General features: G+C 54.2%; 51 protein-coding genes, 2 tRNA genes and 1 riboswitch (1 of these 54 only partly in view). Of the genes, 52 read left to right on the forward strand and 1 reads right to left on the reverse strand.

Going from position 1 to position 57,671, the window contains the following annotated elements:
- The 26 genes from ACFCTO_RS00315 to ACFCTO_RS00440 form a co-directional block, all read left to right on the forward strand.
- On the forward strand, positions 1 to 98 hold the 3' portion of the coding sequence (locus ACFCTO_RS00315; protein ID WP_020310519.1) for a D-glycero-alpha-D-manno-heptose-1,7-bisphosphate 7-phosphatase. The gene continues 424 nt to the left of window position 1, outside the view; the window shows 98 of its 522 coding nt (coding positions 425–522); the start codon falls outside the window, past its left edge; its stop codon occupies positions 96 to 98.
- On the forward strand, positions 85 to 1,116 hold the full coding sequence (locus ACFCTO_RS00320; RefSeq protein WP_299721304.1) for a glycosyltransferase family 9 protein: 1,032 nt from the start codon (positions 85 to 87) through the stop codon (positions 1,114 to 1,116). Before ACFCTO_RS00315 ends, ACFCTO_RS00320 begins: the two co-directional genes overlap by 14 nt.
- Positions 1,113 to 2,162, forward strand: coding sequence for a glycosyltransferase family 9 protein (locus ACFCTO_RS00325; protein ID WP_020310517.1), 1,050 nt, complete (start codon positions 1,113 to 1,115; stop codon positions 2,160 to 2,162). Before ACFCTO_RS00320 ends, ACFCTO_RS00325 begins: the two co-directional genes overlap by 4 nt.
- Before the next feature lie 26 nt (positions 2,163 to 2,188).
- Positions 2,189 to 2,767, forward strand: coding sequence for an outer membrane beta-barrel protein (locus tag ACFCTO_RS00330; protein ID WP_370857186.1), 579 nt, complete (start codon positions 2,189 to 2,191; stop codon positions 2,765 to 2,767).
- Between the two features lie 514 nt (positions 2,768 to 3,281).
- Entirely contained in the window at positions 3,282 to 3,701 is a 420-nt protein-coding gene (locus tag ACFCTO_RS00335) for a PaaI family thioesterase (RefSeq protein WP_481325260.1), read from the forward strand.
- Positions 3,694 to 4,137 (forward strand): PaaI family thioesterase, encoded by a 444-nt coding sequence (locus ACFCTO_RS00340; protein ID WP_020310514.1) that lies wholly within the window; start codon positions 3,694 to 3,696, stop codon positions 4,135 to 4,137. Before ACFCTO_RS00335 ends, ACFCTO_RS00340 begins: the two co-directional genes overlap by 8 nt.
- 43 nt (positions 4,138 to 4,180) lie before the next feature.
- A complete protein-coding gene (locus tag ACFCTO_RS00345; protein WP_292260441.1) occupies positions 4,181 to 5,320 on the forward strand; it encodes an acyl-CoA dehydrogenase family protein in 1,140 nt (379 codons plus the stop codon).
- Positions 5,321 to 5,597: 277 nt separating this feature from the next.
- Complete coding sequence (pheS, locus tag ACFCTO_RS00350) at positions 5,598 to 6,623, forward strand: phenylalanine--tRNA ligase subunit alpha (RefSeq protein WP_299721308.1); 1,026 nt, start codon at positions 5,598 to 5,600, stop codon at positions 6,621 to 6,623.
- 13 nt (positions 6,624 to 6,636) lie between these two features.
- Complete coding sequence (pheT, locus tag ACFCTO_RS00355; protein WP_481325261.1) at positions 6,637 to 9,063, forward strand: phenylalanine--tRNA ligase subunit beta; 2,427 nt, start codon at positions 6,637 to 6,639, stop codon at positions 9,061 to 9,063.
- Between the two features lie 220 nt (positions 9,064 to 9,283).
- Positions 9,284 to 10,399: an RNA-guided endonuclease TnpB family protein gene (locus ACFCTO_RS00360; RefSeq protein WP_499876157.1), complete on the forward strand. Its 1,116-nt coding sequence runs from the start codon at positions 9,284 to 9,286 to the stop codon at positions 10,397 to 10,399.
- 316 nt (positions 10,400 to 10,715) lie between these two features.
- Positions 10,716 to 12,059 (forward strand): trigger factor, encoded by a 1,344-nt coding sequence (tig, locus tag ACFCTO_RS00365; RefSeq protein WP_020310510.1) that lies wholly within the window; start codon positions 10,716 to 10,718, stop codon positions 12,057 to 12,059.
- A 41-nt stretch (positions 12,060 to 12,100) separates the two neighbouring features.
- Entirely contained in the window at positions 12,101 to 12,697 is a 597-nt protein-coding gene (gene clpP / locus ACFCTO_RS00370) for an ATP-dependent Clp endopeptidase proteolytic subunit ClpP (RefSeq protein ID WP_499876241.1), read from the forward strand.
- A 17-nt stretch (positions 12,698 to 12,714) separates the two neighbouring features.
- Entirely contained in the window at positions 12,715 to 13,953 is a 1,239-nt protein-coding gene (clpX, locus tag ACFCTO_RS00375; protein WP_020310508.1) for an ATP-dependent Clp protease ATP-binding subunit ClpX, read from the forward strand.
- 72 nt (positions 13,954 to 14,025) lie between these two features.
- Positions 14,026 to 16,359, forward strand: a complete 2,334-nt coding sequence (lon, locus tag ACFCTO_RS00380) for an endopeptidase La (protein ID WP_499876158.1) — start codon at positions 14,026 to 14,028, stop codon at positions 16,357 to 16,359.
- Entirely contained in the window at positions 16,359 to 16,997 is a 639-nt protein-coding gene (gene yihA, locus ACFCTO_RS00385; RefSeq protein WP_302484932.1) for a ribosome biogenesis GTP-binding protein YihA/YsxC, read from the forward strand. Before lon ends, yihA begins: the two co-directional genes overlap by 1 nt.
- A 214-nt stretch (positions 16,998 to 17,211) precedes the next feature.
- The gene (locus tag ACFCTO_RS00390; protein WP_020310505.1) at positions 17,212 to 17,583 is read left to right on the forward strand and encodes a thioredoxin family protein; all 372 of its coding nucleotides are present in this window, start codon (positions 17,212 to 17,214) and stop codon (positions 17,581 to 17,583) included.
- Between the two features lie 36 nt (positions 17,584 to 17,619).
- Complete coding sequence (locus tag ACFCTO_RS00395) at positions 17,620 to 18,546, forward strand: glycosyltransferase family 2 protein (protein ID WP_292260430.1); 927 nt, start codon at positions 17,620 to 17,622, stop codon at positions 18,544 to 18,546.
- Between the two features lie 42 nt (positions 18,547 to 18,588).
- Complete coding sequence (locus ACFCTO_RS00400) at positions 18,589 to 19,332, forward strand: C40 family peptidase (RefSeq protein ID WP_292298611.1); 744 nt, start codon at positions 18,589 to 18,591, stop codon at positions 19,330 to 19,332.
- A 158-nt stretch (positions 19,333 to 19,490) separates the two neighbouring features.
- Positions 19,491 to 22,091, forward strand: coding sequence for an alanine--tRNA ligase (gene alaS / locus ACFCTO_RS00405; RefSeq protein WP_499876242.1), 2,601 nt, complete (start codon positions 19,491 to 19,493; stop codon positions 22,089 to 22,091).
- A gap of 45 nt (positions 22,092 to 22,136) precedes the next feature.
- Complete coding sequence (locus ACFCTO_RS00410) at positions 22,137 to 22,397, forward strand: IreB family regulatory phosphoprotein (protein ID WP_020310502.1); 261 nt, start codon at positions 22,137 to 22,139, stop codon at positions 22,395 to 22,397.
- Between the two features lie 7 nt (positions 22,398 to 22,404).
- Complete coding sequence (gene ruvX / locus ACFCTO_RS00415) at positions 22,405 to 22,821, forward strand: Holliday junction resolvase RuvX (protein WP_020310501.1); 417 nt, start codon at positions 22,405 to 22,407, stop codon at positions 22,819 to 22,821.
- Positions 22,822 to 22,832: 11 nt separating this feature from the next.
- Positions 22,833 to 23,105, forward strand: coding sequence for a DUF1292 domain-containing protein (locus ACFCTO_RS00420; protein ID WP_292260423.1), 273 nt, complete (start codon positions 22,833 to 22,835; stop codon positions 23,103 to 23,105).
- 198 nt (positions 23,106 to 23,303) lie between these two features.
- Complete coding sequence (locus tag ACFCTO_RS00425; RefSeq protein ID WP_499876159.1) at positions 23,304 to 24,197, forward strand: LysR family transcriptional regulator; 894 nt, start codon at positions 23,304 to 23,306, stop codon at positions 24,195 to 24,197.
- A 119-nt stretch (positions 24,198 to 24,316) separates the two neighbouring features.
- Complete coding sequence (locus ACFCTO_RS00430; RefSeq protein WP_499876160.1) at positions 24,317 to 25,522, forward strand: MFS transporter; 1,206 nt, start codon at positions 24,317 to 24,319, stop codon at positions 25,520 to 25,522.
- A gap of 130 nt (positions 25,523 to 25,652) precedes the next feature.
- Complete coding sequence (locus ACFCTO_RS00435) at positions 25,653 to 26,204, forward strand: TlpA family protein disulfide reductase (RefSeq protein WP_299721313.1); 552 nt, start codon at positions 25,653 to 25,655, stop codon at positions 26,202 to 26,204.
- 73 nt (positions 26,205 to 26,277) lie between these two features.
- Positions 26,278 to 26,354: transfer RNA gene (locus tag ACFCTO_RS00440), tRNA-Val, on the forward strand.
- Between the two features lie 48 nt (positions 26,355 to 26,402).
- On the opposite strand, the gene ACFCTO_RS00445 is transcribed toward ACFCTO_RS00440, so the two are convergent.
- Complete coding sequence (locus tag ACFCTO_RS00445) at positions 26,403 to 26,756, reverse strand: MerR family transcriptional regulator (protein WP_292300768.1); 354 nt, start codon at positions 26,754 to 26,756, stop codon at positions 26,403 to 26,405.
- 137 nt (positions 26,757 to 26,893) lie between these two features.
- On the opposite strand from ACFCTO_RS00445, the gene ACFCTO_RS00450 reads away from it, so the two are divergent.
- The 26 genes from ACFCTO_RS00450 (at position 26,894) to uvrC (ending at position 57,665) form a co-directional block, all read left to right on the forward strand.
- Positions 26,894 to 26,970, forward strand: a tRNA-Val gene (locus ACFCTO_RS00450).
- Between the two features lie 388 nt (positions 26,971 to 27,358).
- Positions 27,359 to 28,255 carry a Rossmann-like and DUF2520 domain-containing protein gene (locus tag ACFCTO_RS00455; protein WP_499876161.1) on the forward strand — a complete coding sequence of 299 codons (897 nt, stop codon included), beginning with the start codon at positions 27,359 to 27,361 and terminating at the stop codon, positions 28,253 to 28,255.
- Positions 28,224 to 29,063, forward strand: a complete 840-nt coding sequence (gene panB / locus ACFCTO_RS00460; protein WP_499876162.1) for a 3-methyl-2-oxobutanoate hydroxymethyltransferase — start codon at positions 28,224 to 28,226, stop codon at positions 29,061 to 29,063. The genes ACFCTO_RS00455 and panB overlap by 32 nt, the downstream gene beginning before the upstream one ends.
- Before the next feature lie 384 nt (positions 29,064 to 29,447).
- Positions 29,448 to 30,269 carry a transketolase gene (locus ACFCTO_RS00465; RefSeq protein ID WP_370842365.1) on the forward strand — a complete coding sequence of 274 codons (822 nt, stop codon included), beginning with the start codon at positions 29,448 to 29,450 and terminating at the stop codon, positions 30,267 to 30,269.
- On the forward strand, positions 30,269 to 31,204 hold the full coding sequence (locus tag ACFCTO_RS00470) for a transketolase family protein (RefSeq protein WP_292261441.1): 936 nt from the start codon (positions 30,269 to 30,271) through the stop codon (positions 31,202 to 31,204). The genes ACFCTO_RS00465 and ACFCTO_RS00470 overlap by 1 nt, the downstream gene beginning before the upstream one ends.
- Positions 31,205 to 31,491: 287 nt before the next feature.
- Complete coding sequence (locus tag ACFCTO_RS00475; RefSeq protein ID WP_492001103.1) at positions 31,492 to 32,943, forward strand: nicotinate phosphoribosyltransferase; 1,452 nt, start codon at positions 31,492 to 31,494, stop codon at positions 32,941 to 32,943.
- Positions 32,944 to 32,955: 12 nt separating this feature from the next.
- Entirely contained in the window at positions 32,956 to 33,795 is an 840-nt protein-coding gene (locus ACFCTO_RS00480; protein WP_020310492.1) for an ADP-ribosylglycohydrolase family protein, read from the forward strand.
- A complete protein-coding gene (larE, locus tag ACFCTO_RS00485) occupies positions 33,764 to 34,597 on the forward strand; it encodes an ATP-dependent sacrificial sulfur transferase LarE (protein ID WP_292261434.1) in 834 nt (277 codons plus the stop codon). Before ACFCTO_RS00480 ends, larE begins: the two co-directional genes overlap by 32 nt.
- Position 34,598: 1 nt before the next feature.
- Positions 34,599 to 35,231, forward strand: coding sequence for an endonuclease III (gene nth, locus ACFCTO_RS00490; protein ID WP_292261431.1), 633 nt, complete (start codon positions 34,599 to 34,601; stop codon positions 35,229 to 35,231).
- Positions 35,232 to 35,309: 78 nt separating this feature from the next.
- Positions 35,310 to 35,408: riboswitch (SAM riboswitch) on the forward strand.
- A gap of 96 nt (positions 35,409 to 35,504) precedes the next feature.
- Complete coding sequence (locus ACFCTO_RS00495) at positions 35,505 to 36,827, forward strand: branched-chain amino acid transport system II carrier protein (RefSeq protein WP_298678091.1); 1,323 nt, start codon at positions 35,505 to 35,507, stop codon at positions 36,825 to 36,827.
- Between the two features lie 161 nt (positions 36,828 to 36,988).
- Positions 36,989 to 38,401, forward strand: coding sequence for an aldehyde dehydrogenase family protein (locus ACFCTO_RS00500; protein WP_370842359.1), 1,413 nt, complete (start codon positions 36,989 to 36,991; stop codon positions 38,399 to 38,401).
- Between the two features lie 26 nt (positions 38,402 to 38,427).
- Positions 38,428 to 39,681, forward strand: a complete 1,254-nt coding sequence (locus ACFCTO_RS00505; RefSeq protein WP_370842357.1) for an NAD(P)-dependent malic enzyme — start codon at positions 38,428 to 38,430, stop codon at positions 39,679 to 39,681.
- Positions 39,682 to 39,925: 244 nt separating this feature from the next.
- A complete protein-coding gene (locus tag ACFCTO_RS00510; RefSeq protein WP_499876163.1) occupies positions 39,926 to 40,648 on the forward strand; it encodes a glycerophosphodiester phosphodiesterase in 723 nt (240 codons plus the stop codon).
- A 1-nt stretch (position 40,649) separates the two neighbouring features.
- A complete protein-coding gene (locus ACFCTO_RS00515; protein WP_499876164.1) occupies positions 40,650 to 42,017 on the forward strand; it encodes an alanine/glycine:cation symporter family protein in 1,368 nt (455 codons plus the stop codon).
- 299 nt (positions 42,018 to 42,316) lie between these two features.
- The gene (locus ACFCTO_RS00520; protein ID WP_499876165.1) at positions 42,317 to 43,378 is read left to right on the forward strand and encodes a nuclease/transposase family protein; all 1,062 of its coding nucleotides are present in this window, start codon (positions 42,317 to 42,319) and stop codon (positions 43,376 to 43,378) included.
- 310 nt (positions 43,379 to 43,688) lie between these two features.
- Positions 43,689 to 44,594, forward strand: a complete 906-nt coding sequence (gene nadA, locus ACFCTO_RS00525) for a quinolinate synthase NadA (protein WP_499876166.1) — start codon at positions 43,689 to 43,691, stop codon at positions 44,592 to 44,594.
- A gap of 15 nt (positions 44,595 to 44,609) precedes the next feature.
- Entirely contained in the window at positions 44,610 to 45,953 is a 1,344-nt protein-coding gene (locus ACFCTO_RS00530; protein ID WP_499876167.1) for an L-aspartate oxidase, read from the forward strand.
- Positions 45,922 to 46,773, forward strand: coding sequence for a carboxylating nicotinate-nucleotide diphosphorylase (nadC, locus tag ACFCTO_RS00535; protein ID WP_499876243.1), 852 nt, complete (start codon positions 45,922 to 45,924; stop codon positions 46,771 to 46,773). Before ACFCTO_RS00530 ends, nadC begins: the two co-directional genes overlap by 32 nt.
- 128 nt (positions 46,774 to 46,901) lie before the next feature.
- The gene (locus ACFCTO_RS00540) at positions 46,902 to 47,054 is read left to right on the forward strand and encodes a hypothetical protein (RefSeq protein WP_020310481.1); all 153 of its coding nucleotides are present in this window, start codon (positions 46,902 to 46,904) and stop codon (positions 47,052 to 47,054) included.
- An 88-nt stretch (positions 47,055 to 47,142) separates the two neighbouring features.
- On the forward strand, positions 47,143 to 48,201 hold the full coding sequence (mutY, locus tag ACFCTO_RS00545; protein WP_499876168.1) for an A/G-specific adenine glycosylase: 1,059 nt from the start codon (positions 47,143 to 47,145) through the stop codon (positions 48,199 to 48,201).
- Between the two features lie 3 nt (positions 48,202 to 48,204).
- Positions 48,205 to 49,443, forward strand: coding sequence for a metallophosphoesterase (locus tag ACFCTO_RS00550; protein ID WP_292301683.1), 1,239 nt, complete (start codon positions 48,205 to 48,207; stop codon positions 49,441 to 49,443).
- A 16-nt stretch (positions 49,444 to 49,459) separates the two neighbouring features.
- The gene (locus ACFCTO_RS00555) at positions 49,460 to 50,461 is read left to right on the forward strand and encodes a nucleoid-associated protein (RefSeq protein ID WP_020310479.1); all 1,002 of its coding nucleotides are present in this window, start codon (positions 49,460 to 49,462) and stop codon (positions 50,459 to 50,461) included.
- A gap of 11 nt (positions 50,462 to 50,472) precedes the next feature.
- Entirely contained in the window at positions 50,473 to 50,754 is a 282-nt protein-coding gene (locus ACFCTO_RS00560) for a hypothetical protein (RefSeq protein ID WP_292301688.1), read from the forward strand.
- A gap of 11 nt (positions 50,755 to 50,765) precedes the next feature.
- On the forward strand, positions 50,766 to 52,883 hold the full coding sequence (gene uvrB / locus ACFCTO_RS00565) for an excinuclease ABC subunit UvrB (RefSeq protein ID WP_499876244.1): 2,118 nt from the start codon (positions 50,766 to 50,768) through the stop codon (positions 52,881 to 52,883).
- A gap of 96 nt (positions 52,884 to 52,979) precedes the next feature.
- Complete coding sequence (gene uvrA, locus ACFCTO_RS00570) at positions 52,980 to 55,835, forward strand: excinuclease ABC subunit UvrA (protein WP_299721328.1); 2,856 nt, start codon at positions 52,980 to 52,982, stop codon at positions 55,833 to 55,835.
- A 3-nt stretch (positions 55,836 to 55,838) separates the two neighbouring features.
- Positions 55,839 to 57,665, forward strand: coding sequence for an excinuclease ABC subunit UvrC (gene uvrC, locus ACFCTO_RS00575; RefSeq protein ID WP_302484945.1), 1,827 nt, complete (start codon positions 55,839 to 55,841; stop codon positions 57,663 to 57,665).
- Positions 57,666 to 57,671: the final 6 nt, after the last annotated feature.

Genomic DNA, 57,671 nt, shown 5'->3' on the forward strand with positions numbered 1-57,671 from the left:
AGCGGGCCGGCATGGATGGCTATTTATTTACTGGCGGCAGGCTGGACGATTTCGTCCGGGCCATCGTCGCAGAAAGGAAGGGCCGTGAAAGCATATAAGAACATACTGGTCATCAAGATGAGCTCTCTCGGCGACGTCCTTCACGCTCTGCCGACACTCTACGCATTGCGCCAGAACTGCCCGGACGCCCGCATCGTCTGGGCCGTCCATGAACAGTTCGCGCCAGTCCTGCCGGGGAAACCTTATATCGACGAAGTCATCTATATCGACAAGAAGCGGCTGAAATCCCTGTCGTACTGGAAAGAGCTGCGCCGGACGCTCCATGCCTATCATTTCGACGTATCCTTTGACCTCCAGGGCCTGGCCAAGAGCGCTATCGTCGCCTGGTTGAGCGGTGCTGAAGAACGCTATGGCTACTGGGAAATGCGCGAAGGCAGTTTCCTGGTCAGCAAAGGCCTCACGGGTCCCCACAAGTACGACCACGTCATCGAACGCTATCTCGATACGGTCCGCGTCCTCGGCGGCCGCGTCGATGCCATCGAATTCCCGCTTCCCGATATTACCGGTGAAAGACGGGCCTGGCGCCAGCGTCTGGCGGCGGACGGCCTGACCGGACCCTATGTGGCCATCGTGCCCGGTGCCCGCTGGAGCGTCAAGGAATGGCCCTTGTCCCATTGGCAGGCATTCCTGCAGCGCCTGACGGCGTCCGGCATGGCCGCCGTCCTCTTAGGCAGCGGCGACGACGTCCCCAAAGGGAAGGCCCTGAAGGACCATGATTCGTCGGGCCAGGTCTTCGACTATACAGGCCGCACCGATTTGCGGCAGCTCATGGCGGCCATTGCTGAAAGTGCCCTCTATATCAGTGCCGATACGGGGCCGCTGCACATGGCCAATGCCTTGAAAAAAGAACTCATCGCCCTCTTTGGGCCGACGTGTCCCCAGCGGACCGGCCCTTACGGCGGAAACGACGACGCCTACATCCACATGGTCCTGTCGCCGACGTCCCAGGCGACGCCGGAACGGCCCTTGGTCGATGATCCGGACTGCATGGCCCAGATTACGCCCGATGCACTGTGGCAGGTCTATGAAGGCGTCCTGAAGAAGGTGGAACTATGATTAATCTGCGCAACAAAAAAATAATCGTCACCTTTCTCATGCATCTAGGCGACCTCATCCTCATCACCCCGTTCCTGCAGGTCCTGCGCCGTCATGCCCAGGGCTCGGAAATCACCCTCGTCGTCGATGAGAAAGTGGCCGACGTCGTCCGCTACAACCCCAATATCGACCACCTGGTCACGGTCGACAAGAAGGGTAAAGACAATTCCGTCCGGGCCCTGTGGCGTATCGGGCGGCACTTGCATCAGCATCACTACGATATCCTCATCAATCTGCATCCCAATGAACGGACGTCCTTCCTGGCGGCCGTCATCCACGCCAAGCAGTTCGTCGGCATGAGCCATTTCCTGGTCCGGCCCCTGATGGACCGCTATACCCGCCTGGACCGTATCCATCTCCACGCGGCCGATATGTACATCAACGTCCTGGCCCAGCTGGGCATCGACGACTACCGCAGCGACGGCCTGCAGTTCTTCACCTGCAAGGCCTGGGATGACAAGGCGACGGAATTCTACCGTACCCAGGGCGTCCACAACAGCGATGCCCTCATCGGCTTCAATATCGGCAGCGCCGTCCCGCAGAAACGCTGGCCGGCCAAGCGCTTTGCCGCCGTTGCCGACTACTTCGCCCGCCGCGGTTTCAAGTGCGTCTTCTTTGGCGGACCCATGGATGAAGCCATGGTCAAAGAAGCGACGTCCCAGATGGAATCGGACCCGATCATTGCCACCGGGAAATTCACCATCGGCGAACTGGCCTCGGCCATCCGCTGCTGCTCGCTGTTCATCACCAACGACAGTGGCCCTATGCACGTCGCTGTCAGCCAGGGCGTTCCCCTGGTCGCCCTCTACGGGCCGAGCAATCCCAAGCTTTACGGCCCCTATACGGACCGGGCCATCGTCCTGGAATCGACGAACCACTATGAAGTGGGCAAGAGCATGAAACAGATTATCCGCGAAGGTAATTATAAAGGTATTTCGGTTATTCCCATGAGCCAGGTCATCGCCGCCGGCGAAGAACTCCTGAGCCGTTATTATGGAAGAAAATAACCCGTATTATATGGAGGTGGAAGGTTATGAAAAAACTTATTATCGCAGCGACACTGGCCGCCCTGGCCATGACTTCGGCTGCCATGGCAGCGCCCATCCGCGATCCTCAGCCCGGTGACTTGAAGGCCAACGCCAACTATGGCTTCGACCAGAAAGAAGGCGGCCGCAGTGCCAAGAGCCGTCTGACTGGCGGCGACGTCACCTACGTCCTGAGCAACCACTGGGATATCCAGTACGTCAACAACTACACCAAGGGCGACAACGACAACAAGATCAACGAAAACTATCTCGTCGGCAATTACCGCTTTACGCCGTATCTGTCGGCCTTTGCCGGCGGCTCCTACGTCAAGACGGAAACGTATAATACGACTAAGTCCTACGGCTATCAGGTCGGCCTCAAAGGCCAGATTCCCCTGGCAGCCCGCTGGCAGGGCTTTGCGTCCGTCGGTGTCGGCGATGACGTCAATACCTATGAAGTCGGTGTCGGCTACGACATTACGCCGAACTGGGATGCCCACGTAAAATACCGCAGCAGCAGCGTCGACGTCGATAACTACGACGACGATGTCAAAGGCTGGCAGGTCGGCATGGGCTATAAGTTCTGATATTGACAAGGGGCGGATCCGTCCCGTATAATGTACCAATGACATGTGCTGTGGTTGAAAGTCGATGTCAGTCGCAGACCAAGCGATCCACGTAAGGCACCCAAAGCGGTGCTGATCATAGTGCGGCCTAGAAGTAAGACCTGCCGCGGAAATACCGCGAGAGGGCTAGTAGTGGGGGACAGCAGTCTATGAGCGAACGTCCCAGCAGGCGAGTGTGGGGGTAAAGACCAGGTCAGGCATGTCAGGGAAAGGGGCTGTCGTATGAAGAATTCTGCCATCATGCGCAGTCCCTTTTTCTTTATAGTTTGTAGTTTATAGAAGATGGCCATAAATTTCAAACCATCCGCTAACCCCTAGCCCCTAGCCCCTAGCCCCTAGCCCCTTAAAAGAGGCTGTCTTGATGTGACAGCCTCTTTTTTGTATTTTCGTTTGACGGATGATTGTTCGTATAGTAAAATGTAAGGGTATTTATGTTATTAGCCTAAGGAGTGGAGTCATAATGGATGCTAAGCGGTTGGAACGAGAAATTCACAAAAATCCCTTCGATACCTTTATGGATTTCCACGTCGAAAAGGCTGAACCAGAGAGTACGATCCTCACTTTTGAGAATAAAGGCTCGAAATGGGATAATCCCAATGGTACCATGTACGGCGGTGTCCTCTATTCCATGGCCGATTCGGCTATGGAGGCTGCCTGCGCTGTCTGCGGCAAAGCCGTCCTCACACTGGACCTGGGCATGAATTACCTGCGCCCGGCCTTTGCCAATACGGTCATCCGGGCCGAAGCCAGGGTCATCCATAACGGCCGTACGACGATGGTCGCCCTCTGTGATTTTTACGATAATGACCAGCGCTATTTAGCTCATGGCAAGGGCACCTTCTTTGTGACAGGGGCCTACGTCTTTGAGGGAGAAAGGGGGCATACGGATGAATGAACCAGAAGAAGCAGTGAGCCCGGAAGTGGCAGAACGGCTGCATCGTATGCTGGACAGTATTTATTCGCATACACCTTATTTCCAGAGCATGCCCTGTACGGTAGAAAAGCTCGACGTCGGCCGCGTCCGCATCGGCTTCGATATCAGTCGTCATTCCTGCAATTACCGGGGCATTGCCTCGGGCGGCGTCCTGGCCGCTTTCTGCGATACCCTCATGGGCATGGCCAGCCGGACCCTGGGCTTCCAGGTGACGACGCTGGAAATCAACATGAACTATATCCGCAGTGTCAAAGGCGGCGAGCACATTACCGGCGTGGGCCAGGTCATTCACCACGGCCGGAAGACCATTGTCGTCGAATGTGAATGTTATGATGCCAGCGGTAATATTATCGTAAAAGGGCGGTCGTCTTTTTATATTTTGAAAAAACTCGATTGATAGGATAATCATGTAATTATAGGGAAGGTTGGTTAGTACAAAGATGGATTTTGCTTATAACGACGAACAGAAAGAAATCATCAAGGTTGTCCGCGACCTGGTGGAAAAAGAAATCGTCCCCTACGCTTCGGAAATGGATGAAACGGGAAAGCTCCATGAAGGGCTCCTGGAAAAATTGGCAGCCCAGGGCCTGCTGGGCGTCGCCATTCCGGAAGAATTCGGCGGTGCCGGCCTCGACGCCATCACTATCGCCGCTATTTATGAAGAATTAGGCAAAGGCTGTGCCGGCGTCGCTACGACCGTCGCTGCCAATGCCCTGGCCTCGTATCCCGTCATCATTGCCGGTAACGACGACCAGAAGAAACGCTATTTCGATATCATCAATGAAGACAACCTGGCCGCTTTTGCCCTGACTGAACCGGGCACCGGTTCCGATGCCGGTTCCGTTTCGACGCGGGCCATGAAGACCGAAGACGGCAAAGGCTATATCCTCAATGGTACGAAATGCTTCATTACCAACGGCGCCCTGGCCGAAGTCTTCGTCGTCTTCGCCAACACCCGCAAGAGCGGCGGCATCCGCGGCTTGACGGCCTTCATCGTCCGCAAGGGGACGCCGGGCTTCACAGTCGGCAAGGCTGAAAATAAAATGGGCATCCGCGCTTCCAATACGACGGAACTCATCTTCCAGGACTGCTTCGTCCCTGTCGAAGACCGTCTCGGCCGCGAAGGCCATGGCTTCCGCATCGCCATGGATACTTTGGATGCAGCCCGTCCCTTCGTCGGTGCCGTTTCCGTCGGCATTGCCGAAGCCGCTTTCCGTGCCTGCTGCGAATATGCCAAGGTCCGCGTACAGTTCGGCAAACCCATCGCTTCCTTTGAAATGGTCCAGGCCATGATTGCCGATATGGCCATGAAAGTCGAAGGAGCCCGCCTCCTGGTCCACCGCGCCTGCTGGATGAAAGACCAGGGTATGGACTTCAGCCGTGAAGCAGCCATTGCCAAGTGCAACGCGTCCGACGTGGCCATGCAGGTCACGACCGATGCAGTCCAGGTCATGGGCGGCTATGGCTATATCAAGGAATACCCTGTCGAAAAATACATGCGTGACGCCAAAATCATGCAGATTTACGAAGGCACCAACCAAATTCAGCGGTTGGTTATTGCAAATAAGACACTTTACTGATACAATATATAACAAACCCATAGAGGGATTTATGGCAATGATAAAGAGGGGATGGAACTGACTCCGCCTACAGGGAATCGAGGCCGCAGATTGAGAGCCTCGTGCCGGATGTTCCATGCGTTCACTTTAGAGCCTCCTGCTGAACGGAGTAGGCAGGACGGGGGTTCCCGTTACAGGACAATCGAGAATCAAGTAGGGTGGTACCGCGAATGAGACTTTCGCCCCTTAAGGGGCGGGAGTCTATTTTTTTTGTACTTGCCAGTAGGAGGAAGAAAGTATGATCAGTGATAAGATCGAGGCCATCAAAGCGGCCGTCAATGAACAGCTCGCCAAGAGCGAACATCTTCAGGACGTACAGGATATCCGCGTCAAGTTCCTGGGTAAAAAAGGGGAACTGACGGCAATCATGAAGGAAATGAAGAATTTTTCCAAAGAAGAACGGCCTAAAGTCGGCCAGCTCGTCAACACGGCCCGCAATGCCATCGAAGAACAGCTCAAGGCCAAGATGGAAGAAGTCAAGGCCCAGGAATTGGCTACGAAGATCGAATCGGAAAAAATCGACATTACCCTGCCGGGCCGCAAACCGGTCATGGGCCATGAACATCCCCTTCATCAGACCCTGCGCCTCATGGAAGACTCCTTCCTGCGCATGGGCTTCTCCATCGTCGAAGGGACGGATATTGAATCGGACTACTATAACTTCCAGTGCCTGAACTTGCCGGAAGACCATCCGGCCCGGGATATGCAGGACTCCATGTACATTACGGATAACATCCTCCTGCGGACCCATACATCGGGCATGCAGGCCCGGACCTTACAGGCCCACAAGCCTAACGAACCCTTCAAGATCATCGCACCGGGCAAGGTATACCGCTGCGACTACGATGCGACCCATTCGCCGGTCTTCCACCAGATGGAAGGCATGATCATCGACAAGGACATCCGCTTCTCCGACCTCAAGGGCATGCTCGAAGACTTCCTGCGCGACATCTTCGGACCGCAGACGAAAGTCCGCTTCCGCGCCAGCTACTTCCCCTTTACGGAACCGAGCGCCGAAGTCGATATTTCCTGCGTCATGTGCGGCGGCAAGGGCTGCCGTGTCTGCTCCCACACGGGCTGGCTGGAAATCCTCGGCTGCGGCATGGTCAATCCCAGCGTCCTGCGCCTGAACGGCTATGACCCGGACGTCGTCACGGGTTTTGCCTTCGGCATGGGCGTCGAACGCATTGCCATGCTGAAATACGGCATCGATGATTTGCGCTTGTTCTATGAAAACGATATGCGGTTCTTGAACCAGTTCTAGGAGGGTATGAATAATGAAAAGTTCTTTAACTTGGATGCAGGATTATGTCGACGTCGACATGAACCAGGACATGCAGGCATTTGCCGATAAATTGACCATTGCCGGTATCCCTGTCGAACAGGTGGAATACTGGGGGACAGAAGTCAAGAAAGTAAAGACCGGGAAAATCCTTCAGATCGACAAGCACCCCGATGCGGATAAACTCGTCGTCTGCCAGGTAGACATGGGGGATGAACAGCTTCAGATCGTCACGGCTGCGACCAACGTCCGCGTCGGCCAGATCGTCCCCGTCGCCGTTCACGGCGCTCATCTGCCGGGCGGCACTAAAATCAAGCGCTCGAAGCTGCGTGGCGTCTTGTCCAACGGTATGTTCTGCTCGGCCCACGAATTCGGCTTCGACGACAGCCTGCTCTTGCCGGAAGAACGGGAAGGCATTTGGATCCTGCCGCCCGATACGCCCCTCGGCGTCGATGCGGCCGACTATCTCCAGGTCCGCGACGTCGTCTATGAATATGAACTGACGGCCAACCGCGCCGACTGCTTCTCCATGGTCGGCCTGTCCCGTGAATTCGCCGTCCTCAGCGGCAAAGAAGCCCGTTACCCGGATATTTCCGTCAAAGAATGTGACACGCCCATCGACGGCAAGGTCAAAGTATCCATTGACGACGAAGAACTGTGCAGCCGCTATGCCGCCCGCCTGCTCCTGAACGTCAAGATCGGCAAGTCGCCTATGTGGATGCAGCAGCGCCTGCGCAAGTCCGGCGTCCGTCCCATCAACAACGTCGTCGACGCTACCAACTACACCATGATCGAACTGGGCATCCCACTCCATGCCTATGACTACGATAAAGTCTCCGGCCATCACCTCATCGCCCGCCGGGCCAAAGCCGATGAAGCCTTGAAGACTCTGGACGATGTAGACCGTAAATTGACCGACAACATGCTGGTCATCGCCGATGAAGAAAAAGCCTGCTGCGTCGCCGGCATCATGGGCGGCATGGATACGGAAGTCACGGACCAGACGACGTCGGTCATCCTCGAATGTGCTTCCTTCAAAGGCTCCAACATCCGTCATACGGGCCGTATGCTCGGCCTGCGTTCCGAAGCTTCCGGCCGTTTTGAACGAGGCCTCGATTCGGACAGCTGCATCAAATCCATCGACCGCTGTGCCCAGCTCCTCCAGGAAATGGGCGCCTGCGACGTAGCCAAAGGCGTCGTCGATGTCTATCCGAAACCGCAGGCTACGACGCGCATCGCCTTTACGGCGGCTCAGGTCAACAAATTCCTGGGCACGGAAATCCCGGAAGCCGACATGGTCCATATCCTGAAAACGCTGCAGTTCGGCATTGAAAAAGACGGCGATACCTTGACGGCCGTCGTTCCCAGCTATCGCGGCGACTGCACGGAAATGCCGGACATCGCCGAAGAAGTAGCCCGCGTCTACGGTTATGAAAACATCCCGTCTACGCGCCCGGCCGCTCCCATTTCCAAAGGCGAAGCCGGCTTCCACCACGACGTAGGCGAAAAGATTTCGTCCATCCTCAGCAGTAGCGGCCTCAACGAAACGGTCACGTTCAGCTTCATGCACCCGGACCAGCTGAAGAAACTCCTCTTCAAGGACGGCGACGCCGTATACAACGCCGTGCCCATCCTCAACCCGATTACGGAAGACTTCCCGCTCATGCGGACGACGCTGGTACCGACCTTGATGGATGTCCTGGTCCGCAACCAGGCCGTCAAGAATCCGTCTGTCGGCATCTACGAAATCGCACCGGTCTATCGGCCGAAACAGCTGCCCCTGACGGAACTGCCGGAACAGGAATTCTACGTCAGCGGCCTCCTCTACGGCCAGCGCACGCCTGCTGAATGGCCGGCCAAAGCGGAAAATTATGACTTCTATGACGTTAAGGGCCTCGTCGAAGCCGTCCTCCAGGGACTGGGCATCCAGGCCGACCTGGAAGTCTCCGACTGGGCGCCGCTCCATCCGGGCAAGGCTGCCCGCTACGTCAAAGACGGCAAGGTCCTCTGCGACTTCGGCGAACTCCACCCCAAGGCTATCGACAATTACGATGTCGCCGGCCCGGTCTACGTCTTTGAAATGCATATGGACGCTATCCTGCCCTTGGTCAACCTCCTGCCGGATTACCATAAAGTCGCCAAGTTCCCGGCATCGAGCCGCGACCTGGCCTTCCTGGCACCGCTGGTTACGGCCAATGCCGACATCGTCAGCGTCATCAAAGAAGACGGCGGCGACAACCTGGAAGCCGTCCACCTCTTCGACATGTACACGGGCAAACAGGTACCGCAGGGCTACAAGAGCCTGGCCTATTCCTTAGTCTTCCGTTCCGAAGAAGGGACCCTGACCGACGCCGACATCCAGGCCCCGGTCGACGCCATCATCAAAGACCTGAAAGAAAAATTCGGCTGCGAATTGCGGTAGGGAGTGATTAGTTTGTAGTACAGAGTTTGTAGTTTGTAGAAGATGGCCTTTAACCTGATTCTGCAAGAAGTCTCCCGCCTCTTTAGGCGGTGAGATGAATTGTAGGTTTTTCTGAGGGCTCGATGCCCTCAGAAAAACGATGGCTTCACATTTTGTTTTGCGGTATAATCAGTAGTAAGCAGTAGTAATCGTGAAAGGATTGGGAAAGTCAAGGCAGGTGATGATAGTGAATAAGGCATACCGATACAGAATCTATCCGACAACGGCACAGAAAATGATGTTTGCCAAGACCTTTGGCTGTGTCCGATTCATCTACAACAAGATGCTGAGTGACCGCATTGACTATTATAAGGAAACAGGCCAAAAGCTGAATAACACGCCTGCGCAGTACAAAGAAGAATTCCCTTGGCTAAAGGAAGTAGATAGTTTAGCCCTTGCCAATGCCCAAATGAACCTGAATAAGGCCTACAGCCACTTTTGGAATGACAACAAGCATTTCGGCAAGCCGCGCTTCAAGTCCAAGAAGAATCGTCGTGCTTCGTATTCCACGAACAACCAGAAAGGCTCTGTCCGAATCGAGGGCCATAAGGTGAAACTGCCGAAAATAGGCTGGGTGAAATTATGCCAGCATCGTCCCTTGCCGGAAAACAGTATCATAAAGACCGTAACCATCAGCAAGACGCCATCAGGAAAGTACTATATCAGTATGCTGGTGGAGTATGAAAACCAAATACTCCCGGTCATACCGAAGACATTCCTGGGGCTAGATTTTGCGATGCACGGCTTGTATGTGGCTTCCGATGAGGCGGATGCTAAGTATCCCGATTTCCTGAGAACGGCAGAGAAAAGATTGGCTAAGGCACAGCGAAAGCTATCCAAAAAGCAGAAAGGAAGTCACAACAGAGAAAAACAAAGACTGCGCGTAGCTATTCTTCATGAGAAAGTGGCCAATCAACGTCAGGATTTCCTGCATAAGAAGGCTCGCTACCTTGCAGATCGCTATGATGCCATTGGCATTGAGGATATTAGCGTCAAAGCGATGGCAAAGCGGAAAAAGGGTGGCAAGTTCAGCTTTGGCAAATCCGTAGCCGACAATGGCTGGAATATGTTCACGAACATGCTGGAGTATAAACTGGCTTGGCAAGGCAAACAGCTTATCAAGATAGACAAGTGGTATCCAAGCAGCCAGCTGTGCCATGTTTGCGGATATCAGAATCACGAAACCAGGGACTTATCTGTAAGGGAATGGGATTGCCCTAAATGTGGAAGTCACCATAATCGCGATAAGAACGCTGCCATAAATATTCGGGAAGAAGCCAGGCGAATATCTGCCTGACGTAATCCATAAAATACCGTGGGTCGCACGGGAATCTACGCCTGTGGAGAGAGTGTAAGCCGCCGCAACTCTTTGGAGTCAGTGGCGCTGTTCTCGTTGAAGCAGGAAGCTCCCGCCTCTATAGGCGGGAGTACGTTCACCCATTTCACTGCAAACTAAAAACTACAAACTTCAAACTCAAAAAGGCGCTGTCTTTATGCGACAGCGCCTTTACCCATATTGTAAAAAAAGTAAAGTTGTGGTATGATGTAGAGCGTAATATGGTATTTTAGAGATATTCAGGGCTCTACCGGCCCATAAGGAGGACATACTTAGAATGAACGTAACAGTGAATGAAGTAGACCAGCACAAAGTAACCCTGCACATTGAAGTGCCTGCTAAAGACGCTTCCAAACAGGCAGCAGCAGCTTGCAAGAACTTGGCAAGCCGTGTAAATATCCCGGGCTTCCGCAAGGGGAAAGCACCGCGCATGGTACTGGAAAGCTTCTTGGGCAAAGATGCTGTCAAACAGGAAGTTTTTGAAGCTATTGCCAATAAAGCCTACAGCGACGCCCTCGACCAGGAAGGCATCGTTCCTGTAACTGAACCGGAATTGAACGTCATTACCGACGAAAAAGGCAAAGACGTCGTATTTGAAGCTACGGTCACCAAGAAACCGGAAGTCAAACTCGGCGAATACAAAGGCATTACCGTTGCCAAAGACAAAGTTGATGTAACCGACGAAGACGTAGCCAAAGAACTGGCTAACCTCCAGAAACAGCATGCGAAACTCGTCGTAGCTCCGGAAGGCACGGAAATCGCAAAAGATGACTTCGCTGTCATCGATTTCAAAGGCACTGTCGACGGCGTCGCATTCGAAGGCGGCGAAGGCAAATCCTATCCGCTCCAGATCGGCTCCGGCAGCTTCATCCCGGGCTTTGAAGATCAGCTCATCGGCTGCAAAGCTGGCGACGAAAAAGACGTCAAAGTCACCTTCCCGGAAGATTACTTTGAAAAATCCCTGGCTGGCAAAGAAGCTGTCTTCGCCGTTAAAGTCAACGACGTAAAACGCAGCGAACTCCCGGCCATCGACGATGAATTCGCTAAAGAAGCCGGCAAATTCGACAGCGTCGACGACCTCAAAGCCGACATCCGCAAACGCCTCGAATCGAAAGCATCCTTCCAGGCTTTGGAAAAATTCAACTCTGAAGTCCTGAAGACGGCTGTCAACAATGCCGAAGTCGATATCCCGCAGGTCATGATCGACGACAAAATCGACCAGATGATCGAAGAACTGGCCATGAAACTGGAAACACAGCGCATGAGCCTCGACGATTATCTCAAATACATGAACCAGGATATGGACAAACTCAAAGAACATTACGCTGAACCGGCTAAAGAAAACGTAAAGATGGACCTCGTCCTCGAAGCTATCGCCAAAGCTGAAAACATCGAAGTCAAAGACATCGATCTCCAGGCTGAAATCATCACGATGGCTCAGAACTTCGGTGCCGATCCGAAAGAAGTCTACAAGATCATTTTGAAAGAACATCGCGTTCCCATGCTCGTACAGTCTGTCGGCCGTAAAAAAGCAGCCAGCTTCATCCTGAAAAATGCCGTCGACCCGAACGAAGACAAAAAAGAAGAAGCTAAAGCTGAAGACGCAAAGGCTGAAGACTAATCCCGGAAACGCATTCTCCGGAGGTGTTAGTTTTGACAAATATGTATGTACCCATCGTCGTCGAACAGACGGCACAAGGGGAACGGAGCTATGATATCTATTCCCGCCTGTTGAAAGACCGCATCGTCTTCCTCGGCGGCCCGATTGATGATACCGTTGCCAACAGCATCATCGCCCAGCTCCTTTTCCTGGAAGCAGAAAATCCTGACAAGGATATCCACTTATATATCAACAGCCCTGGCGGCGTCGTCACGGCAGGCATGGCCATCTACGATACCATGCAGTACATCGAGCCGGACGTCTCGACGATCTGCGTCGGTTCCGCTGCCAGCATGGCGTCGGTACTCCTGACGGCCGGTGCCAAGGGCAAACGCTTCGCCCTGCCGCATTCCCAGGTCATGATCCACCAGCCTCTCGGCGGTGTCCAGGGCCAGGCTACGGAAATCGAAATCCATGCCCGCGAAATCCTGCGCATGCGCAAGGAATTGAACGGTATCTTGTCTGAACACACAGGACAGCCCATTGACGTCATCCAGAAGGATACGGAACGGGATAATTTCATGACTGCCGAAGAAGCCAAGGAATACGGCCTCATCGATGAAATCCTGACCCGTCCGCTGCCGGATGAAACGAAATAGGACAGGAGGAAGACAAGATGAACGATAGGAATGATGAACCGCGTTGCAGTTTCTGCGGCCGGCCCCAGAGCGAAGTACAGAAGCTCATTGCCGGCCCGGGCGTCTATATCTGCGACGAATGTGTTGCCGTAGCGCAGCACATCATGGAAGAAGAAAAGGCGGAAGAAACGCCGGACTTCCAGCTCAAGGACCTGCCGACGCCGCATGAAATCAAGGCTACCCTTGATGAATACGTCATCGGCCAGGAAGCAGCCAAGAAGACCCTTTCCGTTGCAGTGTACAACCACTACAAGCGGCTCCAGACCAATTTCAGCGCCTCTGATGATGATGTAGAGCTCCAGAAGTCGAATATCGTCATGGTCGGCCCGACTGGGAGCGGCAAGACCCTCCTGGCCCAGACCCTGGCCCGCCTCCTCGATGTGCCCTTTGCCATCGCCGATGCGACGAGCCTGACCGAAGCCGGCTATGTCGGCGAAGACGTCGAAAACTGCCTGCTCAAGCTCATCCAGGCCGCTGATTACGATATTGCCAAAGCTGAACGGGGCATCATCTACATCGACGAAATCGATAAGATTGCCCGCAAATCGGAAAACCCGTCCATTACCCGTGACGTTTCCGGTGAAGGCGTCCAGCAGGCCTTGTTGAAAATCCTCGAAGGGACCGTTGCCGGCGTTCCGCCTCAGGGCGGCCGCAAGCATCCCCACCAGGAAATGCTCCAGATCGACACGACGAACATCCTGTTCATCTGCGGCGGCGCTTTCGATGGCATCGACAAGACCATCCTCAACCGTACGACGGACAAGAATATGGGTTTCGGTGCGGACATCCACTCCAAGTCCGAACACTCCATGGAATCGCTCCTCAAGGAAATCATCCCGACGGACCTCCAGAAGTTCGGCCTCATCCCGGAATTGATCGGCCGCCTGCCCGTATTGGTTACTCTCAATCCTCTCGATGAAGATGCGATGGTACACATCCTGACAGAACCGAAGAACGCCCTGGTCAAACAGTATCAGAAGATGCTGTCCATGGACGACGTAGATCTCGAATTTACGCCGGAAGCTCTCCAGGCCATTGCCAAGGAAGCGCTGCGGCGCAATACCGGTGCCCGCGGGCTTCGCTCCATCATCGAACGGATCATGCTCGATGTCATGTTTGATGTACCGAGCCGCGACGACGTAGCCAAGTGCATCGTCACGGAAAAATGCGTCAAAGAAGGCGCTGAGCCCGACCTCGTATTGAAAGAGGCAAAATGATATAATGTACAATAAAACTCATTTCTTAAACCGGAAATGAGTTTTATTTTTCCATAGAAGAAGGTGAAGTGTATGAACGAAAACGTTGTGCTCAACGAACAAGATATCCTGGCCCTGCCTTTTGTCCCGCTCCGGGGCATCGTCGTCTATCCGAAGCTGGTCAGCCACATCGACATCGGCCGCGATACGTCCCTGGCTGCCGTCGACTACGCCATGGAACACGACCGGCAGCTCCTGGTAGCGACCCAGGTCGATGAAAACGAAGACAATCCGGGTTTTGACGATGTCTATACCATCGGCTGCTTGGTCAAGATCGAACAGCTCCTGCGCATGCCTGGCGGCCTGGTCCGCATCCTGGTCAACGGCATTTCCCGCGTCCGCATGCAGGGCTTTTCCCAGAAAGCCGATTACCTCGAAGGGGCTGCCGTCAAAGTGGCTGAAATCAGCCGCAACGAAGTCGAAGAAGAAGCCCTGCGCCGGGTCGTCCTCAAGCGGCTCCTGGACTGGCTGGGCAATCTCCGCGACGGAGAAGAAGCCAGCGAAAATGCCAAGAACATCGACGAACCGGGCGTCCTGGCTGACTTCGCTGCGTCCCAGCTGCCCTTGCGCCTGGTCATCCGCCAGCAGCTCCTGGAAACGGCTGACGTCGAAGCCCGTCTGCGCCGCATTGCGTCGCTCTTGGATACGGAAGTCGACATTGCCAACCTGGAATCGAAGCTGAACATGGAAGTCCGCGGCAAGATGGACCAGCAGCAGAAAGAATACTACCTGCGGGAAAAGATCAAGGCCATCCATGAAGAATTGGGCGACAAAGTCGACAAGGACACGGAAGTCCAGGAACTCCGCGACCAGATCAAGAAGATGAAGCTCGACGAAGACATCGAAAAGGCCCTGCTCAAGGAAGTGGACCGCCTCGACTCCATGCCGCCCATGATGGCGGAATCGGCCATCATCCGCACCTACCTCGACTGGGCCATGGCCCTTCCCTGGAAGAAGGAAACCAAGGACCGCCTGGACCTCAACGAAGCGCAGAAAGTCCTCGATGAAGACCATTACGGCCTGAAGAAGGTCAAAGACCGCATCATCGAATATTTAGCGGTCAAACAGCTGACGCACAGCCTGAAAGGGCCGATTCTCTGTTTTGTCGGTCCTCCGGGCACGGGCAAGACGAGTATCGCCAAATCCATCGCCCGGGCCATGAACCGCAAGTACGTCCGCGTATCCCTGGGCGGCGTCCGCGATGAAGCTGAAATCCGCGGCCATCGCCGGACTTACATCGGTGCCCTGCCGGGCCGTATCCTGGCCGGTATGAAACAGGCCGGCGTCAAGAACCCGGTCTTCCTCCTCGACGAAATCGACAAGATGACGTCCGACATGCGCGGCGACCCGTCGTCGGCACTGCTGGAAGTCCTCGACCCGGAACAGAACAATACTTTCAGTGACCATTTCCTGGAACTGCCCTTTGACTTGTCGAAAGTCTTCTGGATCACGACGGCCAACGTCCTCGGCGATATTCCCCGTCCCCTCATGGACCGCATGGAAATCATCGACTTCACGAGTTATACAGAAGAAGAGAAGGTCCAGATCGCCAAGCGCTATCTGGTGCCGAAACAGATCAAAGAAAATGGCCTTAAACCGAGTCAGGCCAAGTTCTCCGACGCCGTCCTGCGCCATATCATCGAAGGCTATACGCGCGAATCGGGCGTCCGCAGCCTGGAAAAGACCATCGGTACGGTCTGCCGCCGTATCGGCAAATCCCTGCTCATGAACGACGAAGTACCGATCAGCGTCTCCGTCAAGAATCTGGAAAAACTGCTCGGTCCGGTCAAATTCCTGCCGGAAACGGTCCACAAAGACGACGAAGTCGGCATCGTCACCGGTATGGCCTGGACCCAGGTCGGCGGTGAAGTCCTGGAAACGGAAGCCGTTGCCGTCAAGGGCAAAGGCCGCCTGCTGCTCACGGGCCAGCTCGGCGACGTCATGAAGGAATCGGCTGAAGCCGGCGTGACCTACGTCCGCAGCCGGGCCGATGTCCTGGGCATCGATGCCGATTTCTACGCCAACATGGACTTGCACATCCACCTGCCCGAAGGAGCCATCCCTAAAGACGGTCCGTCGGCAGGCATCACCATGGCCACGGCCATTACGTCGGCCCTGACGGGCAAAGCCGTCCGCCACGACGTAGCCATGACCGGTGAAATCACGTTGCGCGGGACGGTCCTGCCCGTAGGGGGCATCAAGGAAAAAGTCATCGCCGCTCACCGGGCAGGCATCAAGAAGATCCTCTTGCCTGAAGAAAACAAGCGCGACATGGACGAAGTGCCGCAGTCGGTCAAAAAAGACGTCAAATTCGTCTTCGTTCACCATATGGATGAAGTGCTGGCTCAGGCACTGGTGAAGTCCTGATGGCTTCGTATGATATCATCAAGGCGGCCTATGCCACGACGGCGGTCCGCCGCGACCAGTACCCCGAAGGGAACGTGCCGGAAGTCGCCTTCCTCGGCCGTTCCAACGTCGGCAAGTCGAGCCTGATCAATTCCCTGTGCAACCACCGCGGCCTGGCCCGTGTCAGCGGCGCACCGGGGAAGACGCAGACTATCAACTACTTCAGCGCAGCCCTGCGGCGGCGCGATGAAGAAGAAGGGGAGCAGCGCCTGCCGTTCTACTTAGTCGACCTGCCGGGCTATGGCTTTGCCAAGACTGGCGGCAGGAACCGCGACATGTGGAGTGCCTTCATCGGCGAATACGTCACGCAGTCGCCGAACCTCTGCGTCCTCTGCCTGCTCGTCGACCTGCGCCATCCCGGCCTGGCCATCGACCAGCAGGCCTATGACTGGCTGGCCAGCGCCGGCGTCCCCCTGCAGATCGTAGGGACCAAGGCGGACAAGCTCAAGGCCAATGAAAAGAACCGCAACCTGGCCCAGCTCAACAAACTCTTCCCGTCAGACCGGCCGGCCCTGGCCTACTCGTCGCTAAAACGCGACGGCTTCGGCCCCCTGGCCAAGAACCTCTTTGAACGGGTGCTACAGTTCAATCGTTTGTAGTTCAGAGTTTGTAGTTTGCAGAAGATGGTTTAAAATTAAAACCATTCACTAAAAACTACAAACTGCAAACTTAATTCTCAAAAAAGGGGCTGTCTTCAAAGGACAGCCCCTTTTTTGCTCCTTTTATAGCGAACGATGTTTCTAGTTGGCTTCATTAAGCGAAAGTGGTATAATGGATTTGATTTACATCGGCCAGATGGGAGGTTGTATAATCATGGCAGTAGTTTCGATTGACAGTGATGCTGATTTTTCTGTGAAAGTCCTTCACCAGCCGGGCATTGTCATCGCAGACTTCTGGGCTCCCTGGTGCGAACCGTGCAAGATGGTTCATTCGGAAATCAGCCAGGCAGCCGCGAATTTTGGCGATGCTGTGAAAGTAGTACGCATCAATGTCGATACGATGCGGAATATTGCCGAAAAATATGAAATCATGGCGGTTCCGACATTATTGTTCTTTAAGGGCGGTAAGCCACTCAAACGCATTATCGGCTATGCCTCGCAGGCGGAAATCAGCAAGTTCCTGGCGTCTGTCGTAGCAGAAAACAAGGCTGCCGGTTTTGACAACAAAAATATTGGGATGATATAATTGAATTTAGAAACGAGAGGGACGGGACGACAGTTATTGTCTATTGTCGTTCCTGTATACAATGAACAGCCGAACATTGAGAAATTCTATGAAGAGGCGACGAAAGCCGCAGCGACACTCGATATGGATTATGAAATCATCTTTGTCGACGACGGTTCTAAAGATGCAACGCCCCTCATCCTCAGCCGCTTGACCCAGCAGGATGAGCACGTGCGGGCTTTTATCCTGGCCCGTAACTTCGGCCATCAGCTGGCCATTACCTGCGGCATGGATCATGCCCTTGGCGACGCCGTCATCACCATGGATGGTGACTTGCAGCATCCGCCGTCGATGATTCCCGAATTGGTCCAGAAATGGCGCGAAGGCAACGACGTCGTCCAGACCATACGGGAAGCGACGGACGATGCGGGCTTCCTCAAGCGCATGACGTCGAAATGGTATTATCGTATACTGAATGCCGTATCCCCGGTCCACATCACACCAGGCGGGTCCGACTTCCGCCTCATCGATAAGCGGGTCCTGGAAACATTCAAGCAGTTCCGCGAACACGACCGTTTCATCCGCGGCCTCATCGGGGACATCGGTTACACACAGACTTTTATTCATTTCGTAGCACCCAAGCGTTATGCCGGGAAATCGAAGTTTTCCGTACGCAAGATGCTTCATTTTGCCCTGGACGGGATCATGGCCTATTCCAAGATTCCCCTGCGGGTTTCCTTTTATATCGGCATGCTGAGCGGTTTGTTGAGCCTGCTCCTGATTTTGCATGTCATCTATTGTAATATAATGGGCGAAGCCGTGCCGGGATGGACGACGACGATGATCGTCGACTGCCTGTTCAGCGGGTTCCAGCTCATTTTTATTGGTGTCATCGGAGAGTATATAGGACGTATATTTGAAGAGGTGAAACATAGGCCTCTGTATTGGCTGCGGGCTGAACTCGGCCAGCATAAAGACAGGTAGGAACGGTGCGTTGTATGGCCTTCGAGACAGAGAGGAGTATTTATGTGGAAAAAAATCAGTAAAGTTTGGATATTTGCCGCACTTTTCGTTTTTGCCGCACTGCCGGCGCTGGCAGCTTCTCCGCTGACCATTGGCAGCCGGGGCGATGAAGTCCGTTCGATTCAACAGATTCTTCGCAGTAAAGGCTATCGGGTCAATGTCAACGGCGTTTACACCAATGATACGGCGCGGGCCGTATCGCAGTATCAGAAAGATAAGAAAATCCAGGTCAGCGGTAAAGTCGGCGGCTGGACCTATTATCTCCTGACAGGCAATCGTTCCATGCTGCCGCCTAAGCCGGTCATGAAGAGAGGGCAGGGGACGCGCTTCAACAATGGCGCTATCAGCAAATACCGTCATTTCAGCGGCGGCGATGCTTTCGGCAACCAGCTGGTCAATTCGGCATACCAGTATTTGGGCATCCCTTACGTATTCGGCGGCAATACGCCGGCTGAAGGCTTCGACTGCTCAGGCTTTACGAAATATGTCTTTTCCCATAATGGCATCAATCTGCCGCGCCTGGCAGATGAACAATATGAAGTAGGCCAGCGGGTCCGCCGCAGCGAACTCATGCCGGGCGACCTGGTCTTCTTCACGACGTATGAACCGGGTGTATCCCATACGGGCATCTATGTCGGCAATAACAATTTCATCAGTGCCACCAGCAGTGGCGGCATCCGCGTAGACAGCCTCGACAGCGGCTATTGGTCGCCGCGCTATGTCGGTGCTACACGGGTCCGGAGATAGGCAAACTGGCTAGGGAACAGTCGTCCTCTAGCCTTTCCTTATACAACCGGGCTGTGAGATAAAAAATAACAAGAAAAGGTTGCCGAACAGGGGGAAATGAGCGTATAATTTTCCCATGTAGAAAGATATTTAGAGGGAGTGTTTACTATATGAAGTACATGACGGGTAATGAAATCCGCAAAGCCTATTTACAGTTCTTTAAGAGCAAGGAGCACTTGATCCTGCACAGTTTTCCGCTCATTCCGGAAAACGACCCCAGCCTGCTCCTCATCGGCGCCGGCATGGCACCGCTCAAACCATATTTCACGGGTAAGCTCGTACCGCCGTCGTACCGCGTCACGACGAGTCAGAAGTGCATCCGCACTGACGATATCGACAACGTAGGCCGTACGGCCCGTCACCATACGTTCTTTGAAATGCTGGGCAATTTCTCCTTTGGCAACTACTTTAAGAAAGAAGCCATTTCCTGGGCCTGGGAATTCCTGACCAAAGTCCTGGAACTGGATACGGATAAATTGTATGTCACCATCTATCCCGATGACAAAGAAGCCTATGACTACTGGCATAATATGATTGGCCTAGCTGACGAACGGATTTTCAAATTCGACGATAACTTCTGGGAAATCGGCGAAGGTCCGTGCGGTCCGGACAGTGAAATCTTCTATGACCTCGGCCCGGAACGAGGCTGCGGTAAACCGACGTGTACCGTCGGCTGCGACTGCGACCGCTACCTGGAAATCTGGAACCTCGTCTTCACCCAGTACAACCGCACTAAAGACGGCAAGTACGAACCGCTGGCCAAGAAGAACATCGATACGGGCTGCGGTCTGGAACGACTGGCTTCGGTCATCCAGCAGAAAGAATCGAACTTTGAAACGGACCTCATCTTCCCGATCATCGAAAAAGTCATTGCCATTTCCGGCGGCGACTACAATGATCCCCGTCAGAAGATGGCCATGAAGGTCATTGCTGACCATATCCGCGCCATTACCTTCATGATTTCCGATGGCATCCTGCCGTCCAATGAAGGCCGCGGCTACGTCCTGCGCCGTATCCTGCGCCGTGCCGTCCGCTTCGGCCGCCTCCTGGGCATCAAGGACCTCTTCCTGGCAGGTCTCGTCGATACGGTATTGGACATCCTCGGCGATGAATATCCGGAAACGCGGGAACACGAAGCTCTCATCAAACAGATCATCAATACAGAAGAAAAACAGTTCAGCGCTACCCTGGCACAGGGCATGGAACTGCTCAACGATATGATGGCCCATGTGGGCGACGACAAAGTCCTCACTGGCGCTGAAGTCTTCAAACTCTACGATACGTATGGCTTCCCCATGGAACTGACCGAAGAAATCGCCGGTGAACAGGGCTTCAAAGTCGATAAAGACGGCTTCCAGGAAGCCATGAAGGAACAGCAGGAACGGGCCCGCGCTGCCCATACCAAAGTATCGGCCAAAGTCGCTACGCCGGATACGACCAAGCTGGACCAGTCGAAACTGGTCAACGACGAAACGGCTGTCAAAGCGACGATTGCCATGCTCGGCAAGGAAGGCGTCGAAATCAGCGAAGCCCGCGACGGCCAGGAAGTGACGATCATCCTCGACGACAACCCCTTCCATGCCGAAGGCGGCGGTCAGCTCAGCGATACAGGCGTCCTATGTGCTGCTGAAGGCAAGGCACAGGTCACTGATGCCCAGGCTCTGCCCAATGGCCTGGTATACCTCATCGCTGAAATCACTGAAGGCGTCCTCCGCACGGGCGATGCCGTCGATATCGCTGTCGACAAGCAGCGTCATATGAACCTGGCCCGCAACCATACGGCAACACACCTCTTGCAGGCTGCCCTGCGCAAAGTCTTGGGCAATCACGTCAACCAGGCCGGCTCGCTGGTCACACCGGACCACCTGCGTTTCGACTTCACCCATTTCTCGCCGGTCACGCAGGATGAACTGGATAAGATTGAAGCCCTGGTCAACGAAGAAATCCTCAAGGCCGTCCCCGTCACCATCGAAGAAATGGCCCTCGATGCGGCCAAAGAAAAGGGCGCTATGGCCTTGTTCGGTGAAAAATACGGCGATATCGTCCGCGTCGTCTCTGTCGACGACTTCAGCTGTGAACTCTGCGGCGGCTCTCATGTGGCCAACACGTCGGTCATCGGTACGTTCCGCATTACCAGCGAAACCGGGACTGGCTCCGGCGTCCGCCGTATCGAAGCCGTTACCGGTCCGGCTGCCCTCAAGCTGGCTAAGGATGAATCGCAGGAACTGCAGCAGCTGGCAGGCCTCTTGAAAGGCAAGGTCAGCGATGCGCCGGCCAAACTGGAAGCTCTCCTGGCCCAGCTCAAGGATACGGAAAAAGAATTGGCTCAGCTCAAGAAAGATGCAGCCCTGTCCGATATGGACAGCATCCTGGCAGCTAAAGAAGATATCGGCGGCGTTCCTGTCGTCGCAGCCGTCGCTCAGGCTGATTCTATGGATAACCTGCGCGACCTGGCTGATACGGTCCTCGACAAGCTCGGCAGCGGCGTCGTCCTCTTGGGTATGACCCATGGCGATAAAGTCAACTTCGTCTGCAAAGTCGCCAAGAGCGATACCAAGAAAGGCCTCCATGCCGGCAAGATCATCAAAGTTGCTGCTCAGGCAGCTGGCGGCAATGGCGGCGGCCGTCCCGATATGGCCCAGGCCGGCGGCAAGGAACCGGAAAAATTGGGCGATGCTCTTAAAGCCGGTGCCGCAGCCGTACGCGATATGTTAGCATAAATTTTTGGCAGTCATGCCAGTTGAATAAAAAGGATGTGAGTGAACATGGCAGTAAGCGACGAAACGATGATTATGCAAAACCGAAGTGAAGAACAGACCGTTGCATCCATGATTCTGGAAGATGTATATCACGCATTGGAAGAAAAAGGATACAACCCGATTAATCAGATCGTAGGCTATCTCCTGTCCGGTGACCCGACGTATATCACGAGCCACAACAATGCTCGCAGCAATATCCGGCGCATCGAACGAGATGAACTCATCGAAGAATTAGTCCGTTCGTACGTCAAACAGCACAACTTATAGGAGACATATGAGAATTTTAGGACTCGATGTCGGTTCCAAGACCATCGGTGTCGCCTGCAGCGATGCCTTGCTGATTACGGCCCAGGGCGTAGAAACGATCCGCCGTAAATCCGATGAAGCAGACTTTGCCCGTCTGCGCGAACTGATCAAAGAAAAAGAAGTACACCGCATCGTCGTAGGCAAGCCGCGTCATATGAACGGTGACTACAGCGATAATATGAAAAAAATCGAAGAATTCGTCGAACGATTCCAGCAAACCGTCCCGGATATAGACATTGTCTATTGGGATGAACGCCTGACGACCGTTATGGCCCAGAATGTATTAAAGGAAGGCAATGTGCGGCGCGAAAAGCGCAAGCAGTTTGTCGATAAAATGGCAGCAATCCTTATTTTACAGAATTATTTAGACGCTCATGCTCATTAAGGAGGACTACTATGTCGGAAGAAATGAACAACGAATTGGAAGAAGTCATCATCGTGACCGCTACGGATGACCAAGGCAATGAAGTGGAATATCAGGAAGTACAGCGCCTCGACCTCGATGGTAAAGTATTCGCCCTGCTCGTCGAAGTCACGGAAGACGAAGAAGGCGGCGATGCCATCATCGCCCGCGTCGACCAGGAAGACGGCGAAGACGTCTACGTCGCACCGACGGACGAAGAGTTCGACGCAGCCAATGCAAAATTCGATGAACTCTTAGATGAATAAGTGATTGAAGAGAGCGTCACAGGAAGGCTTCTGTCGTCATGTGATGCTCCTTTCTTTATTGTTTGTAGTATGGAGTTTGTAGTTTGTAGAAGTTGGCTTTAAATTTTTTGACATTTGCTGCACACTAAAAACTACAAACTTAAAACTCCAAAAGAGGCTGTCTTAATGCGACAGCCTCTTTTATCATAAGGAGGCCCCATGGATTTACCGTCGATACAGCAGCTGCGGAATTTCGTCATTTACGGGAAGTATGGAAATTTCACGACGGCTGCCAATGCCGCCAACATTACCCAGTCGGCTTTCAGTGCGCAGATGAAGAAACTGGAAGACCTCGTCGGCGTCCGCCTTATCGAGCGCTCGAACAGGGGAAGTCACTTGACGCCGGCTGGCAAGATGTTCTACACGAAAATAGCCCACATTTTAGGTGAATTAGAAGAAGCCATGAGCGAACTGCCAGGGCGGACGGGGAAGACCCAGCCCCTGTCGGTGGGAATCATGCTGTCCTTAGGCGACGTCCACATGAACCGCCACCTCGCTTATTTCCAGGAGCACCACAGCGGCGCTTCTTTCCGGGTCTACAACCTGGAAGTCCGGGAGATGATCCAATGGCTGAAAGACGATAAACTGGATATCGTGTCCCTCTTTTATCTGCCGGCACTGCACCTGGAAGACTACGAGAAGGTCTTTTTTGGCATCGAGAACCTCGTCTATTACGGGCCGAACCTGGATCTGCCGGAACATGCCGTGACGCCTCAATACGTGGCATCCCAGCCGTTGGCGCAATATTCGCCGCAATACGAAATGAATAACTACATCAATCACTATTTCACGGCCCATGCCTGTCCGCCTCAGGAGACGCAGGCCTGGTTCTCCACGCCCTATGCCATGATGAACTATTGCCAGCAGAACCGCATCGGAGCTATCCTGCCGGAACGATTTCTACAGGCCATGGGCATCACCCAGGACTACTGTGAATTGGAACCGCCGCTGCGCCTGCCCTGTTATCTGGTCTATAAGAAGGATAATCCCAAGTACGCGACGATACAGGTCTTCGTCGACTATATCCGCCGCGTGTATCATATCAAAAAATAATGATAAAGGTATCTGCCATCGTAAAAAACGATGACAGGTATCTTTTTTTTGCGTTATACAAGCGGGGAGAGAAGGTGTAGAATCTAGCTTGCAAATACGAAAGGAGCAGTGAATACAGAATGTCGAATCAATCACTTTGGAACAAAGACTTCCTTCTCGACACAGGTATCAATTTTGTAGTCTATCTCATTTATTATTTATTGATGGTTATCATCGCCGTCGTCGCCAAAGACCAGCTGCATGCTTCTCTCGGTGAAGCCGGCCTGGCTTCGGGCATCTTCATCGTCGGCACTTTGCTGGCCCGCTTGCAGTTCGGCAAAGCCATTGAATTGTATGGCCGCCGCAAATCGTTATATGGCGGGATCATCCTTTATTTTGTAACGACGTTATTATATTTTTATATCCCCAATCTCGCTATTCTCTTTGCTATCCGCTTCCTCAACGGCATGGCCTATGGCATCGTCTCGACAGCGACGAACACGATTGTCGCTTCCTGTATTCCTGCCGATAAGCGGGGTGAAGGCATCAACTACTACGGCCTGAGCACCAGCCTGGCCGCTGCCGTCGGACCTTTCCTGGGCATGTTCCTCATCGTCGTCACGAACTTCACCTTTATCATCACCCTCTGCGCCGTCCTCGTCGGCTTGTGCATGATTGGCTGCATCGCCCTCCACATCGACGAAATTACCCTCACGTCTGAACAGGTGGCCAAGATGAAAGCCATGAGCCTCGACAATTACGTCGAATATCGCGTCATGGTCATCTCCATCATCGGTTTCTTCATGGGCTTCGCTTATTCCAGCGTCCTGACCTTCCTGGCTGCTTATGCCCGTGAAATCAACCTGGTCCAGGCCGGCACGTTCTTCTTCGTTGTCTATGCCGTCGTCATCACCATCACCCGTCCGATGACGGGCGTCATCTTCGACCATAAAGGCGAAAATTACGTCCTCTATCCCTGCTACATCTGCCTGGCCATCGGCTTGTTCCTCCTCAGCATCGCCGGTGCTTCGTGGCAGCTTCTCTTATCGGGCGTCTTCGTCGGCCTCGGTTATGGCACGTTCATGTCCAACGGTCAGGCAGTCTGCATCAAACTGACGCCGTCGTACCGCATCAGCGTCGCCCTGTCGACGTACTTCGTCGCCCTCGACCTTGGCATCGGCGTAGGCCCGTATGTCCTCGGCAGCCTCCACGGCCTGCTCACGTTCCCCCAGCTCTATGCCGTCGCTGCTATCGTAGCCATTGCCTGCTTTGCCATGTACTACATTTTCTACGGACGCAAGATTAACCTCATCAACCGGGCCGTCCGCATCTACATCCACGCATAATACGTAATTACAATAGATCCTATCCCCAGATTCGAGGGCTTGTCGTACGACGACAAGCCCTCTTCACGTTGTTAGCCCCTAGCCACGAACCACTTTTTTCAGTTATAATGGATAGAAAAAGGGGGGAGAGATGATAAACATCAAGACGAAAATCCTGGCCGGACTGGCCTGTATCTGTCTGATACTGACGGCCTTTTTCTGGCCTGGCAAAGAAGAAGATGCCTATAGTTCCGACGTTGTCAGGGAAGCGGAAGACGTGAGCGAGCGGGAAACGGAAATGCTGGCACCTGATGAGGTCCTGCAGGCTCCCGATGGAAGGGACATACGCTTGCAGGCCCTGTATAACCAAAAGCCGGTCTGTCTCTTTTTCTGGGCATCCTGGAGCAGCTACAGCCTGCGCCAGCTGGCCATCCTGGAAAAGGCCTGTGCCCAGTACGGCCAGGATGTCTATTTCGTGACCATCCCCGTCGGACCGGATACAGCAGATAGCCGGGCCTATATCCACCAGCAGGGATATGCCCTGCCCGTATACAGCACACAGAAACAGATGCTCCATGACTATGGCGTCCATCAGGTACCGCAGCTTATCTTCATCGCCTGCGGCGGCCAGATGACGCGCCCCTTTAATACCGTATTGAATGAGCGCCAGGTGACATACGAAATCAAAAAAATGCTGAAATAATTTTCCCATACCCCTTGCCAAATAGGGAAAAGTAAGTTATAATAAACAAGTCGCACAGAGAAGTACAAAATATGGGCGGTTAGCTCAGTTGGTTAGAGTATCTCGTTGACATCGAGGGGGTCGATGGTTCGAATCCATTATCGCCCACCATATTGTGTGCAAAAAGGACTTGTCATATGATGACAAGTCCTTTTTCTATCAAAACTTCCCTTCATCGTACAGTTTGATTTTCCAGTTCAAGTGCTGCAGGGCTTCCTGGATATCTTTTTGACGGCTTTCCAGGTGGTCCCGTTCGTCAACCAGGATTTGACGGCGTGCTGCGCGGGTCGCATCGCCTTGCTGAAAGAGTTCCATGTATCGCGACAGGCCGTCGATGGAAACGCTGGCAGCGCGCATACATTTGATGAAGGCGATGGTGTCGCAGTTTTCCTCGGTATAATCGCGGACGCCGTTCTTATCGCGCGGGACATGGCGGATGAGTCCGATTTTTTCGTAGTAGCGCAGCGTGTCCGGCGAAAGATGGAACTTTTCACTGACATCTTTTATCTTCAAAGCAATCCCTCCTTGCCTTTATTATACTGGCTGGAGTGGAGTTCAAGTCAATAGGGGAAAAAATATTTAAAAATAGACTTGCCAAAATAGGAGAAGTAAGTTATAATAAACGAGTCGCACAAAGAAATACGAAATATGGGCGGTTAGCTCAGTTGGTTAGAGTATCTCGTTGACATCGAGGGGGTCGATGGTTCGAATCCATTACCGCCCACCATATTGTGTGTGAAAAAAGAGCTGTCTTTATAGACAGCTCTTTTTTTGTGGCTAGTGGCTAGTTGTTCGTGGCTAGTACTTAGTGCTTTTACGAGCCACGAACCACGAGCTACGAGCCACGAACCACGAGCTACGAACCACGAACCACGAACTACTATCATATTCTATTCCTAAAAGTTATTGGTAAAAGTTTCACAAATGTAGTATCCTGTACATGTGATTCGGGTTGGACGGAATCTTTTGGGATCCGTACCGTAAAAAATCCGGGTCAACTATTATCATAATTTCATAGCATATCGCTTGGATCGAAAGACCGGGACGAATTCTTGTAAACGTAGGCTTTTTACGCGCATTCCCGGGAGGAGTGCGCTTTTTTTGAGGGAGTTATCATGCGTTTAGGTATTATCGGCGCCGGCAGAGTCGGCGCTTCTTTTGTATTAGCTTTTCCTTCTGATGTCGAAGGAATCCTTTGTTCCACAGAAGAACATACACGTCAAATGGCCCGCCGCCTCCATGCTGCTGCCTATACCGACGGTGCTGAACTCGCACGGCACTGCGATGTCCTCCTGCTCACAGTACGCGACGATGCCCTGGCTCCCGTTAGCCGGGAATTGGCCGCTTCCCTGACAGGGGATGCGCTGCCGCCTCAGACCTGTATATTTCACTGCAGTGGGGCTATGGATTTATCGCCTCTTGAGCCCCTTTCACGGTTGGGGTATCCTGTCGGCAGCCTTCATCCGCTGCAAAGCTTTGCCGAACCTTCGGCAGACCGCCTGAAGGGAATCTACATGGCCGTCGATGGTGATGAACGGGCCAAGGCCGTTGCGGCAGATCTGGTCCGGACTTTGGGCAGTACGCCTTTTTTCGTACCCCCTGAAGACCGCATGCTCTATCATGCTGCGGCCTGCTTCTGCTCCAACTACGTCGTGACAGCCCTGGCCATTGCCCAGAAGCTCATGAGCCGCTGGATCGGCAGTGCCGGCGCTGCATCCCAGGCGCTGCGGCCCCTCGTCGAAGGGACGATGGACAATGTCCGCCAGCGTCCGCTGTGGCAGACGGCTTTGACCGGCCCTGTGTCCCGCGGAGATGCCGGGACCGTTGCCAAACACCTGGCCGTCATGCCGGAGAAATGGCTCCGGCCCTATTGTGCTTTTGGCTGCGCCGCTGCAGACTTAGCCTTAGAAAACGAAACGATTACAGAAAAACAGCATGACACGCTGACAAGAATCCTTGCGATGGCGGAAGGAGTTCACCATGAACAAGAAAGTAACCAATCTGACCATTAAGAAAATGAAACAGGAAGGCATGCCGATTTCCATGATTACGGCCTATGATTACATCATGGCCCAGAACGTCGATGAAGCCGGTATCGACATGATCCTTGTCGGCGATTCCCTGGGCAATGTCGTCATGGGTCATACGTCGACACTGCCTGTGACCATGGAAGATATGATCCACCATACGGCGGCTGTCGTCCGCGGCGTCAAACGGGCTCTGGTCGTCGGCGACATGCCCTTCATGAGCTATCAGGAAAGCACCCAGCAGGCCCTGCACAATGCCGGCCGGCTCATGAAAGAAACGGGCTGCGATGCCGTCAAGCTCGAAGGTGGCGCCAGTGTCTGCGAAGCCGTCAAAGCCATGACGACGGCCGGTATCCCCGTCGTCGGCCACATCGGCCTGACGCCGCAGTCCGTCCATCAGCTCGGCGGCTTCCGCGTCCAGGGCAAGAACAGCGAAATGGCTAAGCAACTGATTGCCGACGCCTTGAAGCTGGAAGAAGCCGGCGCCTTCGCCATCACATTGGAATGTGTCCCGACAGATATCGCCACGGAAATCACCAAAGCCCTGCATACGGCGGCTACCATCGGCATCGGGGCTGGCAACGGCACCGATGGCCAGGTCCTGGTCTGCACGGACCTCCTAGGCATGAGCAATGACTTCCGCCCGAAATTCGTCAAGACCTATGCCGATCTCCATCAGACCATCGTCGATGCCGTAGGCCGGTACATCCACGACGTCAAGGACCGCAGCTTCCCCGACGAAGCCCACGGCTTCGCCGTAGACCCGGAAGTCGTCAAAGCCATGAAAGAATAGGGGGAGGCAGCCGTTAGCAGTTAGCGTTGTAGGGGCTCGCACGTGGCGAGCCCGCCAGGTATATGTGAGATACTAATGAACCGGATTTGCTTGAACGGGCGCCCCACGTGGTCGCCCCTACAGAAAAAGGGCTTGCCGTCGTGCGACAAGCCCTTTTTATACCATTTATTTATATTATGGAAGCACGTCTTGCTATACAGTCATGAAGCATATCCAGATGGTATATTCTGTTTGACTTGTGTATATAATCATTGTACAATAAACTCAAGAAATGGAAACGAACAAAAGAGGTCGTATGTCCGAACGCACGCGTATCGCCGCCAGACATAAACGGGGGTATGCGGCGTTTTTTTCTTGACGGCCTGACATAGGAGGCTATGCTTCATGAAGCATGATCTACATGACGTGTGTACGCAGATACGGCGGGATACGGTGCGATCCATTTACCGTGCCGGTTCCGGTCATCCTGGCAGCTCTCTATCGGCTGTCGAAATCATGGCCACACTTTATTTTACAGATGTCTTTACCTGTTTTCCTGACCGGCCCCATGCGCCGGAACGGGACCGTTTTGTCTTATCCAAGGGCCATGCGGCCCCAGCTTATTACAGCATTTTGGCCCATAAGGGCTATTTGCCCCTGGCCTTGCTCGATACGCTGCGGACGGTTGGCAGTGCCCTCCAGGGCCATCCCAATTTGGAAAAACTGCCCTGTCTCGACTGCGCTGTCGGCTCTTTAGGCCAAGGCCTGTCCATTGCCAACGGCATTGCCCTGGCCTTGAAACTGCGCCATGAAACACCGGAAGTCTTCTGTCTCATCGGCGATGGGGAACAGCAGGAAGGCCAGATTTGGGAAGCTGCCGCTTTTGCCTCACAGCACCATTTGGACAATGTTTGTCTGATTGTCGATTGCAATGGCCTGCAGCTCGTCGATTCCTTGGTGTCGATCAAGAATATGGAACCGATAGATGCGAAATGGGAAAGTTTCGGCTGGCATGTCCTCCGCGTGGATGGCCACGATACAGATGCCCTGTACGACGCTTATGGCGCTGCCAAGGCCTATCGCGGCAAGCCGACGGTCATCCTGGCCCATACGGTCAAGGGGAAGGGTGTATCATATATGGAAAATCAAGCGAAATGGCACGGTGCGGCGCCGGATGAAGCCCAGTACCGCCTGGCCATGGATGAACTGACAACGGAGGTGCCGTAATGGAACGAGTACCGATGCGCGACGGCTATGGGAAGGCCCTGCTGGAACTGTGCCGCCTTCACGACGATGTCCTCGTCCTCGATGCGGACGTCGCCAAATCGACGCGGACCGAATGGATCCGCCAGGAATATCCTGAAAAATATATCAATGTCGGCATATCGGAACAAGACCTGGTCGGTACGGCAGCCGGCCTGTCGCTGACGGGCTTCGTCCCCTTCATTTCGACATACGGCGTCTTTTTGACAGGCCGGGCGTGGGGACAGATACGCAATACGGTCTGTTATAATAATCTCAACGTCAAGCTCGGCGGCGCCCATGCCGGCATTTCCGTCGGCCCTGACGGCGCTACCCATCAGGCTCTGGAGGACATCGCCCTCATGCGGGTCATTCCCCATATGATGGTCATTACGCCTTGTGACTGGTGGGAAACGTATAAGGCGACGATGGCCGTCTATGATATCAAAGGGCCGTCATATGTCCGCTTTGGCCGCAATCCGGCGCCCGTCGTCACCGATAAGGATACGCCTTTTGACCTCTATAAGGCGGCCATCTTCCGGGATGGGAGTGATGTGACCCTCTTCGCCAACGGCCTCATGGTCCATGAAGCCCTGACGGCGGCGGATGAACTGGCCCGGGAAGGTATTTCGGCCCGCGTCGTCAACATCCACACGGTCAAACCGCTGGACCTGGATACGGTCTGTACTTGTGCGGCTGAAACGGGGGCCGTCGTCGTCTGTGAAGAACATCAAATCATGGGCGGTCTGGGAGGGGCCATCTGCGAAGCCCTGGCCCAGCACTGCTGTGTCCCAGTAGAACTCGTCGGCATCCAGGACCGCTTCGGCGAATCGGGGAAACCGGATGATCTCCTGAAAGCCTATAATCTCTCGGCCAGCGACGTCATCCAGGCCGTCCATAACGTGTTGAAGAGAAAGTAAAGTGGCTCGTGGTTCGTGGTTCGTGACTCGCAGCCTCCCCTTGAGAGGGGAGGTGGCCTGAAAGGCCGGAGAGGTTAAATTTAACACCATCCGCTAACAATGGACCAGAAAGGGCCGCCCTTTGGGACGGCCCCTACGATGAAATAGGCTGTCGTACGTGCGACAGCCTATTTTGTCATGCTAAGTCCGTATAGAATTTTTCGATGTATGCAAAATCGGTAATTCGTTGTTCCTTTATCGTTAACTGATGTATAATAGGAATAACTACTTTTTGGAGGCGAGTTATCTTGTATACGAAAGCGTTATTGACCGACCTGTACCAGTTGACCATGATGCAGGGCTTATTTTTTGAAGGCAAGCACGAACAGCAATGCGTGTTTGACCGCTATTACCGGACCAATCCCTTCCAGGGGGGCTATACGGTCGTGGCCGGGCTGGAACATCTCATCGATTATGTACACAATATACATTTCAGTGACGACGACCTGGCCTATCTGAAGAGCACCGGTTTTTTCCAGGACAAATTCCTCGATTACCTGAAAGACCTGCGCTTTACGGGCGACATCTATGCCATGCCCGAAGGGACCGTCGCCTTTCCTCAGGAAGTGCTCCTGCGCGTCCAGACCAAGAAGGACGAAGCCTTACTGTTAGAAACGTGCATGTCCATGATCATGAACCATGAAAGCCTCATTGCCACCAAGGCTCGCCGCGTCCGGACGGTGGCTGGTAAGGACAACCTCATGGAATTCGGCCTGCGCCGGGCCCAGGGGAAATCGGCCGGTGTTTACGGCGCCCGTTCGGCCATGATCGGCGGCTTTAACGGGACCAGCAACGTCCTGGCTGGCGCCAAATTCGGCATGCCCGTCTTAGGGACCATGGCTCACAGCTGGGTCATGAGCTTCTCGTCGGAACTGGAAGCTTTCCGCGCCTATGCCCGCCAGTACCCGAACAACCTCATCCTCCTGGCCGATACATATAATACGCTGAAACAGGGCGTCCCCGATGCCATTACGATCTTCAAGGAAATGAAGGCTGCCGGCACCCTGCCCAAGGCTTATGGTATCCGCCTGGATAGCGGCGACCTGGCTTATTTATCGAAAGAAGCCCATAAGATGTTTGCCGATGCAGGCTTCCCAGATGCCATCATTGCGGCCTCGAATGACCTCGATGAAAACCTCATTTCCGAATTGAAAGCCCAGGGCTGCGCCATCAACTCCTGGGGCGTCGGCACGAACTTGATTACGGCCAAGGACAGTCCGTCCCTGGGCGGCGTCTTCAAACTCGTCGGCCAGTATGACGATGGGAAATTCGTGCCGAAGATCAAGATGAGCGACAATGCCGAAAAGATTTCCAATCCGGGCCTGAAGAACGTCCTGCGCATTTACGATAAAGATACGGGGAAAATGAAAGCTGACATCATCATCCTCGAAGGTGAAAGCATCGACGAATCGAAAGACCTGCTCCTCCAGAGCGATAAAGCACCGTGGCGCTCGCGGACGATTCCTGGCGGGACTTACCGTGTCCAGAAGATGCTCGTCCCCATTTTCCAGAAAGGCGAACTGGTCTATCAGAAACCGGACCTCAAAACCATCATGGCCTATGCAGACCAGCAGATCCAGACTTTGTGGCCCGAATACCTGCGCCTGGTCAACCCGGAAGAAATGTGGGTCCAGCGCAGCAGCAAGCTGTCAGCTTTGCGCGATAAAGTCTTGAAAGAAGAATCGGCTCATTTCTTTTAGGGAGATGATTCCATGAAGGGAGCTATCATCGGCGATATTGCCGGCTCCATCTATGAATTCGATGAAACAGCGGAATCCCTGGATTTTCCTTTATTTGTTAAAAACAGCCGTTTTACTGATGATACGGTGACGACTGTAGCCGTAGCGGCAGCCCTGATGGAGGGGAAGGCATCCTGCTGCGGCTATATCGAACCCTTGCGGCGCCAGCTCCGCTACTGGTGCCGGAAATATCCCGACGCCGGTTTTGGCGGCCTGTTCCGCCGCTGGTTCCTGGCCGACGAGGCACCGGCTTACGGCAGCTATGGCAATGGGGCGGCTATGCGCGTCAGCCCGGCCGGCTGGATTGCCGATACTCTGGAGGAAGCCCAGGCGCTGGCAGAGCTGACAGCCGTCGTCAGCCATGACCATCCCCAAGCCATCAAGGGTGCCATTGCCGTGGCGTCGGCTATCTTCCTGGCCCGGCAGGGGAAGGAGAAAGAGGCGATTGCCGCATATCTGCGGTCGCATTTCTATGATCTGTCCCGGACACTGGCCCAGATACGGCCGTCTTATGGCTTTACCTGTACGACGGACGATAGTGTGCCAGAAGCCATCGAATGTTTCCTGGAAGGGACGGACTATGAAGATACGATCCGCAAGGCGATTTGGCTCAACGGCGATACGGATACGCAGGCAGCCATTGCCGGCAGCATTGCCGAAGCCTATTATGGCGTGCCCGATGCCTTGTGGCAGCAGGCCCTGCCATATGTCGGTGACGAAGAAATGAAGGGCGTCATTCGACAGTTCTATGAAAACTATATTGGTTCGAGGGGGAACTCTTTTGATTTCAACAGAGACAAGCAAGAAATATGAAAAACTCCAGCAGATCTTAAAGGACATGGGCAGTGTCGTCGTCGGCTTTTCCGGCGGCGTCGACAGCACCTTCCTGACCTATGCGGCTCACCAGGCTCTGGGGGACCGGGTCCTGGCCGTGACGGCCGTTTCGGCGACCCTGCCGGGCAGTGAAGCGGCTGATGCCAAGGCCATGGCCAAGGTCATCGGCGTCGAACACCGCCTGGTCCATTCGACGGAATTCGAGGACCCGGACTTCGTCCAGAATCCGCCAGATCGCTGCTATATCTGCAAGAAAATACGCTTTACGTCGCTCGTGGCCCTGGCCAAGGCCGAAGGCTATCAGTGGGTCGTCGACGGGGGGAATGTCGATGACCTCGGTGATTACCGGCCGGGTATGAAAGCCCTGCAGGAATTATCCGACGCCGTCCGCAGCCCGATGATCGAAGCGGGCCTGGCCAAGGCGGATATCCGGGCTTTGTCGAAGGAATTCGGCCTCCAGACCTGGAATAAGCAGAGTGCCGCCTGCCTGGCCAGCCGCGTCCCGTATGGCGTGGAACTGACGCCGCACCGCCTGGCTCAGATCGATGCGGCCGAAGCCGCCGTAGCGCCTTACGTCCAGGGCTCCCTGCGCGTCCGCTATCACGGCGATGTAGCCCGCATCGAAGTCGCCGTCGATGAAATCCCGTCGGTCCTGGCCCATCGGGAGGAAATCGTCCGGGCCATCAAGGATACGGGCTTTACGTACGTCACCCTCGATTTGGGCGGCTATGAAATGGGCAGCCTGAACGACGTAATCCATACTGATGAGGAAGTAAAGTGATATGGCTATTTCAAAGAAAATAAAAGATGAAATGCTGCAGCGGTTCCAGGACCAGTACGGTATCATGAAACCGGCTCTGCACTATAATTCTCCTTTTGAATTGATGATTGCCGTCATCTTGTCGGCCCAATGTACGGACGAACGGGTCAATATCGTGACGGCCGGCATGTTCCCGGAATATAACACGCCGGAAAAGATGCTGACCCTGGGGACGGCGGGACTGGAAGAAAAGATACGGACCTGCGGCCTCTATCGCAGCAAGGCCAAGAATATCCTGGCCAACTGTGCCATCCTTTGTGAAAAATATCATGGCCAAGTGCCGCAGACTTTCGATGAGCTGGTGAAACTGCCCGGCGTCGGCCGCAAGACGGCCAATGTCCTGGTCAGTATCTTGTTCAATACGCCGGCCATTGCTGTTGATACCCACGTCTTCCGCGTGTCCAACCGTCTGCAGCTGGCCCAAGGGACGACGCCGCTGGAAGTCGAAAAGGGCCTGCAGAAGGCCATTCCCAAGGAATGGTGGAGCCGGGCCCATCATTGGCTCATCTGGCATGGCCGCCGGGTCTGCAAAGCCCGCAAGCCTTTATGCGATAACTGCTTTTTGGCTGACCTTTGTCCCAGTTGTCAGAAGTAAAACGTTAAATCAAAATAAATACATTGACAAGTCGTTAAAAATTTTATAAAATAACACCAATACAGACAAATTTCATAAGTTATATCGAGAGCAGCTGAGGGACGGGCCCGATGACGCTGCGGCAACCTGCCTACGGTAAGGTGCCAATTCCTACAGGCTATTCCTGAAAGATATCATTATGACTGAGGCGCAGCTTGGAGGCAGCGCCTCTTTTCTTTTGGCGTATTATGTACTTATTTTCACATCATTCAATCATTCTTAGGGGGTATTTTCATGAACAACAACTCTTCTGGCGGCAAGGCTATCCGGGGGCTGGATGTGCTCATCCTGGGATTCGCCTTCTTTGCCACCTATTTTGGCGCCGGCAATTTGATTTTCCCGCCCCAGCTCGGTTTGAACAGCGGCAGCGATTTCCTGTCCGGCCTGGCTGGCCTGACCCTTTCGGGTATTTTTCTTCCTATCTTCACGCTCATCGTCATCGGCCTCAACGGCGACGTCCACTCCATTACTGAACGGGTAGGGAAGAATACGTATAACGTCCTCCTGGCAGCCCTCATGCTGGTCTGTACCTTCGTTTCCATTCCCCGTACGTGTGCGACGGCCATCCAGCTCGGCATCCAGGGCAACCTGCCGGCAGCACCGTTCATCCCGCTGGTCATCGCCTATTTCGTCATCAGCTTCTTCTTCGTTGCCGACCAGAACAACGTCATGGACCGCATGGGCAAATACCTGACGCCGCTCCTGGCCCTAATCCTGGTCATCGTCGCCTTCGTCGGCATCTTCAATCCACTGGGGACGCCCGTCGCTCCGGCTGTGGACCATCCCTTCGTCAATGCCTTCCTCGGCGGCTATAATACGGGCGACGTCCTGGTCAGCTTCATCATGGCCGCTGTCTTCATCAGCTCCATTTACGGCAAGGGCTATACGACCGTCGGCCAGCGCAATAAAGTGCTCATCTACTGCGGCATCGTTTCCTTCGTCCTGCTGCTCATTATCTACGGCAGCCTGCTCTACATGGGCGCCTGTGTCAGTGGTGACTATGCGCAGAACATCGGCCGTGCGGAACTCCTGGTCGCCATCATCCAGCGCGTCGGCACGTGGGTCATGGTTCCCATGGGCATCGCCGTCGTCCTGGCCTGCCTGACGACAGCCATCGGTCAGATTGCCGCCGTTGCCGAATTCACCAGCACGGCTACGGGCAACCGCATCAGCTATAAACAAGTCGCCGTCGCCTGCTGCATCTTGTCGGCCCTGACGGCCCTCCTCGGCGTCGACGGTATCGTCACCTACATCGGCTGGATTTTCGGCGTCTGCTATCCGCCGTGCCTGGCCCTCCTGGTCTTGGGCATCATCGGCCGCTTCATGCCCAATAACGGTGCTTACAAGGGCTCTGTCTACCTGGTCACGATCTTCGCCCTTTTGGAATCCCTGCCGGGCCTGAGCAGCCTGGGCTTTGCTAAAGCCATCGTCGCCGCTACGCCCCTGTCCACATACGGTTTCGGCTGGATCGTGCCCTTCATCATCGGCCTCATCGGTGGCTCCATCATCGGCCATTTCGTATCCGCCTCAGAACCCGTAGAAGCCGAAGCGAAATAAGATAGTTTGTGGTATGGAGTCTGTAGGGGCGCCACGTGGGCGCCCCTACTAGCCACTAAAAATAGACTGCCTTTTAGGCAGTCTATTTTTTTCCCGACTTGCATAATCAATGACTTATCTCTATAATTAAAGAATAATCTCGAGTAAAAGGGGGTAATTTCATGGATTTGAAAAAACTATATATCGATGGCCAGTGGGTGGCGCCCTTGTCTGGCCAATATATTGACGTAGAAAATCCGGCGACGAAAGAAATCTTCGCCACTGTCGCCGCGGCTGGTGCCGATGATGTCGCTGCCGCTGCCCAGGCGGCTGCCAAAGCTTTCCCGGCCTGGTCGGCTATGCCGCTGGAAGACCGCATCACCTTCATGAAGAACCTGCTGGTCCAGATGATTAGATTGGAACCGCAGTTCGTCGACGCCGTCGTCAAGGAATTAGGGGCGCCTGTAGCCTTTGCCAGGACCAACCATATTGGCTACCAGTTCGTGCGGACCCAGTCGTATATCGACTTGGCACCGGAATTGCCACTGGTCGAACATCTGTCCCAATCCGTCGTCTACCGCCGGCCTTTGGGCGTCATCGGCTGTATCACGCCGTGGAATTATCCTTTAGGGCAGATTATCCAGAAAGTCGTACCGGCCCTGCTCGTCGGGGCGACGGTCGTCCTCAAGCCGAGCCAGCATACGCCGGTGACGGCGTACTACCTGGCCGAAGCCTTTGACCGGGCCGGTTTCCCCAAAGGCGTCTTCAATCTCGTCGCCGGCCGGGGCAGCCAGGTTGGCAATGCCATCTGCGACGACCCGAATATCGCCATGGTATCCTTTACGGGGTCGACGGCAGCCGGCATCAAGGTATCCCAGCGCGCCCTGGGGTCGATGAAGCGCATTAGCATGGAATTGGGCGGCAAATCGCCTTTTGTCCTCTTGAAGGGGGCAGACTACGAAAAGGCTATCCGCATGTGCTTCAATTCCATTTTCCTCAACAGTGGCCAGACCTGTACGGCTCTGTCGCGCCTGCTCATCCCGCGGGACGACAAGGAACAGATTGAACAGCTCATGTTGAAGATACTGCCGGAATATACTGTAGGCGACCCGGCTCTGGAAACGACGAAAATCGGTCCTGTCGCATCGTATGACCAGTGGCAGACCGTCGATGCCTACATCGCCAAGGGCCTGGAAGAAGGGGCGACACTTCTGGCTGGCGGCCGTCCGGATGCGCCGGACCACGGTTACTATGTCAAGCCCGTCATCTTTACGGACGTAACCAATGACATGACCATTGCCCGCGAAGAAATCTTCGGCCCCGTCCTCAGCGTCATCGCTTATGATACCGTCGACGAAGCCCTGGCCATTGCCAACGATACGCCTTATGGCCTCAACGCTGCCGTCTGGGGACCGGACAAGGAAGAAGCCTCGAAGGTGGCAGCAGCCGTTTTGTCGGGCAACGTCTACGTCAACGACAGCCCGCGCGACGTCACAGCGCCTTTCGGCGGCTTTAAGGACAGTGGTATCGGTCGCGAAGGCGGCAAAGATGGGATGTTGGAATTTACAGAACCCCAGGCCATTTTTAATGCATAAACAGTTATAGGAGGAGTTTTAGCGTCATGAATTTCGATGAAGAAGCCATGAAAATCCGCCGCGGCAAACACGGCGTTATTGAAACCATTCCCCGGGAAGTCCTCAAGACCCACGACGACCTGAGTATTCTTTATACGCCTGGCGTTGCCCAGCCGTGCCGGGAAATCACTAAGGACCCGGATTTGTCTTTCGACTTGACCTGCCGTGGCAATATGATCGCCGTCGTATCGGACGGGACCCGCGTCCTCGGCCTGGGCGACATCGGCCCGGAAGCTGCCATGCCGGTCATGGAAGGGAAGTCCATTCTCTTCAAGGTCTTTGGCGGCGTCAATGCCGTTCCTATCTGCCTGGATACAAAGGACCCAAAAGAATTCATCGAAACCGTGAAGCGCCTGCAGCCGTCTTTCGCCGGTATCAACCTGGAAGACATTGCCTCGCCGAAATGCTATGAAATCGAACAGACCTTGAAAAAAGAAATGGATATCCCTGTCTTCCATGATGACCAGCACGGTACGGCCATTGCCGCCCTGGCCGGCGTCATCGGTGCCTTCCGCTATGTCCATAAGGACTTGAAGACAGCCCGTATCGTCATTAATGGGGCAGGGGCTGCCGGCGCTTCCATCGGCCGCCTCCTGGTCCGCGCCGGAGCTCGGAACGTCACCATGGTCGACCGTCCGGGAATTCTCTACGCTGGCATGGAAGGCCTGAACCCGGTCCAGGCGGAACTGGCATCACTGACCAATCCGTCCCATGCCCACGGGACCCTGGCTGATGCCGTCAAAGGGGCCGACCTCCTCCTAGGCGTATCGGCACCGCACATCTTCACTAAAGACATCATCCAGTCCATGGCCGACGATGCCGTCGTCTTCGCCATGGCCAACCCCATCCCGGAAACGGACTACGCCTCTGCCAAAGAGGCCGGTGCCAAAGTCGTCGGTACTGGCCGGTCGGATGCACCGAATCAGATCAATAACGTCATGGTCTTCCCGGGTATCTTCCGCGGCGCCCTGGCCGTCCGGGCCCGCAGCATCAACGAAGACATGAAACTGGCTGCGTCTTACGCCATCGCCTCCCTGGTCGGCGATGACGAACTGGCCGAAGACCACGTCATCCCCGACGCCTTCGACAAACGCGTCGCTCCGGCCGTCGCCGCAGCCGTCGCCAAAGCTGCCATGGAAAGCGGCGTCGCCCGCATCACCCGTGACCCAGAAGAAGTCCGCCAGGAAGCGGCAGACACTATCGACAAACTCCACGCCATGCTCGACTTGATCCATGGGTAGGGGCTAGCAGTTATTAGTTCGTGGCTCGGTGAGATTGCAAGCTGAAAAATAACATTACTGTAAAACAGGTCATTGCATAAATTTTTTTATTATCATGCAATGACCTGTTTTTATTTATTGTAAAAAATGATATAAATATTATAATTTGTGAAATATTGTAAATTATATCATGAAAAGTTTTTCTTGATTCGTCGAGCAGATATACTCTATAATGGACACAGAATTATTACTAGGAGGTTTTTTCATGAAAAATTTTGCGCATCGCGGATTTAGCGGCAAGTATCCAGAAAATACGATGCTCGCTTTCCGCAAGGCCTTAGAATGTGGGGCCGATGGAATTGAAATGGATGTACAGCTGACCAAAGATGGAGAGCTCGTAGTCATCCATGATGAACGAGTCGACAGGACGACGAATGGTACCGGCTACGTCCGCGATTATACGCTGGATGAGCTGCGGAAACTCGATGCTTCGTATATCTATTCAGATGAAGTAGGATTCCAGACAACCCCGACTTTTGATGAATATTGCCAGTGGGTTTCCGGGACTCCCTTGGTGACGAATATTGAATTGAAGACCGGCGTTTATCCTTATCCGGGAATTGAAGCCAAGGTATGGCCCGTTTTGCAGCGCTATCATTTAGAAGAAAAAGTCATTATTTCTAGTTTCAATCATGAAAGTGTCTTACGGATGAAAGCCTTAGCGCCGGACTTGAAGTATGGATTGCTGACAGAAACGTGGCTTATCAACCCTGGAGCTTATACAGAAAGCGTTGGCGTTCAATGTTATCATCCCTATTATGGCAGTTTGACCGCCGAAACGGTAGCCGAAATCAAATCCCATCATATTGAAATCAATACGTTTACCGTCAATGATGAAGCCAGCGTCAAGCAGCTGCGTGATTATGGTGTCGATTGTGTCATTGGGAATTTCCCAGATATGGTAAAGCGCATCTTGGAAGGAGATTGACATGGAAAATTTAGAAGCGATTATCCAATTGATTGATTCCTGGTTATGGGGGAGATGGCTGGTCTTCGTTTTACTGGCTTTAGGGATTTTGTATACCATTTCTAATGGATTCATCCAGGTCCGTCATTTTGGCTTCATTATCCGCCTGACCCTCATTGATTCTTATAAATCCCGTCATGAAGATAAAGGCAATGGTTCTATTTCTACCTTCAAGGCTATGATGGTTACTTTAGCTGGCAACGTCGGCGGCGGTAATGTCGTAGGCGTAGCTACGGCAATCCTCTCTGGCGGCATGGGTGCCGTTTTCTGGATGTGGGTAGCTGCCTTTTTCGGCATGGCTTTGAAATACGGTGAAATCGTTTTATCCCAGATGTACCGGGGCAAAGATGAAAATGGCAATCTCCTCAGCGGGCCTATGTATTACATCCGCGATGGCCTTAAAATGCCTTGGCTCGGTGTCGTCATCGCCGTGCTGATGTGCACGAAGATGATGGGGGCTAACTTGGTGCAATCGAATACGATTTCCGGTATCCTTTATTCCAACTATGGGGTTCCGACGTACATGACCGGTGTCGTTCTCATCATCTTGCTTTTATGTATCACTTTGGGCGGCTTGAAACGGCTGGCTAATCTGGCCATGAACCTCGTTCCTACCATGTCTATCTTTTATATCGTCATTGGTCTGTTGGTCGTCTTATTGAATATCCAGCAGTTGCCGCATGTATTCGCCGAAATCCTTACCCAGGCCTGGTCTTTTGATTCCGTTGCCGGCGGCACGGGCGGCTATGTCATTGCCAAGGCTATGCAGTACGGGATTGCCCGCGGTATGTATTCCAATGAAGCTGGGGAAGGTACAGCCCCGTTTGCTCACGGCTGCTCCATCGTGCCGCATCCCGTTGATGAAGGGATTACAGGCGTTACAGAAGTCTTTGTCGACACTATCGTCATCTGCAGCATTACGGCCCTTGTCGTCGGCGTTACAGATATGCAGAACTCCGGCCATTCGGCAACCGTCCTGGCTCTCAATGCTTTCGGTACAGTTTGGGAACCGTTGAAACACGCCGGTACATTGGCTCTGCTCATCTTCTGCTTTACGACTTTGATGGGCCAGTGGTGGAACGCTGCCAAGAGCTTCACTTATGCGTTTGGCAATAAAGTCACGAACGTCGTAAAATACATTTTCCCCTTCTTGTGCCTCATCGGTTCCTTGGGTAAAATCAATCTCGTCTGGGGTATCCAGGACGTTGCTATGGGCTTGGTTGTCATTCCTAACATGATTGCCCTGCTCATTCTCTTCCCGCAGGTGAGGGCTAAGACCAAAGAATATTTCAGTGACCCGAAATACTACGACCACACCACTAATAACTAACTGCTAACAACTGAAAAGAGCCTGTCGCACGTAATCGTGCACGGGTTCTTTTTCTGTATGCAAAAATATCATAGCTTTATAGTCCTTCTTTGAGGCCTGTCTGTTCGGACTCAGAAGCGGCTTTGCCGCAGTAGACTCTGGACCGTAGGGGCTTGCACGTGGCAAGCCCGTTTCAGAATGGGGGATGATAGCTTATCAGAAGAGGTGTCTGATTCGATTCGTCACTCCAAGAATTGCACCTTATTCGCGTTGTACAAAAAGAATATATTTGCTAAAATGAGAGCAAAGGAGGTGGACCGATGAGCCAATTAGACACAGCAATCGATGAGGCGTTAGTGGGAAATGATAGATTAAGATATGATAAAGCAGCAAAAGGTGTGTTATCAGAAAAGAAAATCCTGGCTTATATCTTGAAGCGGACTATACCCGAATTTGCATCGGCCAGCCTCAATGATATCGCTGGCCGATACATCGAAGGTAAGCCATTGGTAAGCGTAGTACCGGTATATAAAGACAAAACCAATGCTGTGCGTCACTATTTGGAAAAGCAGGACAATCCTAATATACATGGGATGCAGAATGAGGATAATAGTATTACAGAAGGCAGTGTGACTTTTGATATCTTGTTCCATGCAAAAGCTCCTGGTACGGATGACTTAATTACGTTGATTATTAATGTAGAAGCCCAGAAATCATTGTCGCCTAAGAACAAAAAGGGGGAAGTTTATCCGCTGATGAAATGGGCTGTATACTATATCAGTCGCCTCATTTCTTCTCAAAAGGAAACAGAATTCACGGGCAGTGATTATGGTAAGATTAAAAAGGTTTATTCTATTTGGATTTGTATGGAAAGTCCGCATGGGAAAAATGCTATCAATCGCTATCAGTTAAAAGAACAACATCTGCTGCACCGCTATAAAGAACCCGTAGTAAATTATGATCTCATGGGCATTATCTTCGTATATCTGGGAAATAATAGGACGCGAGACCGGTTGATGCACCTGTTATATTTATTGTTTGTCAAAAAGATGAAATCAGAAGATCTACTGACAGCCTTACATGATGAATATGACATTGATTTGACGGCTAAAGGGAAGGAGGATGTCACGACTATGTGCAACTTAGGTGAAGGACTCTATGAAAGAGCCATGGAAAAAGGCTTGGAAAAGGGTATAGAAAAAGGCATAAAAAAAGGTATAGAAAAAGGCGTTGAGCAAGAAAAACGAAATTCTGAACGGAAAGACCGGGAAGCAGCGCTCGAAATGATTAAAGATGGTCTATCCTTTGAGCAAATTGCCCGGTACATGAAACTTTCTATCGAAGCAGTCGCTGAAATTGCCAAGCAAAATAAATTGATATAAGGTGATAGTTTGTAATACGGAGTTTGTAGTTTTCAGAGCAAACCTTTAAATTTCAAGCCATCCGCTAACCCCTAGCCACTAGCGGCTAACCACTAAAAAGAGGCTGTCTTAATGCGACAGCCTCTTTTTTACATCCTGCACTGTCTTGACAGTAGTATTGTCAAATCTTTACCGATACGGTATAATAGGGTAAACAAAAAAACGGTCTATCCCGAAAGGGATGATGCGCCGTTATGTACTTTAAATAAAAGAGGTTGTCACATGAAGGTGTCTTTATGGGGCAACCTCTTCACTGAAAGGATGAAGTTTGGTGTATATCGAAGATGAGATTGCAGCTCTGAAAAAAGAGAAGCAGGCTATTATCCTTGCTCACTATTATGTACCTGATGAAGTTCAGGAATATGCAGATTTTGTCGGTGATTCTTTTGGCCTGGCCAAGAAGGCGATTGAAACGGATGCCAAGGTCATCGTCTTTGCCGGTGTCGACTTTATGGGGGAAAGTGCCAAGATGCTCAACCCGGAAAAGAAGGTCCTCATGCCCGATGCGACGGCCAGCTGCCCTATGGCTCATATGGCTGACGTAAAGACGATTGAAAAAGTCCGTTCCCAATATGATGATCTGGCCGTTGTCTGCTATGTCAATTCGACGGCTGCTGTCAAGGCTGTGTCCGATGTCTGCGTCACGTCGTCGAATGCCGTCAAGATTGTCCGGAAACTGCCGAACAAGCATATTTTCTTTACGCCTGACCGGAATCTGGGTCATTACGTATCGACGCAGGTCCCGGACAAGCATTTTATCCTCAACGACGGCTTCTGTCCGCGCCATGATACGGTCGACCCGGCTTATGTGAAACAGGTCCAGGCGGCTCATCCCCAGGCCTTGTTCCTGGCCCATCCGGAATGCCGCAAAGAAGTCCTGGCCCTGGCCGATTATGTCGGCAGTACGTCGGGCATCATCGACTATGCCGGCAAGTCCGATGCCAAGGAATTCATCATCGGTACGGAAGGCGGCGTCTTCTATGAATTAGAGACGCGCAATCCGGATAAGACTTTTTATCCGGCCATGGAAGATGCATACTGCATCAATATGAAAAAAGTCACGCTGGAAAAAGTCCGCGACTGCCTACGCGATGAAACGAATGAAGTCCGCGTCGATCCGGACGTCGCCGGAAAAGCTGTCCGTTCGCTGGAACGGATGCTGGAATTAGCCAAATAGAAGAAGGTAATAGCAATGGAAACAGAAAAAACAGATATCGTCATCGTCGGTACCGGGGCCAGCGGCCTCTTTGCCGCCCTGCATCTGCCCCGGGATAAACGAGTCCTGATGATTACCAAAGATGAAGTAGAAAACAGCGATTCTTTTTTAGCCCAAGGGGGCATCTGCGTCCTTCACGATAAGGACGATTACGACAGTTTCATGGAAGATACACTCAAAGCCGGCCACTATGAAAACCGGCGTGAATCCGTCGATATCATGATCCGCTCGTCGCGGCCGGTCATCAATGAACTCATCGCCTACGGCGTCGATTTTGCCCGCAAAGCCGACGGCTCTCTCGATTATACGCGGGAAGGCTGCCACTCGCGGCCGCGTATCTTGTTCCATGAAGATATTACGGGCAAGGAAATCACCAGCCATCTCTTAGCGGCTGTCCGCCAGCTGCCCAATGTGACTATCCGCGATTTTACGACTATGGTCGACATCGTCACCGACGGGAACCGCTGCCTGGGCATCATCGCCCGCGACAGCCAGGGCCGTTACCGAGCTATCCAGGCCGATGAAACGATTCTGGCCAGTGGCGGTGTCGGCGGCTTGTATGACCATTCGACGAATTTCCCGCATCTCACTGGCGATGCCCTGGCCATTGCCATGCGCCATGGCGTCGAACTGGAACACATCGACTACGTCCAGATCCATCCGACGTCGCTCTATTCCAAAAAGCCGGGCCGGAGCTTCCTTATTTCTGAATCAGTCCGCGGTGAAGGTGCCAAGCTGCGCGGCAAAGACGGTCAGCGTTTTGCCAACGAAGTCCTGCCCCGCGATTTGATGACGGCCGAAATCCGCAAACAGATGAAGAAGGACGACCGCCCCTTCGTCTGGCTCGACATGACCGTCCTCGGCAAAGACGTCATTAAGCATCATTTCCCGCACATTTATGAACGCTGCCTGGAAGACGGCATCGATGCGACGAAGGACTGGGTCCCGGTCACGCCGGCCCAGCACTACTTCATGGGCGGCATCCACGTCGACAAGTACAGCCAGACGACGATGGACCATCTCTATGCCGTCGGCGAAACGAGCTGCAACGGCGTCCACGGCCGCAACCGCCTGGCCAGCAATTCTCTCCTGGAAAGCCTGGTCTTCGGCAAGCGCGCAGCCCAGCACATCGTGGAAACAGAAAAGCAGCCACAGCAGGTAGTCAGTGCCGCCGAGTTTGCCCAAGCCTGTGCGCCGTCAGAAGCCTTCATCGGCAGTCATGAAGATACACTGGCTGAAGAATACCGCCGTCATGTCTTAGGTGAAATGGAAAGGGAGCGTGAATGTGATGAACAGCGTAACCATGAAATTGCAGGCTGATCCTTTGATTTTACAGGCCCTGCAGGAAGACATCACCGGTGAAGACGTGACGACCAATGCCATTTTGCCGGAAGACTGCCTGGGTGAAGCGGAACTCCTGTGCAAACAGGACGGCATCATCGCCGGCCTCGATGTCTTTGCCCGGCCCTTTACTCTGCTGGACGACAAGGTATGGTTCGAGTTTTTCGTCAAAGATGGCGATGAAGTCCATAAAGGCCAGAAACTGGCCAAAGTCGTCGGCAGTATGCGGGCCATCTTGTCGGCCGAACGGGTTGGCCTGAACTATTTGCAGCGCATGAGCGGCATTGCGACTTATACCCACCAGGTCGTATCCTTGTTGGAAGGGACGGGGATGACCCTCGTCGATACGCGCAAGACGACGCCGAACATGCGGGTCTTTGAAAAATACGCCGTCACCGTCGGCGGCGGCAAGAACCACCGCTATAACTTATCGGACGGCATCCTCCTCAAGGACAACCATATCAGTGCCGCCGGCGGCGTGGCCAAGGCCATTGCCATGGCCAAAGCCTATGCGCCTTTCGTCCGCAAGATCGAAGTCGAAACGGAAACGCTGGACATGGTCCGCGAAGCCGTCGGAGCCGGTGCGGACATCATCATGCTGGATAACATGAGCCACGACATGATGAAAGAAGCTGTAGCCCTCATCGACGGCCGGGCTGAAACGGAATGTTCCGGCAACGTGACCAAAGAAAATATCGCCGCCCTGGCCGATATCGGCGTCGATTACATATCCAGCGGTGCCCTGACCCATTCCGCGCCCATCCTGGATTTATCCCTGAAACACCTGCACAGGATATAGTGGTTCGTGGTCCTTGACAAGAGGAAAATCAGCGATATAATGAAGACAAAGAAAAGACAACGATGTCGTCCATGATGTCGTTGTCTTTTTGCTTTTTATTATATCGTGTCTTGAGAGGGGGCCTCTTTATGTATGTATGGCGAATGGAAAAAATCATGGCAGAGAATTTCCGCCAATGGAAAATGCTGCAGCAGTATGAAAAGTATCAGAAAGGGCGCAAAGCCGTGCAGCCCAAGAAAGAGGACCTGCATCTCCGTGACGGCGTCCATTCGGAAACGTGATGAAACTTGAGAGAACGCGTGTTTGACAAAAAGCCTCTGGATTTCTATACTAGTAGTTGATAGTGTAGAAAGAAAGAGGCTTATTTATATGGATATAAAGAAAGAACATTGGAGCCCGCTGCTCCTCGACTGGTTTGCCGCCCATGGCCGGGATCTGCCCTGGCGCGACGAATCGCCGCGGGATCCTTATAAGGTCTGGGTGTCGGAAATCATGCTGCAGCAGACGAAAGTCGAAACCGTCCGTCCCTATTATGACAGCTGGATGGACCATTTCCCGACCATTCCCGCCCTGGCGGCGGCTTCCCAGGATGAAGTCCTGCGGCAGTGGCAGGGCTTGGGGTATTACTCGCGGGCCCGCAACCTCCATGAAGCGGTCCAGGAAGTACAGGCCAAATACGGCGGCCATGTGCCGGAAAATAAAAAAGACGTACAGTCCCTGAAAGGCGTTGGCGATTATACAGCCGGCGCCATTTTAAGCCTGGCTTACGGTCAGAAGGAAGCCGCTGTCGACGGCAACGTCCTGCGCATCTTTGCCCGCCTTTACGATATTGAAGAGAATATCTTGTCGACGCCGGTCAAGAAGAAAATCACGGCTCTCGTAGAAGAACAGCTTCCCGACGAAGCGCCAGGGACCTTTAACGAAGCCCTCATGGACTTAGGGGCCATGGTCTGTATCCCCAAGCATCCCCGCTGTCCGGACTGTCCGCTGGAAGGGCTCTGCCTGGCTCACCGGGCTGGGAAAGAATGTGATCTGCCCATCCGGCTGGTCAAGAAGAAATCGCCTGTCGAAGAAATTACTGTCGTCGTCGTCCGACATGGGGACCAGTGGCTCGTCCACCGCCGTCCGCCCAAGGGCCTCTTGGCGTCGATGTGGGAATTTCCCAATGCCCTGGGGAAGGGGAAAGAGGGCATCGCTGCAGTCCGTCAGCTCTTGGCGCAAAAAGGACTGACCCTGGCTGCCGATGACCAGCCTGTAGGCTCCCTGAAGAGCGTCTTTTCGCATAAGACCTGGCAGATGACGGTCTATGAAGGCTGCATCACCCAGGGGAAACTCGGAGAAGAGGAGGATTGGCAGTGGATCGACTGCAAGGACTACGCGTCCTTGCCCTGGGCCGGACCGCACGGCAAGATCACTGCCATGGTATAATTGATGAAAGGTCTTTTCTTTATTAACTTCATGGTCATTACATCCTGTATCTGCGTCGTCGCGGCGCTGTTATGGGATTATGTCGTCCGCACGGGCCATCGCTGGCTGCTGTTCCTGGGGACATTGCTGCTGGCCGTCTTATCGGCAGCCGGCCTCTACCATTATGAAGACCTCTTTCCCGGCCTCATCGCGTCGGGCTGGGAAGGTCTCTATGACGGCAAGGCCATGGCCGGCCTGATCTGGCTGCTAGCCTGTCTCTTGGCCTTTCCCTGCCTGGTCGTCGTCGCCATAGCCCGCTTTTTCTGCCGGCCCCGGCGCCGCCGGAGAGGGCGTCGGCGTCAACGGCGCTCGTCGGGCGTGACGCGCCGGTCTTTCCTCAAAGGCCTGGCGGCGCTGATCCCCGTGGCGGCTTTCGCCACCAGCGGAGCGGGCAATCTCTTGGGCGAACGCGATTTGGATACGACCTACCATGTCTTGAAATACAAGAACCTGCCCGATTATCTCGACGGCTATAAAATCGGCCAGCTCTCTGACCTGCACATGGGGCTCTTTTTCAGTACACGGCGATTGCAGGAAGCCCTCGATGCCGTAGCGGCACAGGGCGTGAACCGCCTGGAAATCACAGGCGACCTCATCGATGAACTGGCCCTGCTGCCCAAGGCCCAGGCCATCCTCAAAGCCAATGCCAGCCGCTTCCCTGACGGCATCGACTTCTGCTATGGCAATCACGAGTATTACCGCAGTTTCGATGCGATTACAGCCATGCTCGATGACACGCCGGTCCGGGTACTGCGCAATTCCGCCTTCCAGGCCAGCCGCGGCTGCGGTCAGGGCCTGAGGGGCTGCAATGGCCGCGACGGCCGGTCTTTTTATATCGCCGCCACTGATTACAGCTTTGCCAAGGGTGATGAAGCCTTTGCCAAAGAACGGGAACAGTATGTCCGGGAAACGCTGACTAAGGTTCCGGAAGATGCTTTTGTCGTCATGCTGGCCCATCATTCGGCCTTTATCGACGAAGGCTTTGCCCATCACATCCCCCTGACCTTGTGCGGCCATACGCACGGCGCCCAGTTCGCGCCCATTGCGCCCTTGGTCACGGCCCTGGGCTTCAAGTACCTCCGCGGTATGTTCCAGAAAGGGGACTGCCGGGGCTATGTCAACCGCGGCACAGGCCACTGGCTGCCTTTCCGCGTCCTCTGTTCCCGTGAGGCCAGTGTCTTTGAATTACGAAAACAAGCGTAAAGGATGAATGCCCATTATGATGATCAATACCGCTGTACTCCATATTTTTGATTTCAATACCAACGTCTGCATCGTATCCCAGAAGGACCTCGATTTCAGCAGCGATGTCGTCTACGAATACGTCAGCAAGCGGCTGAACCGCATCATCGGCGATGCCGCCCAGAAGACGGGCGTCTTCTATGCGACCAGCGCCTTTCAGATGAAACTGCAGGCCCTCGTCGACGGGACCCTGACTTTCGACGATTTGGCGTCCCAGATCGCCCGCGAGCTCTACCAGCTCGTGTCCCATTGTGATGAACCGGAATCGACAGACCTCCTGGTCATCGACTTCCAGGATGACGACGATGTCCGCAACCTGGGCATCCTCATGCTGGACAACAAGACGGCCTATACCCATCAGATCCTCGACGACGAAGGGACGGTCTACAACAAGCTCATCAAACATTACGCCATCCTGCCCGGGACGGCGCAGAAAGCCGAGGCCTATGCCCTCATCCGCCTGAACGATTTTTCTATCCATTTCGTTGACAAGAAGCGGAAAATGGACGGTGAAGACGTCTACCTCCTGCCGGACAAGCTCCTGCAGTGCACGTCGGTCATTTCCAGCAAGGAAGCCGTGAAGGTCGTCAGCAAGATTGCCGAAAAAGTAGCGGAAGAACACGGCGCCAGCACGGTCGAAGCCTTATCCAAAGCCAAGACCTATCTGGTGGAAAATGCCGAAACGGCCGATTCCTTCTCGCCGCAGGACCTGGGAAGCGACGTCTTCGGCGATTCGCCGGTCCTGCAGCGGGAATTTGAAGAACAAGTCAAAGAAGCGAAACTGCCTGAAGCCGTAGCCATCGAAAAGGAATATGCCCAGAAAGCCGGCCGCAGCCATAAAATCAAGACCGATACGGGCATCGAGATTACTTTTCCGTCGGAATATATCGAAAATACCGACTTCATCCAATTCATCAACAACCCCGATGGGACCTTGTCCATTGAATTGAAGAATATCGGGAAAATCGTCAATAAATAAGGGGGATTATTATGTCACGCAAGAATCGGCGCAAAAAAGCCAGGAATACTGCAGCCGTTCCGGAAGGGACAGCCGCAACGGCACAGCCGAAAAAGAAGAAAGGACCCGCTCACGGTCTGGACCGGAGAACCTGGGTCTTGTACCTCGTCGGCTTTGCTGCCCTGGCCTGGTCCTATTTTGTCTTATTCACCCGCAACTGGTCGGACGCAGGCTTTGCCTTTACCGTCCTGGTTACGGTTCTCTGGCCCTGGTCTTTGTATAAGAATTGGAAGAAAGGGCCGAAAAAGAGGTAACGCTTATGGATATGTCCCATTACAATAAAGATTACGATACGTCCCACCCTTTCCACGTCGTCGCCCCTTATGAACCTATGGGCGACCAGCCCGAGGCCATCGCCTCTCTGGCAGACGGCATCCGTTCCGGCCAATGGGCCCAGGTCCTCGTCGGGGCTACCGGGACGGGCAAGACCTTCACTATGGCCAAGCTCATCGAAGCCGTCCAGAAACCGACCCTGGTCATTGCCCACAATAAGACCCTGGCTGCCCAGCTGTGCAGTGAATTCAAGTCATTCTTTCCCGATAACGAAGTCGGTTATTTCGTCAGTTATTACGACTTCTATCAGCCCGAAGCCTATATCGCCTCGACAGATACGTACATCGAGAAAGACGCGTCCATCAACGATGAAATCGATAAATTGCGCCACTCGGCGACGATGAGCCTCTTTGAACGGCGCGATGTCATCATCGTCGCTTCCGTTTCCTGTATCTACGGCTTAGGCGACCCGGAAGACTACAGTGAACTCGTCGTATCTCTGCGACTGGGGCAGGAAAAGCCGCAGGAAGAAATACTGCACAAGCTCGTCGATATCCAGTACAGCCGCAACGACATGAACCTCGAACGCGGGACCTTTCGCGTCCATGGCGATACAATCGAAGTCTTTCCGGCGGCCTTCGACAATTCCATCATCCGCATCGAAATGTTCGGCGATGAAATCGACAGGCTCACGGAAGTCGACGTCCTGACAGGCGAAGTCATTGCCGAGCGCAAGCACGTCGCCATTTATCCGGCCAGCCATTATGTCACGACAAAGGACAAGATGGAACGGGCCCTGGGGACGATCCGCCAGGAATTGGACGAACGGCTGAAAGTGCTGAAAGACGGCGGCCACTTGCTGGAAGCCCAGCGGCTGGAACAGCGCACGCGCTATGACATGGAAATGATGGAAGAAATGGGCTACTGCTCAGGCATCGAAAACTATTCGCGCCACCTGGCCGGCCGCAAGCCCGGTCAGGCGCCGTATACGCTCCTCGACTATTTCCCCGATGACTTCCTCATCCTCGTCGACGAATCGCATGTCACCCTGCCGCAGCTGCGGGCTATGTACGCTGGCGACCGGTCGCGCAAGGAAAACCTCATCGAATACGGCTTCCGCCTGCCGTCGGCTTTGGATAACAGGCCGTTGAAATTTGAGGAATTCGTCGAACGCATCAACCAGATTGTCTACGTCAGCGCTACGCCTGGCCCTTATGAAATGGAAGTCCAGACCAATCTGGCCCAGCAGATCATCAGGCCGACGGGCCTGTTGGACCCGAAAGTGGAAGTCCGTCCCATTGCCGGACAGATGGATGACCTGTTGGGTGAAATCCGCAAGCGTACAGAAAAGGACGAACGCGTCCTGGTGACGACGCTGACCAAGAAGATGGCCGAAGACCTGACGGATTACCTGAAGGAAATGGGCGTCCGCGTGCGCTATCTCCATTCGGATATCGCCACCATCGAACGGGCCGACATCATTCGCGACCTGCGGGCCGGCGTCTTCGACGTCCTGGTCGGCATCAACCTCCTGCGCGAAGGCCTGGATATGCCGGAAGTCTCGCTGGTAGCCATTCTCGATGCCGATAAAGAAGGCTTCCTGCGTTCAGAAACGTCGCTCATCCAGACTATGGGCCGGGCGGCGCGAAACGTCCATGGACAGGTCATCATGTATGCCGACAAGATTACCGACTCCATGGCCAAGGCTATGGAAGAAACGCAGCGGCGCCGGGAAATCCAGGATGCATATAATAAAAAACATCACATTACGCCGAAATCGGTCAAAAAAGACGTCGTCGACCTCATCGAACTGACGAAAGTCGCCGAAACGGAAGCGGCCTATGGCAGCCAGAAGGGGAAGAAAGGCGGCAAGATGACCCGCGAGGCCCTGAACAAAGTCATCAAGACCATGACCTTGCAGATGAAAGAGGCGTCGAAGAACCTGGAATTTGAAAAAGCCGCCGAACTGCGCGACCGCCTGGGCCAATTGCGCCAGCAGCTGGCCGATATGAGCCACGATGATACCCTGCCTAAAAACATACAGGGCGAAGACATGCCCAAGCGCCGCTACCGCCGCAAGATAAAACGGCCGGATGCGAAGAAGAAGTAAACGTAGTTCGTAGTTCGTGGGTCGTTCCTCGAAGCAGGTTTTAAATTTTAGCCCATCACGACGAACGATGAACGTTATGATAACGGGAGGCACAAAGTGCAAGATAAATATATTGTCATCAAAGGTGCACGTCAGCACAATTTAAAGAATATCGACGTCAAGATTCCCCGGGACAAGCTCGTCGTCTTTACGGGTCTGTCCGGCTCGGGCAAGTCGTCCCTGGCTTTTGATACGATTTATGCCGAAGGCCAGCGCCGCTATGTCGAATCGTTGTCGGCCTATGCCCGGCAGTTCCTGGGCCAGATGGATAAGCCCGACGTCGATTACATCGAAGGCTTGTCGCCGGCCATTTCCATCGACCAGAAGACGACGAGCCGCAATCCCCGGTCGACAGTAGGGACGGTCACGGAAATCTACGATTACCTGCGCCTGCTCTACGCCCGTGTCGGCGAGGCCTACTGCCCGAAATGCGGTAAGCCCATCCGTCAGCAGACCATCGAGCAGATGGCCGATGCCGTTATGGCCCTCGGCGAAGGCGAGAAGGTCATGGTCATGGCGCCTGTCGTCGACGGGCGAAAGGGGACTCATCAGAAGCTCCTGGCCCGGCTGGTCAAAGATGGCTATGTCCGCGTCCGCGTCGACGGCGAAGTCTATCTCTTGTCCGACGATATCCCCCTGGATAAAAATAAAAAGCACACTATCGACGTCATCATCGACCGCCTGGTCATCAAGGACAGTATCTTGACGCGCCTGACTGATTCCCTGGAAACGGCGGCTAAATTGGCCGATGGCATCGTCCATATTTTCCGCATGGCGACGAAAGAGGTCCTGACCTTCAGCCAGCACTTCGCCTGCCCGGACTGCCATGTCAGCCTGCCGGAAATCGAACCCCACCTCTTTTCCTTCAACAGCCCCTTCGGCGCCTGCCCGGCCTGCTCAGGCATTGGCAGCACCATGGAAGTCGACGCGCATCTGGTCCTGCCGGACCACAAGAAATCCTTTGCCGACGGCGCCGTAGCGGCCCTCAGCAGCAACCCCGATTCGTGGTTCATGCGCCAGCTCGGCGGCCTGCTGCGGCCTTACGGTTTTACCTTGGATAACTGCTACGATGACTTGCCGGAAGAATTGCAGGAAAAACTCATGAACGGCTCAGACGATACGTGCGTCTTTGAATACGAGAACCTGCGCGGCGAAGTGAAGCAGTTCGCCACGGCCTTTGAAGGAATCCTGCCCATGGTCCGCCGCCGCTACCGCGAAGCCTCGTCGGACATGATGCGCGACCAGTTCGGCCAGTTCATGACTGTCAAGCCCTGCTCGACGTGCCACGGTGCACGCCTGCGCCACGAAGCGCTGGCCATCAAGATCGGCGGCCTGAACATCGCCGAATTGACGGATTTGCCCGTCAGCGACATGATTTCCTTCTTCGATAACTTGAAATTGACGGAAAAACAGCAGCTCATTGGCAAGCAGATCTTCAAGGAAATCAAGGCCCGCCTGAATTTCTTGCAGACCGTCGGCCTGGACTACCTGACATTGTCGCGGACGGCGGGCACCCTGTCCGGCGGCGAAGCCCAGCGTATCCGCCTGGCCACCCAGATCGGGTCGGGCCTGGTCGGCGTCCTCTATATCCTGGACGAACCGTCCATCGGCCTGCACCAGCGGGACAACGACAAGCTCCTGGAAGCCCTTAAGCGCCTGCGCGACCTGGGCAATACGCTCATTGTCGTCGAACACGATGAAGACACCATGCGTGCTGCCGATTATATCGTCGATATCGGACCGGAAGCAGGGGAACACGGCGGCACTATCGTTGCCCAAGGCACGGCCGATGACATCATGGCCTGCCCTCAGTCTTTGACGGGCCAGTATCTGAAGGGGACCAAGTATATCCCCGTTCCGCAAGAACGGCGCCAGGGGAATGGCACCTTTTTGGAAATCATCGGCGCAGCTGAGCACAATTTAAAACATATAAACGTCTCCATCCCCATCGGGACCCTGACCGTCGTCACCGGCGTGTCCGGCTCGGGCAAGTCGACGCTGGTCAATGAAATCCTCTACAAGGGCATGGCCGAAGCCGTCTACGGCACGCCGCACCGGCCGGGCAGGTTCAAGGCCCTGAAAGGCGTTGAATACATCGACAAGATCATCAACATCGACCAGTCGCCTATCGGCCGGACGCCGCGGTCCAATCCGGCGACGTATACGGGCGTCTTTGACTTCATCCGCCAACTCTACAGCCAGACGGCAGAAGCCAAGGTCCGGGGCTACAAGGCCGGCCGCTTCAGCTTCAACATCAAAGGCGGCCGCTGCGAAGCTTGCAAAGGCGACGGCATCATCCGCATCGAAATGAACTTCCTGCCTGACGTCTACGTCCCCTGTGAAGTCTGCCACGGCGCCCGCTATAACAGGGAAACGCTGGAAGTCAAATACAAGGGCAAGAATATTTCCGACGTCCTCAACATGACTGTCGACGACGCCTGCCAGTTCTTTGAAAACATACCGCGCATCGTCAATAAGCTGAAGACGCTGCAGCAAGTCGGCCTGGGCTATATCCGCCTGGGCCAGCCGGCGACGACCCTGTCCGGCGGCGAAGCCCAGCGGGTCAAGCTGGCGACGGAATTGTCCAAGCGCAGTACCGGCCGGACCCTGTATATCCTCGACGAACCGACGACGGGCCTGCATACGGCGGATATCCACAAGCTCATGGACGTCTTGCAGATGCTCGTCGACGGCGGCGATACGGTCGTCGTCATCGAACACAACCTGGACGTCATCAAGACGGCAGACTACCTCATCGACCTCGGTCCCGAAGGCGGTGCCGGCGGCGGTACGGTCGTCGCCACGGGGACGCCCGAAGAAATCTGCCAGGTACCGGAATCCTATACGGGTCAGTTCCTCAAGCCCGTCCTGGAACGGACCAAGGCCATCATGGCCGGCAAGAAGGGGGTATAAGCCATGGCCGTCAGCGAGGCCGTCCGGGAAAAAGTCCGCAACCTGCCGACCCAGCCCGGCGTCTATCTCTGGAAGGATGAAAAGGGCAAGATCATTTACGTTGGCAAAGCCGTCAACCTGCGCAACCGCGTGACCAGTTACGTCCGCCACGATGCCAACAGGGCGCCGAAAGTAGCGGCCATGGTCAGCCATGCTGCCGATTTGGAAACCATCGTCGTCGCCACGGAAATGGAAGCTCTCATCCTGGAAAATACGCTCATCAAGAAATACCATCCCCATTACAATATTATGCTCCGCGACGACAAGACCTATCCTTATATCAAGGTCACTGTCCAGGAAGATTATCCGCGCATCTTCATGACCCGCCGCGTCAGCCGCGACGGCGCCCGCTATTTCGGACCCTTTGCCGACTCGACGGCAGTCCACCGTGTCCTGAAACTCATGCAGCGGGCTTACCATATCCGCTCGTGCCGGACCATGCCGACAGACCGGCCGTGCCTGCAATATCACTTGCACCACTGTGATGCGCCGTGCGTCCACTATATTACCAAAGCCGACTACGGGGCCCGGGTCCGCCAGGCCCTGGATATCCTCGAAGGCCGGGACAGCGGCATTTCCCGGTCGCTTCAGCAGGAGATGGAAGACGCTGCTGAATCCATGGAATTCGAAAAGGCCGCCATGTACCGCGACCAGATCAAGGCCATTGCCGTCATCCAGGAACAGCAGAACATCGTCAATACGGCTGGCGGCGATATGGACGTCATCGGCCTGGCCCGCCAGGCCGGACAGACGTGCGTCCAGATCTATACGGTCCGCATGGGCAAGCTCATGGGACGGGAGACCTTTTCCCTGGACAACAGCAGCGATGACGACGTGCCGTCTCTGATGGAAGCCGTCGTCGATCAGTATTACAGCGACGGGACCTTCATCCCGTCAGAAATCGTCGTGCCGGCCCTGGAAGACCTGGACGGCTGCGAACGCCGCCTGAGCCAGCAGAAGGGCAGGAAAGTGACCGTCGTCATTCCCCAGCGGGGGCCGAAGAAACAGCTCCTGGACATGGCTTCCGAAAATGCAGTCGGCCTGTTGGAACAGAAACGCCTGCAATGGCAGCACGACGTAGACAAGACGACCGGTGCCGTCGAAGGCCTGGCGCGCATCCTCAATCTGCCCTGCCTGCCGGAGCGCATGGAGTGCTTCGATATTTCCCATACCCAGGGGATAGAGACCGTGGCCTCGATGGTCGTCTTCGAGCACGGTCAGCCGGCTAAGAAAGAGTATCGCCGCTTCAAACTGAAGACCGTCCAGGGCAAGCCTGATGACTTTAAGTCCATGGCGGAAATCATGGAACGGCGCTATGGCGAAAAGGATTGGCCCGTGCCGGACCTGATCATCATCGACGGCGGCAAAGGCCAGCTCCATGCGGCCCTGCCGGTCATCCGCCAGGCTGGCTGCGAAGCACCGGTCATCAGTCTGGCCAAGCGCATCGAAGAAGTCTTCGTCGAAGGCCGCAGCGATTCCATCATCCTCAGCCATCACACGCCGGAACTCCAGCTGCTGCAGGCCATCCGCGACGAAGCCCACCGCTTTGCCATTACCTATCACCGTCACCTGCGGGGTAAGCGCAGTCTCGTATCCATCCTGGACCACGTCGAAGGCATCGGGCCCAAGCGGCGCAAGGCCTTGTGGACGGCTTTCAAGACGCTGGCCGACATGAAGACCGCTTCCATTGACGAACTGGCTGCCGTGCCGGGCATGAACCGCCAGGCTGCGGAAAATGTCTATTATTTCTTTCGCCTGGGGACGGATGAAAAGAGGAAATTGACCCAATAGATATGA

This window comes from Megasphaera indica, from assembly GCF_046614755.1.
Taxonomy (GTDB): domain Bacteria; phylum Bacillota; class Negativicutes; order Veillonellales; family Megasphaeraceae; genus Megasphaera; species Megasphaera intestinihominis.

Bases quoted from the DNA above. Each gene is read 5' to 3' on its own strand.
- ACFCTO_RS00325 (WP_020310517.1), top strand. From the start codon at position 1,113: ATGATTAATCTGCGCAACAAAAAAATAATCGTCACCTTTCTCATGCAT.
- ACFCTO_RS00330 (WP_370857186.1), top strand. From the start codon at position 2,189: ATGAAAAAACTTATTATCGCAGCGACACTGGCCGCCCTGGCCATGACT.
- ACFCTO_RS00340 (WP_020310514.1), top strand. From the start codon at position 3,694: ATGAATGAACCAGAAGAAGCAGTGAGCCCGGAAGTGGCAGAACGGCTG.
- ACFCTO_RS00345 (WP_292260441.1), top strand. From the start codon at position 4,181: ATGGATTTTGCTTATAACGACGAACAGAAAGAAATCATCAAGGTTGTC.
- pheS (WP_299721308.1), top strand. From the start codon at position 5,598: ATGATCAGTGATAAGATCGAGGCCATCAAAGCGGCCGTCAATGAACAG.
- pheT (WP_481325261.1), top strand. From the start codon at position 6,637: ATGAAAAGTTCTTTAACTTGGATGCAGGATTATGTCGACGTCGACATG.
- ACFCTO_RS00360 (WP_499876157.1), top strand. From the start codon at position 9,284: ATGATAGTGAATAAGGCATACCGATACAGAATCTATCCGACAACGGCA.
- tig (WP_020310510.1), top strand. From the start codon at position 10,716: ATGAACGTAACAGTGAATGAAGTAGACCAGCACAAAGTAACCCTGCAC.
- clpP (WP_499876241.1), top strand. From the start codon at position 12,101: ATGTATGTACCCATCGTCGTCGAACAGACGGCACAAGGGGAACGGAGC.
- clpX (WP_020310508.1), top strand. From the start codon at position 12,715: ATGAACGATAGGAATGATGAACCGCGTTGCAGTTTCTGCGGCCGGCCC.
- lon (WP_499876158.1), top strand. From the start codon at position 14,026: ATGAACGAAAACGTTGTGCTCAACGAACAAGATATCCTGGCCCTGCCT.
- yihA (WP_302484932.1), top strand. From the start codon at position 16,359: ATGGCTTCGTATGATATCATCAAGGCGGCCTATGCCACGACGGCGGTC.
- ACFCTO_RS00390 (WP_020310505.1), top strand. From the start codon at position 17,212: ATGGCAGTAGTTTCGATTGACAGTGATGCTGATTTTTCTGTGAAAGTC.
- ACFCTO_RS00400 (WP_292298611.1), top strand. From the start codon at position 18,589: ATGTGGAAAAAAATCAGTAAAGTTTGGATATTTGCCGCACTTTTCGTT.
- alaS (WP_499876242.1), top strand. From the start codon at position 19,491: ATGACGGGTAATGAAATCCGCAAAGCCTATTTACAGTTCTTTAAGAGC.
- ACFCTO_RS00410 (WP_020310502.1), top strand. From the start codon at position 22,137: ATGGCAGTAAGCGACGAAACGATGATTATGCAAAACCGAAGTGAAGAA.
- ruvX (WP_020310501.1), top strand. From the start codon at position 22,405: ATGAGAATTTTAGGACTCGATGTCGGTTCCAAGACCATCGGTGTCGCC.
- ACFCTO_RS00420 (WP_292260423.1), top strand. From the start codon at position 22,833: ATGTCGGAAGAAATGAACAACGAATTGGAAGAAGTCATCATCGTGACC.
- ACFCTO_RS00425 (WP_499876159.1), top strand. From the start codon at position 23,304: ATGGATTTACCGTCGATACAGCAGCTGCGGAATTTCGTCATTTACGGG.
- ACFCTO_RS00430 (WP_499876160.1), top strand. From the start codon at position 24,317: ATGTCGAATCAATCACTTTGGAACAAAGACTTCCTTCTCGACACAGGT.
- ACFCTO_RS00435 (WP_299721313.1), top strand. From the start codon at position 25,653: ATGATAAACATCAAGACGAAAATCCTGGCCGGACTGGCCTGTATCTGT.
- ACFCTO_RS00455 (WP_499876161.1), top strand. From the start codon at position 27,359: ATGCGTTTAGGTATTATCGGCGCCGGCAGAGTCGGCGCTTCTTTTGTA.
- panB (WP_499876162.1), top strand. From the start codon at position 28,224: ATGAACAAGAAAGTAACCAATCTGACCATTAAGAAAATGAAACAGGAA.
- ACFCTO_RS00465 (WP_370842365.1), top strand. From the start codon at position 29,448: ATGAAGCATGATCTACATGACGTGTGTACGCAGATACGGCGGGATACG.
- ACFCTO_RS00470 (WP_292261441.1), top strand. From the start codon at position 30,269: ATGGAACGAGTACCGATGCGCGACGGCTATGGGAAGGCCCTGCTGGAA.
- ACFCTO_RS00480 (WP_020310492.1), top strand. From the start codon at position 32,956: ATGAAGGGAGCTATCATCGGCGATATTGCCGGCTCCATCTATGAATTC.
- nth (WP_292261431.1), top strand. From the start codon at position 34,599: ATGGCTATTTCAAAGAAAATAAAAGATGAAATGCTGCAGCGGTTCCAG.
- ACFCTO_RS00495 (WP_298678091.1), top strand. From the start codon at position 35,505: ATGAACAACAACTCTTCTGGCGGCAAGGCTATCCGGGGGCTGGATGTG.
- ACFCTO_RS00500 (WP_370842359.1), top strand. From the start codon at position 36,989: ATGGATTTGAAAAAACTATATATCGATGGCCAGTGGGTGGCGCCCTTG.
- ACFCTO_RS00505 (WP_370842357.1), top strand. From the start codon at position 38,428: ATGAATTTCGATGAAGAAGCCATGAAAATCCGCCGCGGCAAACACGGC.
- ACFCTO_RS00510 (WP_499876163.1), top strand. From the start codon at position 39,926: ATGAAAAATTTTGCGCATCGCGGATTTAGCGGCAAGTATCCAGAAAAT.
- ACFCTO_RS00515 (WP_499876164.1), top strand. From the start codon at position 40,650: ATGGAAAATTTAGAAGCGATTATCCAATTGATTGATTCCTGGTTATGG.
- ACFCTO_RS00520 (WP_499876165.1), top strand. From the start codon at position 42,317: ATGAGCCAATTAGACACAGCAATCGATGAGGCGTTAGTGGGAAATGAT.
- ACFCTO_RS00530 (WP_499876167.1), top strand. From the start codon at position 44,610: ATGGAAACAGAAAAAACAGATATCGTCATCGTCGGTACCGGGGCCAGC.
- nadC (WP_499876243.1), top strand. From the start codon at position 45,922: ATGAACAGCGTAACCATGAAATTGCAGGCTGATCCTTTGATTTTACAG.
- ACFCTO_RS00540 (WP_020310481.1), top strand. From the start codon at position 46,902: ATGTATGTATGGCGAATGGAAAAAATCATGGCAGAGAATTTCCGCCAA.
- mutY (WP_499876168.1), top strand. From the start codon at position 47,143: ATGGATATAAAGAAAGAACATTGGAGCCCGCTGCTCCTCGACTGGTTT.
- ACFCTO_RS00550 (WP_292301683.1), top strand. From the start codon at position 48,205: ATGAAAGGTCTTTTCTTTATTAACTTCATGGTCATTACATCCTGTATC.
- ACFCTO_RS00555 (WP_020310479.1), top strand. From the start codon at position 49,460: ATGATGATCAATACCGCTGTACTCCATATTTTTGATTTCAATACCAAC.
- ACFCTO_RS00560 (WP_292301688.1), top strand. From the start codon at position 50,473: ATGTCACGCAAGAATCGGCGCAAAAAAGCCAGGAATACTGCAGCCGTT.
- uvrB (WP_499876244.1), top strand. From the start codon at position 50,766: ATGTCCCATTACAATAAAGATTACGATACGTCCCACCCTTTCCACGTC.
- uvrC (WP_302484945.1), top strand. From the start codon at position 55,839: ATGGCCGTCAGCGAGGCCGTCCGGGAAAAAGTCCGCAACCTGCCGACC.